Here is a 55,344-nt window from a genome sequence, read left to right as displayed (position 1 = left end):
CAGTAATGCGCCAATGAAGATGACAGCCATTTCTCGTATTCCGATGATTCTGGGCCCGATGCGGCAGCTTGCGCGACGTTGACGATCACGAGCAGTCGCTCAAACGGACCTACCGACACAAACGGTCAGGCGCCCAGCAAGTTCCGAAAACGTGGTTTTGAAGGGCGTTCCACAGCGCCGCGTGCGAAATTGGCACCAAATCTGTCAGCCGATGTCCGAGGACGGTACCTTCTCGCCTTCGCGCTTGGCGCGTCTGGAATAGGCGCGCACGCTGAATGGCAAAAACAGCAAATAGCCGGCAACCGAAGCCGTCAGCGTATACCAGGGATAGGTCATCAAAAGCAGGACGTAGAGGACGACTGCGAGGATGATCGGCAGCACTCTGTCGCCCGGTATCCTGACGCTCTTGCCGGAATAGACGGGCAGTCGGCTGACCAGCAGGAACGCCACCAATATTGTAAAGCCGGTGGCAATGAAGGCCGCCAGGCGGCTGGGTTCAAGGCCAAGCCTGAGGAAGAACAGATAGAGCGGCAGCATCACCAGCACCGCACCCGCCGGCGCCGGCACGCCAACGAAATATTCGGTTTGCCACTGCGGACGGTCGAGCTCTTCGTCGAGCACGTTGAAGCGGGCAAGCCTCATCCCACAGGCGATGGTAAACAGCAGCGCCGCGATCCAACCCGGCGAACCTGCCCTGTCGAGCAGAAAGGCATAAAGCACTAGCGCCGGTGCCACGCCGAAATTGACGATATCGGCCAGCGAATCCATCTGGGCGCCGAATTTGGAGGTCGCCTTCAGCATTCGCGCCAGGCGGCCGTCGATACCATCGAGGAAGGCGGCGAGCAGTACCATCACCACCGCCGGCTCGAAGCGGCCTTCGAAGCCGAAGCGGATGCCGGACAGGCCGGCGCAGATGGCAAGCACGGTGACCAGATTGGGCAGCACCATGCGCATCGGGATTTCACGGATGCGCGGGCCGCCGCCGCCATGCGCCTCGAATTTCTTGAACGGCGGGGCCACCGGTCAGGAGATCCGCACGAGCGGCGTTGCGGCAACGCCGCCGAATTCCGCCAGCACCGTCTCACCGCCTACCGCCGTCTGGCCGACGGCAACGCGCGGCGTCGCCGTCGAGGGCAGGAATACGTCCACGCGCGAGCCAAAGCGGATCAGCCCGAAGCGCTCGCCGGTGCCGATGGCGCCGCCGGTCTCGGCCCAGCAGACGATCCGCCGCGCCACCAGGCCGGCGATCTGCACCGCAGCCACCGTGCCGTTGGGGCTCTCTATGACCAGCCCGTTGCGTTCGTTCTCGGTGCTTGCCTTGTCGAGTTCGGCGTTGAGGAATTTTCCTGGCCGATGCTCGATCCTGGAAATGCGGCCACGCACCGGGGCGCGGTTCACGTGGCAGGAAAAGACATTCATGAATACCGAGATGCGGGTCATTTCGCCGCCGCCGAGGCCAAGCTCGCGCGGCGGCACGGCCGGGCCGACGGCCGAGACGATGCCGTCCGCCGGGCTGACAACCAGCCGGTCGTCGATCGGCGTGACACGCTCGGGATCGCGGAAGAAATAAGCGCACCACGCGGTCAGAATGAGACCGATCCAGAACAGGGTCGAGGAGAAATAGCCAAGAAAAAGCGTCGCCGCGCCGAACGCAGCGATAAAGGGATAACCCTCGCGATGGATCGGAACGAACGCATTTTTGATCGTGTCAACGAGGCTCATGGGATGAGGGCAACCTTGGTTCCAAGTCCGGCCTCAATAGCGGAAACACCCCTTCGCCGCAACGCGACAATCAGGCGGTCGGGTGTTGGCGGTCGTGCCGCCTCAGGGGCGTCCTTGGCAGCATCCGGACTGCCGAAGTGGTCAACCGGAAATATGTTGATTGCGATTGTCGGCACGAAGCCCCCACGCCCGTCCTTGGCAAGACAGCGCCTCTCATCGGCCTTTCGGCCGTGACGATTTGCGCAAACCCGGAGGTTCTCGGCCCATGCAGAAATCAGCAGCCAGGCAAGCGCAAGTGGTGATGAACGGTCTGGCCTTTGGCGAGTCGCCTCGCTGGCACGATGGCCGGCTGTGGTTCTGCAACTGGGGCACAGGCCAGATCATCGCCATTGACGCCCTAGGCAACAGCGAGATCGCGCTCATCGTGCCGGCCACCCTGCCCTACTCCATCGACTGGCTGCCGGACGGGCGGCTGCTTGTCGTGTCCGGCCGCGAAGGGCTGATCCTCAGGCAGGAGGCTGACGGGACATTGGTCACCCATGCCGATCTGAGACATCTGTCGAAGTGTCCATGGAACGAGATCGTCGTCGACGGGCGCGGCAACATCTACGTCAATGGTGGTGGGCCGGCTCCGGCTTCCGGCCAGCATTTCGGCCCCGGCACCATCGTGCTGGTTACACCGGACGGCTCGGCTCGGCAGGTGGCTGAGAATCTCGCCTTCGCCAATGGCATGGCAGTGACGCCCGACAACAAGACGCTTGTCGTTGCCGAATCCCACGCCAACCGGCTGACCGCCTTCGACATCGCTGCCGATGGCCACCTTTCCAATCGGAGAGTCTGGGCCAATCTTGGCAACGGTTTTCCCGACGGCATCTGCCTCGATGCCGAAGGTGCCGCCTGGTACGCCGACGTTCCGAACAGGCATTGCGTGCGGGTGCGCGAGGGCGGCACAATGCTCGAAAGCGTCGACGTCGATCGCGGCTGTTTTGCCTGCATGCTCGGCGGCAGCGAGGGAAAAACGCTGTTCATCGTGGCCGCCGAATGGCGCGGCTTCGAACATATGATCAGCGATGCCCGTACCGGCCAGGTGCTCAGCATCGAGGCTACCGCGCCGGGAGCAGGCTGGCCATAGAGAGCTTACACCGCGGGAATCCGCTGGTAATTAGCGATATCGGCCCTGACGCCAAGTCGCGCAATGGTCTCCTGAGGATTGAAGCCGATGCGCTCATGCGCGGCCTTGATGATCGGCACGACCTTATCGACAGCGGCCTGCCCTTCCCATTCGACAATGGTCACGAGGTTGAACTCCCCCGGCCCCGAGAATTGCTCGAGCAGGAAATCCTGGACGAACCCTTGCTGCTGGCGCAGCAATTCATGCGTCATCCGGACCTTGGCAAGAATCTCCTCGCGAGCGTTGGCCGGAACGACAAACTTGTCCACCCGGAATACGCTGCCGCCACTAACTGCCTGATTTATCCCATTCATATCGATTGTCTCCGTTTTTGAACGACGCATCTTGCTGCGATCCAAAACGGCCTACGATCTCAACTTAAGTTGAGGTCAAGCACGAATTTCAGCTCACCTCCGAGGTGCGGCGGCGGACGACGACGCCGAACTCGTCGCTTTCGCGGGCAATGCGCAGCCGCTCCTCGGCCTCGCTTGCCTCGCGCTGCCGGTCCCACATCGATGCATAAAGGCCGCGCTTGGCCATCAAGGCGGCATGGGTGCCGCGCTCGGCGATCTGGCCGTCCTGCAGGACGATGATCTCGTCGGCCGAAATCACTGTAGACAGTCGATGGGCGATGACGAGGGTGGTGCGGCCCTGGCTGACCAGGTCCAGTGCCGCCTGGATCTCCTGCTCGGTGTGGCTGTCCAGCGCCGAGGTCGCCTCGTCGAGCATCAGGATCGGCGGTGCCTTCAAGATGGTGCGGGCAATCGCCACCCGCTGCTTCTCGCCGCCGGACAGTTTCAGCCCGCGCTCGCCCACCATTGAGCGATAGCCGTCGGGCAGCCGCTCGATGAACGGTCCGATCTGGGCCAGTTCTGCCGCCTTGCGCACATCCTCCTCGCTGGCGCCGATGCGGCCGTAGCGGATGTTGTAGGCGATGGTGTCGTTAAACAGCACCGTGTCCTGCGGCACCATGCCGATGGCGGCGCGCAAGCTCTCCTGCTTGACGTCGCGAATGTCCTGGCCGTCGATCAGAATCTTGCCGCGCTGAATGTCGTAGAAACGAAACAAAAGCCGCGAAATGGTCGACTTTCCGGCTCCGGAGGGGCCGACGATGGCCACCGTCTTGCCGGCCGGCACCTCGAAGCTGATGCCCTTCAGGATCTTGCGGTTGGGGTCGTAGGAAAAATGCACGTCACGGAACTCGACCTTGCCGGCATCGACGACCAGTGGCTTGGCGCCCGCCCGATCGACGATCTCGCGCTTGACGTCGAGCAGATCGAACATGTTTTCGATGTCGGTCAGGCCCTGGCGAATTTCGCGGTAGATCATGCCGATGAAATTCAGCGGCACCGAAAGCTGCATGAGCATGGCGTTGACGAAGACGAAATCGCCGACGCTCTGCGTGCCTGCCTTCACCTCGAGCGCCGACAGCACCATGACGACGGTCATGCCGATGCCGAAGATCACGCCTTGGCCGAAGTTCAGCCAGCCAAGCGAGGTCCAGGTCCTGGTCGCCGCCACCTCATAGCGCGCCGTGGAACGGTCGAAGCGCTCGGCCTCCATGGCTTCGTTGTTGAAATATTTGACTGTTTCGTAGTTAAGCAGCGAATCGATCGCCTTCGTGCTGGCTTCATTATCGCTGTCGTTCATCTCTCGGCGGATCGAAATACGCCAATCGCTCGCCCTGACGGTGAACCAGACATAGAGCCAGACCGTGACCGCGATCACCAGCACGTAAAGCCAGCCATAGGTGACGGCGAAGATGCCGGCGGTGAGCGCGAATTCGACAATCGTCGGCGCCGTCGCCAGCATGGTGAAGCGGACGATCGTCTCGATGCCCTTGGTGCCGCGCTCGATGACACGCGACAGGCCGCCGGTGCGCCGTTCGAGGTGGAAGCGCAGTGACAATTCATGCATGTGTACGAAGGTGCGGAAGGCGAGCCGGCGCACGGCATGCTGGCCGACCCGTGCAAACAGGGCGTCGCGCAACTGGTTGAAGCCGAGCTGCACCAGCCGCACGGCATTGTAGGCGACGACCAGCATGACCGGCGCCAGCAGGAAGGCCGGCAGCGGCGGCGGAGATTTGGCGTCGCCGGCCAGTGCGTCGGTCGCCCATTTGAAGAAATAGGGTCCGGCCACCAGGGTCAGCTTGGCGGCAACCAGCAGCACGGTTGCCCACACCACCCGCGCCCTCAGGTCGGCGCGGTCGGCCGGCCACATATAGGGCCAGAGATTGCGCAACGTTCTGAAGGTCGAGCCGGAATCGGCGGAAACGGTTTTCTCGGCCATTCTTGTTTACCTTTTTATATCTTAGCGGCCGGAGCAGCAGGAATCGACCAGCGCGGCCAGCGACGCGGAAACATCGGCGAGCGCAGCACGGTCGAGCTCATAGCGCGAGCGCTGGCGGTCAGGCTCGAAGCGGATAAGCCCGGCTTCGACCAGAATCTTCAAATGCTGGGAAACGGTGGACTGCGCCAGGTCGAGATGCTCGACGACCTCGCGACAGCAGCAGGAACGGCTTGCGGAAAGGTGTTTGAGAATTTCGATCCGCGCCGGATGCGAAAGGGCCGCGAGCCGGACAGCGACGGAGCGGCTATCCGGCGTACAGTTGGCCGGCGTGCAGTTGGCCGGCGCGTGTTCATCTGCCGCGCGGCGTCGGTCCGTTACGAGAGAGGATTCAGTCATCGTCCATCGGCGATAAACGATGACTGGCCCTGCCGCAAGCTATCCTGATGGGCAGAACGGCTACTCAGTCTTGACTGGCGCCGTCGTCATCTGGTCGCCCATTGCCTTGAGATCGGCGGGCTCGCCTTCTTTCGATTTCTCCGGCACCTTGAACACCTGCCCCGGCCAGATGCGGTTCGGATTGCTGATCTGGTCCTGGTTGGCGAGATAGATGGTCGAGTAGCGCATGCCCTGGCCATAGACCCGCCGCGAAATCCGCCACAGCGTGTCGTGGCGGCGGATGATGACTGCGCCATCGGCATGTTCGAGCTTGGGGCCCACGGTCTCGGGAGCTTCGCCCGGAGGCGTCGCGACGGCCATTTCGGCCGGGGCCTCGGTGGCAGGAATGGGGGCCGCAGGGGGCGTCGGCGCGGCTTCGGTCGCTGGAACATTCGGCTCGGCTGGTTTTATCTCCGCAGGCTTTGGCGCGGCCGGCGCGACGGCAGCAACCGCCTCGCCCGGCTCGCGTTCGAACGGCACGGCGGCACGAGCCACCACCGTCACGCCGTCGGCGTCGAGTGCGTCGACATGGATGGTGTAGGTGCCGACCGGGATGTCGCGTGTCGCTTCGACCAGGAAGTGGCGGTCGGGCGAGGTCTTCGCGTCGCCGAGCAGGATATCGTTGGCATAGGCGCGTACCTTGCGGCCGGGATCGGCGAGGCCGGCAACGAAAATCTTGTTGCCGTCGATTTCGACGGCTTCGACGACAATCTTGGGCTCTGCCGCGGGAGCAACAGGCGCTGCCGGTGTGGCGGGCGCTGCCGGAGCCGGCGCGGCTTCAACAGCGGCCGGCGCGGCAGGCGCTGCTGGAACATCAGCCGCCGGAGCGATCGGCGCCGGCGCTGCGGCAGGCGGCAATTCGGTGCCGGTGGCGGGTCGCTGAACGGCCGCCTGTTCGCCGGTTGGCGGCGAGGCGTCAGATTTTGCCTCAGGGGCAGGAACAGTGAGCAGTTCGGACGGCTTGCCCGGCTCCTCGACCATTGCCAGCACTTGACCGGTGGAATTCTGGGGAATCGAAACGACGGCGGTCTGCGCCGAGGCGGTCACGACATTGTCGGCCGTAGAGCGAAGCGTGATCGTATAGTCGCCGGGCTTCAGCGGATCGTCGAGAATAATGGCAAAGGCGCCGTCGGGACCGGCGATCGTCGAGCCGAGCACAGTCGAACCGTTGAGAATCTCGACCTTGGCGTTGGGCGCTGCATTGCCGGCGACGACGATCGAGCCGTTGCTTTCGACGCGCACGATGTCGAAGGTCGGCACGATCGCACCTGCAGCGGCCGGCGCGGCGGGCGTCGCCGCATCGGTGGACGCGGCGGGCGCAGACGGCAGCCGCCCCTCGGTTGCCGGAGCGACCGGTTTCGAAGCCGGCGGCGCCGCGACCTCCGCAGGCGGGGTGGAATTGAGATACGGGTCGAGTGCGCCCGATACATAGGCGGTTCCCGCCGCAGCGACGGAGCCGCCAGCCGCGAACAAAAACGCCTTCAATGGATTAATTGCCATGTTTCCCTGCCCCTTAGCCACCTAATTTCGGTCTAGCCTGTTTTGCCAAAGCCGACAAGAAAAAGCCCGCTCCGGGGCTTGACCATGCCAATAGTCCCTATCACCAATCATAACATGAACACGATTCGATCTGTCTGCGTCTATTGCGGCTCGTCCCCGGGCCGAGATGAAACCTATATCAAGGCCGGACACCTGCTTGGCCGCTCGATCGCCAAGTCCGGCCTGCGTCTGATTTATGGCGGCGGCACTAAAGGTATCATGGGTGCCGTCGCTGAAGGGGCATTAAAGGCCGGCGGCAAGGTAACGGGCATAATTCCACGTTTTCTGATCAACCGGGAGGCGACCGAAACCGCGCTTGACCGGCTCGACGAGCTCGTCATCACCGACAACATGCACGAGCGCAAACACAGGATGTTCGAGAAATCCGACGCCTTTGTGGCGTTGCCCGGCGGCATCGGCACCGTCGAGGAGATCGTCGAGATCATGACTTGGGCGCAGCTCGGACATCATCGTAAGCCGATCGTCTTCGGCAACGTCGGAGGGTTCTGGGATCCGATGCTGGCGCTGCTCGACCACATGGCAACGGAAGGCTTCATCCACACCGCGCAGCGGGTCAAGCCGCTGGTGGTCGAGGACCCGGAAGCGATCGTAGCCGCCATCATGGTGGCGGGATCCTCCGTCGATGCACCGACGGAGGGCGTGCAGTCGGTGATTGATAAAATGTAGAGGGAGTAGGGAGTAGGGAGTAGGGATAGACACGCGCGCCGGTTCGGAAGGTGTTGTACTTTACTATTCACTATTCACTATTCACTATTAACTCCTTCATTAACTCCTTCCCTACTGCCTTCCTTAAGTCCGCGATGACCGCCCGCTTGTCCTGACGTCGCCAGGCGAGATGGATCGAGACGGTGCGTTCGAACCACGGCAGATCGCGAAACACGATCTGAGGCGGCGCGGCACTCCGCAGGCTGGCCTGCACCGTCGCCAGCCCAAGCCCGGCGCTGACCAAGCCCAACGACGTCAACGGATCGGTCGTCTCATAGGCTATGTCGGGCAGGAAACCGGCCTTCGCACAGGCGGCGAGAAATTGGCTGCGGTTGGTGTCGTCAGGCTGGCGCACCACCGTGATCCAGGTGCGTCCGTCCAGTTGCTGCGGCAGTATCTCCGCGATTTCGGCCAATGGATCGCTTTCCGGCATCGCCAGAACCAGAGGCTCGCGCATGATGAGCAAGGCGGCGATGTCGGGATCGTCGGCAGAAGGAGGCGTGTAGACGAGGCCCAGATCGAGCGATCGTTCGCGCAGCGCTTCGATCTGCGCGGCGGAACGCTGGCCCTTCAGTTGAAGATGAAATTCGGGCCGGTCGCGGCGAAACTGGCGCAGCATCCGAGCGACAAGCCCGGCATGGACCGCACCTTCGACATAGCCGATGGCGAGACGGCCGACCGTACCGCTGGCGAGATTGCGGCCGAGCTCCTCCAGCCGTCTTGCATGGGCCAGCAGCGCACGCGCCTCGGTAAGAAAGGCGCGGCCTTCGGGATTGAGATGAACACGCTGCCTCGCCCTCTCGAATAATGTGATGCCCAGTTGCTGCTCCAGCTGCATGATCTGGCGGCTGAGCGGCGACTGCGAGATGTGGAGCAATTCGGCGGCACGCCCGACATTGCCGGTTTCGGCCACCGTGATGAAATAGCGGAGCTGGCGCAGGTCGAACATTGTTGCTCCGATGCTCAAGTCCCGTGAGGTCTCAACTTTAGCCTAATCAGTCTTGGACTGTCTGGCCAGCCGAAGCGAATATTTTCGCCATTCCAACGGCCAACATCAGGAGATTCCGATGCAGTTCTTTGCCCTTCTTGTGCGCAACACCGAAAAGTTCACCGACGCCGATTTCGCGCCTCTGCTGCCCGGCGAGGCCGAGCAGCGCCGCACGCTCTATGCCGAAGGCGCCGTGCGTCAGGTGTGGAATCGAGGCGACATTCCCGGCAGCGGCATGATGTTCGAGGCCGGCAGCGATGCCGACGTGCGCAGCCATCTCGCAACCTTGCCGCTGGTCAAGGCTGGCATGATGGACATTGCCGCCGTCGTGCCGCTGCAGCCCTATCCAGGCTTCGGGCCGAAGCGCTGAGCGACCGTGAAAGAGGCGGCTGCCGGCATTAGGCCCGCCAGCCGCCTTTCTTCGTTACGCGGATCGAGCGGATGCGGCGACGGTCTTGCGCGCCGAAGAAAACATCGACCAGGAGTACATCGCCAGCGCCGCCCAGATCAGGCCGAAGGCGATGGCCTGAACGCTGCCGAAGGGTTCGCCGAAAATCAGCACCGCGATCAAAAAGACGATTGTCGGCGCGATATATTGCATGATGCCGATGGTGGAGAGGCGCAGCAGCCTGGCGCCGAACGCAAACAACAGCAGCGGCACGGCGGTGACCGGTCCGCAGCCGACCAGCAAGGCGGTGTCGTTCAAGGAGCTGGAGACGAAATGATCCTGTCCTGTGGCGATCAGGAAGACGATGTAGCCGAGCGCCGGCACCGACAGTAGCAGCACTTCGAGCAGGAAGCCCTGGCTTGGACCAATTGGCAGCGTCTTGCGGAAGAAGCCATAGGCGGCAAAGGAAAAGGCCAGCACCAGCGACACCCAAGGCAGCTTGCCAGCGTCGATGGTTAGCACCGCGACGGCGATTGCCGCGAGCACCACCGCCGCGATCTGCAGGCGGTCGAGCCGTTCGCCGAGCAGCAGCGCGCCGACAACGACGCTGACCAGCGGGTTGATGTAATAGCCAAGCGCGGTCTCGATCGTGCGGTCGACCGCGATCGCCCAGACATAGATGCCCCAGTTGACCGAGATCAGCGCCGCCGTCAGCAGCGCCATCGAAATGATGCGCGGCCAACGAACGGCCGCTTTGAAATCGGCAGTGCGGCCCGCCCAGACCAGGACGGCGGCCGCGATCGGCACCGACCAGACGATGCGGTGGGCGATGACTTCGGCCAGCGGCAGATGCGCGACAGCCTTCATGTAGAAGGGCAGCAGCCCCCAAAGCAGGTAGGCGCCGAGCGCCAGCAAGAAGCCGCGACGAGCTTTGGTATCGGCCTCGATTTGAAGTACTTGGGTAGCCATGGCCCAAGGCTATGCGCCAGCGGCCCCGGCAAGACCATCGCAAAGTTCTGATGGATCAATGGAGTCTCGCTGATGGTTCAAGAACCCGGAGTTTTCACCAGTTCATTGAAATGCGCGAAGCCCGCAGTCATTTGGTCTCGCCGGGCGCAGGCACCAATTCCATGAATTCCGCTCCAACGGTGTCGTGACGAAAGCCCGTCACGCATTCTGCCACCTCGATCGGAATATCGGCGATAAAGTCTATGGCGGCAGCACCTGCGTCCTCGCGATCCTGATCTGCGAAGCGCTCGCGGCGGATCTCCTCGAAACAGGATGGAAGGTTTCCTGTCGCTTCCAGGTTGCGCGCACCGTCTGCGCTGGTGTGTCGTATGCTCCAGACTTCGTGCCCGTCGCGCCACTGTTCCGCCCATTGCAGCATGACCGTATCGATATTGTGAACGACGACAATGTCCCTGCCCGTCGAAAGGTTAGCCAGGCGCTTCTCGTCCACCAGGTCCATGTTCACGTCGTTAAAAATGACGACAGACCAATTTTGACCAACCGTCACGCCATTGTAGTCAAAATCAAAAACCTCGTCCGATTGTCCGCTCTGAGCCAGACCGAAAGCCAGCGCTGCCTTCGCGAGTGGCAGACCATTGAATGCGACCCAGCTTATCGTGAAGCCCATTTCCTCACTCCGCCGCGATCAGCCCGGCCATGTCGCGGTTCTTCATCAGCTTGTAGACGATCGAATCCATCAGCGCCTGGAACGAAGCATCGATGATGTTTTCGGAGACGCCGACCGTCCACCAGCGCGCACCGGTGCCGTCATGCGATTCGATCAGCACGCGGGTAATCGCCTCGGTGCCACCATTGAGGATACGCACCTTGAAGTCGGCCAGCTCGAGATCGGCGATCTCGCTCTGGAATTTGCCGAGATCCTTGCGCAGCGCAATGTCGAGCGCGTTGACCGGGCCATGGCCTTCGGCGACCGACATCTTCTCCTCGCCCTCGACCAGCACTTTCACAATCGCCTCCGAGACCGTCTTCAGCTGGCCGTTGGCGTCGAAGCGGCGCTCGACCATGCAGCGGAATGAAGTGACGCGGAAGAATTCCGGCACGCCATGCAGCATCTTGCGCGCCAGAAGCTCGAAGCTGGCGTCGGCGCCTTCGTAAGCGTAGCCCTCCGCCTCACGCTCCTTGACCACGGCGATCAGCGCGTCGAGGCGATGGTCGTCCCGGGGCATGTCGATGCCGCGCCGTTTCAGCTCGGCCATGAAATTCGCCTTGCCGCCTTGGTCCGAAACCATGACGCGGCGGCGGTTGCCGACAGTCTCTGGCGGCACATGCTCGTAGGTCGCCGGCTCCTTGGCCAGCGCCGAGGCATGGATGCCGGCCTTGGTAGCGAATGCGGAGGCGCCGACATAGGGGGCCTGCGCTTCCGGCGCACGGTTCAGCAACTCGTCGAAGGCGCGGGACAAGCGCGATATACCGGTCAACGCCTCCGCTGAAATGCCTGTTGCAAAGCGGCCGGCAAAGGCAGGCTTCAACGACAATGTCGGCACGATCGAGATCAGATTGGCGTTGCCGCAGCGCTCGCCTATGCCATTCAGCGTGCCCTGGATATGGCGCACGCCGGCCTCCACGGCGGCAAGCGAATTCGCCACCGCCTGGCCGGTGTCGTCATGGGCGTGGATGCCGAGATGGTCGCCCGGTATGCCGGCCGCGATCACCTTTTCGACGATGGCGCGCACCTCGGAGGGCTGCGTGCCGCCATTGGTGTCGCATAGAACCACCCAGCGCGCGCCGGCATCGTAGGCCGTCCTGGCGCAGGCCAGCGCATAATCGGGGTTGGCCTTGAAGCCATCGAAGAAATGCTCGCAGTCGACCATCGCCTCCTTGCCGGCACTGAGCGCCGCCTCGACCGAGGCCTTGATCGCCTCGAGGTTCTCCTCATTGGTGCAGCCGAGCGCGACGCGGACATGGTAGTCCCAGCTCTTGGCGACGAAGCAGATGGCATCCGACTTCGACTGGACCAGCGCGGTGAGGCCGGGGTCGTTCGAGGCCGACACTCCTGCCCGCTTGGTCATGCCGAAGGCGACGAACTTGGCATCGGCCGTGCGACGCTCGGCGAAAAAGGCGGTGTCGGTTGGATTGGCGCCAGGGTAACCGCCCTCGACGTAGTCGATGCCGAACTCGTCGAGCAGCTTGGCGATGGCGATCTTGTCCTCGACGGAAAAGTCGATACCCGGCGTCTGCTGACCATCGCGCAGCGTCGTGTCGAACAGATAAAGGCGCTCGCGAGCCATCGTCATTTCCCGGCAAACACGTCCGTTGCGCGGATCAGCCTGTCGAGGATGCCCGGCTCCGAATAGGCGTGGCCGGCACCTTCGATCAGATGGAAATCCGCTTTCGGCCACGCCTTGTGCAGCGCCCAGGCATAGCGCGCCGGGCACGGCATGTCGTAGCGGCCGTGAACGATGCTACCCGGTATATCCTTAAGCTTCCATGCATCACGCAGCAGCTGTCCCTCTTCCAGCCAGCCGGCATGGACGAAATAGTGGTTCTCGATGCGGGCGAAGGCCAGGGCATAATCATCCTGGCCGAAGGGACCGCTGGTTTCCGGTTCCGGCAGCAAAGTGATCGTCTCGCCCTCCCACAGGCTCCAGGCGCGAGCGGCCTCGACCTGCGCCACAGGATCGCTACCGACCAGCCGTTTGCGGTAGGCGGCCATCATGTCGCCGCGCTCAGCCTCCGGAATGGGCGCCAAAAACCGCTCCCATTTGTCGGGGAACATCTCCGAGACGCCGAACTGGTAGTACCATTCGAGTTCGGCGCGGGTCAGCGTGTAGATGCCGCGCACGACCAGTTCGCTGACCCGCTCGGGGTGTGTCTCGGCATAGGCCAGCGCCAGCGTCGAACCCCACGAGCCGCCGAACACCAGCCATTTGTCGAAGCCGCACATGTCGCGCAGCCGCTCTATGTCGGCGACCAGATGCCAGGTGGTGTTGGCTTCGAGCGAGGCATTGGGCGTCGATTTTCCACAGCCACGCTGGTCGAACAGGATGACATCGTACAGCGTCGGATCGAACAGCCGCCGGTGCTTTGGCGAAATGGTGCCGCCCGGTCCGCCATGCAGGAATACCGCCGGCTTGGCACCGCGGGTGCCGGAGCGCTCCCAATAGACCTGATGGCCATCGCCAACGTCTAGCATGCCGGACTCGAAAGCCTCGATCTCGGGATAGAGGGTGCGGAATTCGCTGCTCATAGTTTCAGGCCCTGGTGCGGCCAGTTGGCCGTCTCGTGATCGGGATGCTGGAAGGAGATGATTGACTCCTGTCGCGCGTAGAAATCCGGATCGTCGTGGATTGGCGCGTCGAAGATCGTCTCCACCCAAGGCAGCCTGGCGGCGTAGTTGACCTGGATCTGCGGCGCCAGATCGGAACGGTCGTCGAAGGCGCCGATGGCGATCTCGAGCGCGCCGGGCTGGCGGTAGGTCAGCGGCGTGCCGCAGCGGGCGCAGAAGCCGCGATCGATGTTGACCGACGACTGAAAGTAACTCGGCTCCTCGCGCAGCCATTCGACGCCGTCGCTCGGCACTGTCACAAGCGCGCCGAAAAACGAGCCGAACTGTTTCTGGCACATGCGGCAATGACAGATCGAGGGGCGGCCGAGCGCGCCGTGGATGCGGAAGCGCACGGCGCCGCACTGGCAGCCGCCGGTACGAACGGTTTCGGTCATGATCTTTCCTCCGGCGGCCATTGTTCGGTGTCATGGTCGGGATGTTGGTAGGAGACGAGGTCGGCGAGATAGGAGGCAGACGAGACGTCGGCCATCGTTTCCTCACCGGGCAATTCGTGGACATGATCCACATAGGGGAGCTTGGCTTCGACACCCCATTGGATCGTCGGCGCGATCTCCTCGGGGTGGTCGAATGCGGCGATGGCGAGCGCCACGCCGTCGGTCGCTTCGAAGGTCAGCGGCGTGCCGCATTCGGCGCAGAAACCGCGCAACGCCGCATTGGACGAGCGGAAGCGTTTGGGCTCGCTGCGCGTCCAGTCGAGTCCTGCGCCGCGCACCGAGACCAGCGGCAGGTAAAAATTGCCGCTCGCCTTCTGGCACATGCGGCAATGGCAGACGGAGGCATCGCCGAGCGCGCCTTCGACGCGGAAGCGCACTGCGCCGCACTGGCAGCCGCCCGTATACACCGGTCTGTTGTCAAGGCTCATCGCATTTTACTCCGGAGCATGGCAGACCGCCTCGACATTGTTGCCGTCGGGATCGAAGACGAAGGCGCCATAATAGTTCGGATGATAGTGCGGGCGCAGGCCCGGCCCGCCATTGTCCTTGCCGCCGGCGGCGATTGCCGCCGCGTGAAAGGCATCGACCTCGGCACGGCTGCGCGCCGTGAAAGCGGCGTGTTGATGATCCTTCGGCTTGTCCTTGCCGGCATGCAGCCAAAACACTGGCCGGTCGCGGCCGTAGCCGCCGACCTTGGCGCCGCCGGTATATTCCTGCGGCACCATGTAGAGCAGCGAGGCACCAAGCGGCGCCATCGCCCTGTCGTAAAAAGCTTTCGACACGTCGAAATCCAAAACGGTGATGCCGAGATGATCGATCATCTTTTTACCTCCCAGGTGGTGATGCGTTCGCCGGTGACAGGGTCCTTGCCGTCCTTCAACTGGATGCCTTGCGCCAGCAACTCGTCGCGGATGCGGTCGGCCTCGGCCCAGTTCTTGGCGGCGATCAGCGCGAGGCGTTTGGCGATCGCTTTGGCAATGGCGTCTTCATCCACCTTGGCTGTTGCGACGTCGAAGCCGAGGAACAGCAGCGATGCCTTCAGCAAAGTGGCAGCATCGTTGTCTTCGGCGGCTGCGTTGCTGCTACCAGCGTCGAAATCAACAGCATCGCCAGCCAACTGGGTCAGCAACTGGAATGCGGGATAGGTGGCGAGGTCATCCGACAGCACTTCGATCACATCCGCCGGCACCGATTTTGCCGTTGGCGGCGCCAGATCGGCCGCTCGCTTCCATTTGCGCAGCGTATTCTCCGCCTCTTCCAGCTTGCGTACGGAAAAGTCGATCGGCTCGCGATAATGCGTCATCAGCATCGCCAGCCTGAGCACCTCGCCCGGCCATTTGCGGCCGCCAAAAGTCTCCGTCTCCAGCAGTTCGGTGATCGAATAGAAATTGCCCAGGCTCTTGGACATCTTCTGGCCCTCGACCTGCAGGAAACCGTTGTGCATCCACACCTTGGCCATCGTTTCGGTGCCGTGGGCGCAACGTGACTGGGCGATCTCGTTCTCGTGGTGTGGAAAGATCAGGTCGAGACCACCGCCATGGATGTCGAACACCTCGCCGAGATAGGCGGCCGACATCGCCGAGCACTCGATGTGCCAGCCCGGCCGACCCCTGCCCCACGGACTCTCCCAGCCCGGTTCCTCGGGCGAAGACAATTTCCACAGCACGAAATCCTGCGGGTTCTTCTTGTGCGCATCGACGGCGACGCGGGCGCCTGCCTGCTGCTCGTCGAGATTGCGCTTCGACAACTGTCCGTAGTCCGGCATGGAAGCGGTGTCGAACAGGACTTCTCCAGCTGCGACATAGGCATGGCCGCGTTCGATCAAGCGTTGAATCAAGAGGATCATGTCGACCTTGCCGTCGGGCCTAGGCTCGACGAACTCGGTGGCGCGCGGCTCGACCGTCGGTTCCAGGCAACCGAGCGCCGCCACGTCCTTGTGGAACTGATCGGCGGTCTTTTCGGTGACCCGTCTGATCGCTTCGTTCAGCGACAGCTTGCCCAAGGCAATCTCGCCGCCGAAATCGCGCAGCGCGCGAGCGTTGATCTTGTCGTCGACGTCGGTGATGTTGCGGACGTAAGTGACATGCGCTTGCCCGTAGAGATGGCGCAGCAAACGGAACAGCACGTCGAAGACGATCACCGGCCGCGCATTGCCGATATGGGCGAAGTCGTAGACCGTCGGGCCGCAGACATACATGCGCACGTTGCGCGGATCGATCGGGAAGAAATCCTCCTTGCTCCGCGTTAGCGTGTTGTAGAGGCGCAGGCTCTTCGATGCGTCAGACATACGTGCGTTCCGGTGCGTTACTTTGTTTGAGCAAGATCTTTTGGGATCGTGCTCTGGATGGAGTCGGTCACGCCGAGGCGCAAAATCGAGCTCCAGCCTGCTGGCCGGGGCGTTTGTCCAATCTGGGAGGAGATGAGGCGAAAACGTCCAGGACCAGCGCGAGGCTAGTCGATAATGCAAATGCCACAAATGGCGAAAGACGTTTTCATGGCCGGCTTTATCGCCTTGCCCGGTGTTGCCGTCAAGTCGCTACCTTCGCCAAAAATATCGTTGGCTCACAGGAAATGAGCCACTGAAACATTTTATTAAACAGATCGGCACTGTCATGAAACATTCGCCGGCTAGATCAGCAAGCGTCACGATTTGGTCGGATTCGGCCAGCAAACGCAGACACGAAGACGTTACCAGGGACGAGAATAATGCCTAAGCAAGAATCCAACCGCGCCAAGCAACCGGCGCTCGCCAGCCATTACCGGGCGATCGGCCCGGCAGCAATCGTCGCAGCTCTTCTGCACACCGCGAAGAAGAAGAAGCCGGCACAGAAGATCGTGTCGCCACGCGCTGCCTGAGAATGCCGTCGGGTGAAGATTGAGGCGCTCACGGTGTCCTGGAAATAGTAGCTTTCGCTAAAATAATGTCATTTGACTGTCGTTCGCGCCGGACTTCTGGCGCTTGACCTTCTCGGGCTCAGGCTCGACGACGCCCTTCTCCTGAATCTCCGGCCCGGTATTGGCGACCTTGTTGACGAGGTCGGAAACCGGGATCGCTTCGAAGAAATCGGGCCGGGTGGGTCTCAGCAGATCGGCCACATCACGCGGCTCGAGCGTGCGGCAATCCAGCCAGCGCGCGAAATCCTCGGGATGGATCACCACCGGCATGCGGTCGTGGATATGGGCAGTATCGGCATTGGCGTGGGCGGTCAGAATGGCGCCGGTGTCCATTTCCGAGCCACCCGGCTCGGCATACGTCTCAATCAGCCCGGCGAAGGCGACAAGCCCTCCATGCTTTGGCCGCACCCAATAGGGCTGCCCTCTTCTGCCAGCGGTTTGGTGCCATTCGTAGAATCCCGAAGCCGGTACCAGGGCGCGGCGATGGCGCATGGCAGCGCGAAACGACGGCTTTTCCGAAGCCCCCTCAGAACGCGCGTTGAACAGCAGCGGGAAGTTACGCGTATCCTTGACCCAGGCCGGGATCAGGCCCCAGCGCACCAGCATCGAGCGGCGGTCGGGCAGGTTCGAGCCCGGCGCCTGCGGCAATCCGGCGAGCGCCATCAGCACCGGCTGCGTCGGCGCGATATTGTAGCGGGGCGGAAACTCCTCCAACTCCGCCAGACCGAGAAGGGCGGCGGTCTGGTCCGGAGTGGCGGTCAAGGCAAAGCGTCCGCACATGAATTCAGCTCTCGAATGGGTGACATGTGAAAGTGACCATGGAACCTGCCTTTCGCAACCGCTAAAGCTGTTCGCCGACGGCCGGTCCACAACGGGCTATGCCAATCGAGCGATCGGGAACCCATGGAAGCACGTAAGATCATTCCGGCAGTCTCGGTCTGCGTCGTGCGCGAGAACACGGTGCTGCTGGTCAAGCGGGCCAGACCGCCCTCGCAGGGCCTTTATGCCTTTCCCGGTGGCAAGGTCGAAGCCGGCGAGACGCTGGAACAGGCAGCAAGGCGCGAATTGCTGGAAGAGACCGGATTGCAGGCGCGCAACTACCGGCCGCTGCGGGAAATCCACATCGACGGCAGCGGCGACGGGCATCCGGTCGACTACCGGCTGACGGTGTTTGGGGCCAACTATGCCGGCGGCGAGGCGGTGGCCAGTGACGACGCCGAAACCGCCGCCTTCTATACACTGGCCGAAATGACAGCGATGCAGCTTGCCGATGCAGTGTTTGATATCGCCGACGACCTGCTGGCCACCAGCAAGGGCGGCGCGAACTGAGCTTGAGAATCGCCTTGCAGGCAACAAATTGTTTCAGCACAAGGGCTCATGAACCGCACATCACCGTTTCTCGCCGCCTGCCTCGCCGTTAGTGTGGTTGTCGGCTTGCGTCCTGCCATTGCCGCCGAGGCGCCGTTCGAGCCCGGGCTGTTGCGGCTGGCGGAAGTGCTCGGCTCGTTGCATTTCCTGCGCAATCTATGCGGCGAGAAGGGCGACCGGTGGCGGGCCGAGATGGAAAAACTGATCGCATCAGAAAATCCGAACCCTGAGCGGCGCGCCCGCTTCATCGCCAGCTTCAACCGCGGCTACCGATCCTTCGGCGGCAGTTATACGCAATGCACCGCCTCGGCGACGGAAGCCATCAGCCGCTACATGAAGGAAGGCGAGACGCTGTCTCGCGACATCGCCTCGCGCTACGGGAACTGACGGCGGCAGCTGCCGTTCCGGCAAAGCGGAATCAAGCGTCGGCGCTGTTGGCGGCGGACGCGTTCGACACTTCTCCGCTTGCCTCGGGTGAGGTCTTGGTGCAAACCTGATGTTGCACTTTTGCAACTATGTTAACGAAACGTTAGCGCGCAGATGTGAAATTAACTCAAACTGAAGGTTTCCGTCCCCTTGGCCGGCCTAATCGGCTAAGTTTGAAACGGATCGGACGCAGGTTTGCTTAATGCGACGGGTTTTGTAGAAAACGACCAAAAAAATGTCGCATTTACAAGTACTTACTTCGCCTGCGTGTAAAAGGGACAACTCAAGCTTGATCCCTATCCAACGGATCACCGCTTGAAAGGGTGGACATCGCAATGGAACATGGCGTCAACGACATCGACGCGCTGGTCAGGGAAGAAAAGCGCCTGACCGCCGTGGAAAGCCACAGCGAAGCCTGGGCGGAAGGATTGTCGGCGGGGATCGAGCCGGAAATCATCGCCGAGGCAGCCCTCGAAACGGCATTCGGCGAGATGCTGCGAACCAATGGCGAGACCTCGGCGCTTGCCCTGCTCGATCGCATGCGCGAAAAGGTGATTGCCGGGGCCTTCGAGCCCGAAAGGCTGCGGCACTGACCCCGGTTCTTTGACGACGGCGCGTCGCCGGACATCATGTCCGGGCACATCATGTCCGGGCACATGAGTGGGCCTGGAACCAGGGAGTAGCAGGCGGTGAATTTTTCGATATCAGGCAAGCCGCGCGGCCTGGTCCTCAGCATTTGGCTTATCGCCTCCTGCGCCACGATTCCCCTTGCACTGTTTCTTGCGAGCAGTCCCGCTCACGCCCTCAGCGAGATCAAGCGCGAAGACCTGCCTTCGCCGGTCACGCCGCCGACCGACGGCGACATGTCGCCGCCCGGAAGTACCGTGCCGATGCCCGGCCCGCTCGGCACGACGCCACCTGCAGCCAGCCAGCCGACTCCGTCCGACGAGCCAAGGCAAACCGAACCGAAAGGGCCAGCGGACGATGGCGGCACGGCCAATCCGCATGTCGATCCGGACGCGCCTGTGCCCGAAGTCGTTTACGACCTTGCCAAGTTGCCGGAACCGGTCAGGCGCATGCACGATCTGATCGTCGAGGCGTGCAAAAGCGGCGACATCGAAAGACTGCGGCCGCTGATCGGCACGGGCGACATGATGACCCAATTGTCGCTGGGCGACATGGAGGGCGACCCGATCGCCTTCCTGAAAGGGCTTTCGGGCGACACGGAAGGCCAGGAAATCCTCGCCATCCTGGAAGAGGTGCTCAATGCCGGCTATGTCCATGTCGATGCAGGCACGCCGCAGGATCTCTACGTCTGGCCGTATTTTTTCGCCCTGCCGTTGGACAAGCTCGATGCCAGGCAGCGGGTCGAGTTATTCAAGATCGTCACTGCCAGCGACTATGACAACATGAAGCAGTTCGGCGCCTACATCTTCTACCGCGTCGGCATCACGCCGACCGGGCAATGGACGTTCTTCGTCGCTGGGGATTGAGTGGTCAGGCCTGGCCCTTATTGAGGTAGGGAGCTTAGCCCGCCAACGCCTCGGAAAACTCCACCGCCCTGCCTTGGCCTGGCGTGGCAATCTCGCCTTCCCACATCACGCGCCGGCCCCGAACGATAGTGCCGACCGGCCAGCCGGTCACCTGCCTGCCGTCATAAGGCGTCCAACCGGCCTTGGAGCCTTGCTGGGCGTTGGCGATGATCTCGCGGCGCTTCAGGTCGACGATGGTCAGATCGGCATCGTAGCCGGCGGCAATACGGCCTTTCCTGGCGATGCCGAAAATGCGCTGTGGGCCATGGCTGGTCAGGTCGACAAAGCGCTGCAACGTCAGCCGGCCGGCGTTGACATGATCCAGCATGATCGGCACCAAAGTCTGCACGCCGGTCATGCCTGACGGCGACGCCGGATAAGGTTTTGCCTTCTCGGCCAGCGTGTGCGGCGCATGGTCGGAGCCGAGGACATCGACAACGCCTTGCGCAATGCCCTGCCAGACCCCCTCGCGATGGCGCGCGGCGCGCACCGGCGGGTTCATCTGGATCAGCGTGCCTAACTGCGCATAGTTATCTGCGCTCAGCGTCAGATGATGCGGCGTCGCCTCGCAAGTCGCGACATCCTTGTGCTGTTCGAGGAAGCCTATCTCTTCGGTGGTCGAGATGTGCAGCACATGGATCCGGGCACGGACCTGGCGCGCGATGCGCACCAGGCGCTCGGTGCAGCGCAATGCGGCGATCTCGTCGCGCCACACCGGATGTGAGGACGGATCGCCCTCGATGCGCTCGCCGAGCCGCTCGCGCAGCCGGAACTCGTCCTCGGAGTGAAAGGCGGCGCGGCGGCGTGTGTTCCTCAGGATCGAGGCAACGCCTTCGTCGTCCTCGACCAGCAGGTCGCCGGTGGACGAGCCCATGAACACTTTTATGCCGGCCGCACCCGGCAGCCGCTCGAGATCGCCGGCGTCTTTTGCATTGTCGCGGGTCCCGCCGACCCAGAAGGCAAAGTCGCAATGCATGCGGCCGGTGGCTCGCCGCACCTTGTCGGCAAGAGTCGCCTCGCTGGTGGTCAGCGGATTGGTGTTCGGCATCTCGAAGACGGCGGTGACGCCGCCAAGCACCGCCGCCCGCGAGCCCGTCCCCAAATCTTCCTTGTGCTCCAGTCCCGGCTCGCGGAAATGCACCTGGCTATCGACGACGCCCGGCAGGATATGCAGTCCGCGGCAGTCGATTGTCTCGCCGGCCGACGCCTGGCGGAGATCGCCGATGGCAGCGACGCGCCCACCATTGATGCCGACGTCGCGAAAACCCTCGCCATCGTGGTTGACCACGGTGCCACCTGTCAGGATGAGATCGTAGATGGGGGCCATGCGGATCAGGTCTCTTGCGGGGGAAGTGCCAGCGGCTTACGTAATGGCCGACAGTTTTGCAAGATCAGGCTTGTTTTCCCACCATGCCCTTTGCCTCGCTCAGAGATCGCGCACTCCTTTCCGTGTCCGGGCCGGATGCCGAGCACTTCTTGCAGAACATCCTGACTACCGACCTCGACGTGCTCGGCAGCAGCGAAGCAAAGCCCGGCGCCCTGCTGACGCCGCAAGGCAAGGTCCTTTTCGACTTCCTGATCTCGCGCGCCGGCGAAAATGCTTTCCGCCTCGAGTGCCGTGCCGAGACCGCCGACGATTTCATGCGCCGGCTGACGCTCTACAAGTTGCGCGCCAAAGTCCAAATTTCCAAGCTGGATCAGCCGGTTGTGACCGTCCTATGGGAAAGCGCTTCAACTGCCTCGCAATTTGAATCAGCACCGTTTGCCGATGCGCGGTTCGTCGATGCTATCGTCAAGCGCTCCTATGATGGCACCGCAGAAGGCGGCGACCTTGCCGCATGGCAAGCCTTTCGCATCGCCCATGGCATTGCCGAAAGCGGCAGCGACTATCAGCTCGGCGATGCGTTTCCGCATGACGTGCTGCTCGACGAGATCGGCGGCGTCGGCTTCAAGAAGGGCTGCTATGTCGGCCAGGAGGTTGTCTCGCGCATGCAGCATCGCGGCACTGCCAGACGCCGGGTGTTGATCGTCTCGGCCGAACGCTCCCTGCCCGCCTCGGGCGCAGAGTTGACCGTGGAGGGGCGGCCGGTCGGCACGCTTGGCTCGACCGCCGGCACGACAGGCCTCGCCATTGCCCGCATCGACCGGGTCAAGGCAGCGTTCGACGCCGGCCTGCCGATCCTGGCTGACGATGTCGCCGTGTCGCTCACCATCCCGCCCTGGGCGAAATTCAGCTTTCCGCAGGAAGCCGTCGGCGCGGAGGAGGCCTGATGGCGGCCGATCGCGCCGGGGCGCCGCCGCGCGCCTGGCAGCGCATGCTGTCCGGGCGACGGCTCGATCTCCTCGACCCCTCGCCGCTCGACATCGAGATCTCGGATATCGCTCACGGCCTTGCCCGCGTCGCGCGCTGGAACGGCCAGACCAGAGGCGAGCACGCCTTTTCGGTCGCCCAGCATTCGCTGCTCGTCGAAACGCTTGTCGGCGAGCTGATGCCGGATGCCGACGCCGATGCGCGGTTGGCGGCGCTGCTGCACGACGCGCCGGAATATGTCATCGGCGACATGATCTCGCCGTTCAAGTCCGTGATGGGCGGCAGCTACAGGGACTGCGAGATCAGGCTGCAGCGCGCCATCCATCTGCGCTTTTCGCTGCCAGCGGAACTCGACGCGGGACTGCGCAAGGAGATCAAGCGAGCGGATCAGATCGCCGCTTATTTCGAAGCGACGCTGCTTGCGGGTTTTTCAACGGCAGAGGCGACGGAGTTCTTCGGCCGGCCGCGCGGCTTCAATGCCGAGCGCTTCGATGTCACGCCGCGCTCGGTGACCTGGGCGCAGAATGCCTTTCTCAAACGGTTTGCGGCGATCGAAAAGTCGCGACGGCAGACTGCCGTTCCAGCCGGCTGAAAACGGTAAATTAACCGGCAAGGACAAGAGTGCCGTGGTTAACCACGGTCCATAGGCGCGCTACATGCCCGTTGCCGGTATCAAGGCAGGTTCGTCCGTCCGCCGACGACGGGTCAAAGGCGTTGGTCTGCCGCAACGGATTGAAGACGAACTGCGCGAACAGAACGAGCGTTTTTCGGCAGCGGTCGAGAACATGTCGCATGGCCTGTGCATGTTCGATGCCGATGAACGGATGATCATCTGCAATAGGAACTACATCAGTATCTTTCGCCTCGACGCCGATGTGGTACGGCCCGGCATCCGGTTTTTCGACATCCTCCAGCACAGCGTGGACATCGGCATCGCCTCGCAAAGCGCTGAGCAACTCTATGCCATTCGCAAGCCCTATATCGACCAGGCAAAACCTTCCACCTATGAGGAAACGCTTGCAGACGGGCGTATCGTCAACATTTCGCACCGGCCGCTGGCGTCGGGCGGTTGGGTATCGATCTACGAGGATATCACCGAGCAACGGCGCGCCGAGCAGGAGTTGAAGGAGCAGCACCGCCGTTTCGACGCGGCACTTGCCAACATGTCGCAAGGACTTTTGATGTACGATGCGGACGGCAAGCTGATCGTGCGCAACGAACGTTTTCTGGAACTTTACCATGTCAGGCCGGCCGACCTCCCGCTTGGCATGAGCCACCGTGATGCCTTTAAGCGGCTGCTGGAACTGGGCATTTACACAAAGCTCGACCCCGACAGCGAAATTTCGCAAATCGAAGCCTGCCTGCGGGCGGGCAAAACACACGTAACGCATCGCCATCTTGCCGATGGCAGAACGCTGCTGGTTGCACGCCGGCCGATGAGCGGCGGCGGCTGGGTCGCGACATTCGACGACGTGACCGAGCGCAGGCGCGTGGAAGAGCGCATGACCCACCTTGCGCATCACGACACACTGACCAACCTGCCCAATCGCTCGATGCTTCGCGAACGGCTCGACCAAGCCCTTAGCGAGACGAAAGACGGATCGCTGGCGATATTCTCGCTCGACCTCGATCACTTCAAGGCGGTCAACGATACTTGGGGCCACCCTTCCGGCGACTGGCTGCTGAAATGCGTGGCCGAACGGCTGCAACGGTGCCTGCGCAATGAAACGGACGTTGTCGCTCGCTTCGGCGGCGACGAATTCGTCATAATCCAGTTCAATCTCAAAAGCCCGGGCGATGCGGAAAAACTGGCCAAACGCATCGTCGAGATCATCGGAAAGCCGTTTCGCGACAAGCGACACGACATGCGCGTCGGCATCAGTGTTGGCATCGCGCTGTTTCCGAATGACGGCAAGGACACCGACACTTTGCTGAAAAACGCCGATATGGCGCTCTATCGGGCAAAGAGCGAAGGGCGCAACCTCTACCGTTTCTTCGAACCAGCCATGGATGCGATGGTGCGCGCGCGCCGGGCGCTCGAAATCGATCTCAGGGCGGCGCTGTCGCGCCGGGAATTCGAGCTGGATTTCCAGCCGATCATGAACATCGCCTCCGGCGAAATCGTCGGTGCCGAAGCCTTGATGCGCTGGCGTTCGCCAGTGCGCGGCCTGGTGCGTCCGGACGACTTCATTCCGGCCGCCGAGGAGACCGGGCTGATCGTGCCGCTTGGAGAATGGGCGCTGCGGAAAGCCTGCACGACCGCCGCAGGCTGGGCGCCTTTGCGCATCGCAGTCAATGTCTCCGCCGTGCAGATCAAAAGCGGCACCTTTGCCCGCAGCGTCATCTCGGCGCTGGCGTTCTCGGGCGTGCCGGCCAACCGGCTTGAACTGGAAATCACCGAAACGGTGCTGATGGACGAGAGCGATCTGGTGCTCAAGACACTGAGGCAGCTGCGCGATCTGGGTGTCCGCATAGCGCTGGACGATTTCGGCACCGGCTATTCCTCGCTCGGCTACCTCAGGCGCTTTCCCGTCGACAAGATCAAGATCGATCGCTCTTTCACCCGTGACATCGACAGTCGCGATACCGCGGCGATCGTGCGCACCATCATCGGGCTTGGCGCACAGCTGGGCATCACCGTCACCGCCGAGGGTGTCGAGACCGAAGCGCAGCTTGAATTCCTGCAAAAGGAGGGCTGCGTCGAGGCCCAGGGCTATTTGATCGGCGTGCCATCGAAAGCGTCGGACATCAACCGGCTGCTGAAGTCGAACGCGACGATCAGGCAATCCGGCTAAGTGCGACAGCCGGGCGAGCCAGTCATCGGCTCAGCCTGGACATCTGCCATCAATACAATGTCTGGATATACCTCGTCGAAGCGCGCGCAGGTCAGAGATGTCCGCTCAACGCCTCCACCATATCCTTGTTCGTCGCCACGGGAACGATCTCGAATTCGACCAGATCCGCCCATTCGATGACCCACCGCTGCAGGAGTGTGACGTCATCGGCCTCCACCAGCAGGAAGCAGCGGCTCATATCCGCTGCGATCCAGCTGTGGTGCACGAGCAGCGCGTCCGGCTTCAGGCGGCCCTGGTCGCGGAAACGGCGGTAGATCTCCTTACGGTCGCAGCCGCGAAAATCCTCGGTTACGAAGAACAGCATCTTTTTCCCCTCAATTCGGATGTCATCGGCCCGGCCGGTCCAATCGCTCCAGGAACCACTGCGTCAGCCGCACCCAGACCTCGTCTTTTTCGCCGGAGTCTTCCCAGCCGTGGTCGAGGTTGGGGTTATCGTTGACCTCGATGACGAAGACGCCGTCCCTGGTCTCCTTGAGGTCGACCCCGTAGAGGCCGTCGCCGATGCAGCGCGCCGCGCTCACCGCCGTCTCGACGACATGGGCCGGCGCTTCCTTCAGGGTGAACGTCTTGATGCCGCCCTGGTCGGGCTTGCCGTTGGCCTTATGATTGACGATCTGCCAATGCTTCTTGGCCATCAGATAATGGACGGCAAACAAGGGTTGGCCGCCGAGGACACCGACGCGCCAATCATATTCCGTCGGAATGAATTTTTGCGCGATCAGGAGGTCGGAATCCTCCAGCCATTCGGTTGCGAGCGTCTTCAACTCTTCGAAGGTGCCGCATTTCTTGACGCCGCGCGAAAACGAGGAGTCCGGGATCTTCAGCACCAGGGGGAAGCCCAGCGTCTGCGCCGCAACTTCCAGATCCGAGATGCCGGCTATCATCACCGTCGGCGGCACCGGTACCTTGTTGTAGGTCATCAGCTCGTTGAGATAGACCTTATTGGTGCAGCGGATCATCGACAGCGGATCGTCGATGACCGGCATACCTTCCTGCTGGGCGCGGCGGGCAAAGCGGTAGGTGTGGTTGGAGATCGAGGTGGTCTCGCGGATGAACAGCGCGTCGTAGTTGGCGAGCTTGGCCAGATCCCGCTTGGTGATCGGCTCGATTTCGACGCCCATCTTTTCAGCGATCTTGGCCCAGTGGCGCAGCGACGAAATCTCCGACGGCGGCAGTTCCTCATGCGGATCGACCAGCGTGGCGAAAGTGTAGCGCGCCGGCGTGCGGCCCTTGGTGTCGCGCCACTCGCGGTTGGTGTAGGTCTCCAGGCACTGGAGAAAGTGCGTTTCCTCGTCCTCGGTCATCCTGGCCAGGGGATGGAAGCCGATCTTGCGGATCGAGGCCCATTCGGCGCTGTCCCTGATGTGGACCTCGAGCGCCGGGGCACGAAACCAGTCGAACAGCAGCTTGGCAAAGCGGTCCCAGATCCTGGACGGTCCTATGCCGAAGAAGATGCAGACCTTCTGCGGGAAAGCGCCGCCCAAATCCTTGCGGCACTTGTTGAGTGCGAGTTCGAGTTCCGGCAACGCGTGCTCATAGAGCTTGCGCTCCGACAGGTCGATCATCGTTTCGACCGTCGGGATGACCTTATGGCCGCGCGAACCGGCGAGCAGCGAGGCGTAATAGCCGCGGCTCTGGTAGCCGTAATTGTTCGACAGGTTGATGACCTTCGGCCGCTGCCCGCGAAACAGTGCCGGATGGGCAAGGTAGTCGCGATTGGTGATGATCTTGTGCGGCGTCGCCACTTGGTCGAGATCGTTCTGCCGGCCGGTAAGGATGACCCAGGTCATTGGCTGTCGCGCTTTCCGAGAGTGATGGCGGCGCGCAATCCGTCGCGGCCGAATTGCGCCATGTTCATGAAGATGCCGTAAGGCACGGGAATGTTGGCAGCATCGAGGATCGTCTCCTGCCGCTCGTCCTCGACCCAAGGGTCGTGGATCAGGATATGATCGCCGTCGTCACCGATGGCCAATACCCAGTGCGGAACCTTCTTGCCGAACATCAGGAAGCCGCTGATCAGGACCAGCACCAGTTTTCCCTCTGCGATCGCGGTGCGAATGTCGTCAAGCCCGAATGAACGGTAATTCACCGGGATGCCGTAAAGTTCCGCGCGGCGTCGAAAGTCGACCTGCGCCAGTTCCATCACCCGGCGCTTGTCTTCACTGCGCACCGACTGCAGGAACAGCGCGCCGTAGAAGGAGACATAGATCTCAGCAGCAAGCCCGCTCTCATAGCCGGCGACGGCCAGCCCGAACGGCTCGCAGCCGCCGGGGCCGGACATCATGAAAACGGTCGTCGCCTCACGCCACAGCCGGATTTCCATCACCGGGTCCGGCACGAAGCCGGGGCCGAAGTAAGCCATCGCCATCATCAGGCAGCATGGTCCGCAAGTGAATTCGCAAGTCTGCTGATAAAACGGCACTTCGGTGGCGACCGGAATGTCGCCACGCAAGGTCTTTTCATAGCGCAGCGCCGTGGCGCCATCCTCGTAATAGTCCGGTTCGCGGCCGATCTTGCGGTAGCCGCTCCGCTCGTAGATCTGGATCGCGCGCGGGTTGTCCTCGCGGACTTCCAAACGAAGCATCATGCGGCCGTGCTCGAAAGCAGCGGTCTCGGCCTCTTCCAGCAGAAGGCGGCCAACGCCACGGCCGCCGAAAAATGGACCGACGGCGATCGAATAGAGCCGCGCGACGCCGCTGCCCTTGCGAAACAGCACGACTGCATAGCCGGCGACGCGGCCATCGCTTTCGCCAACCAGCAGTTCGGCGGTGTCGCGTTCGATCAGTTGGCGAAAGGAACGGCGAGAAATGCGGTCGCTCGAGAAAACAGCTTTTTCGATGGCGGCGAGGTCATCGACGTCGGACGCGCGGGCCTTGCGAATCTCGGCAGGCATGCGGGCTCAGAAAACCTCGATTGGGTTGTGGAAACGACCCTAGTCTAAACATCGGTCACACCAGCCGAAGTGCCAGCATTAAGCAAGCGCTATCGCACCTCGATTAGGGCCGAATTGTGACAGTTTTGACAGCAGGCAGGTCGCGCAAAGGCTTTGAGCGACCTCCGTGTTTCGGCATCGGCGCGGCTCCGGAAAAATGAGATCCTGCTCAGCTTTGCAAGGCCGCCAGAAGCTGGCCATAGGCGCTCTTGGCCACCGCGGCCAGCCGCTCGCGCGGCAGCGAGCCGACGACGGCGCAGCCATAACCCTTGTCCAGCCAGTACACAGCCGCAGGACCATCTTCTTCCGACCCATAGGTGCCCTTGGCCTTGGCAGCCGATTCGGCGGTGACGAAGAGCGAAATGCGCGCGCCCTTGTCGTCCTCGTAAAGCAGCATCGCGGCCTTGCCCTGGCCGGCAGGCAGCAGCCGGCCACCGACCAGTTGGAATCCCTGCGCTGCCAGATCCGGCGCGACGAGCTTCAAACCCACCTGGTTCGACAACCAGCTCTGCAAATGATCCTTGTCGCTTGCCGGCACTTCCACCGCATGCCGCTTTTCGGCGGCATAGATGACGTGGGCGGCGATCGCTTCTTCGGCAAGCTGGTCCTCGGCCGTATTTTCCAGGCCGAGGCCGCCGATGCCGGCAAGATAGCCGCCAGCACCGCCAATCACCAGCATGGCGGCAGCGGCGACCGCAAGCCACCAACGCGAGCGCGACGGCGCCGCTCTGACCACCGACGCCTCGCCAAGCACCACCTTGTTCAGCCGCACCGGTACGGGTTCGTCCAGCACGCCGTTAAAGGCTGCGCGCAATGCTGCCCGGTCGGCGGCGTAGCGTGCACTCTTGGCCTTCATCTCGGCATTGGCCTCGAGCCATGCCTCATAGGCCGTTCGCTCGTCGCCCGGCAACTCGCCATCGAGAGCCATGTGGATGTCGCGTTCGGAGAAATCGCGCCGGCTCATTTCTCGACGATCCTTATCGAGCGGCGGCGCGCGGTATCATCCAGCAGCGCTCGCAGTTCCTCACGCCCGCGCGCGATGCGCGACATCAAAGTGCCGGCGGGGACTCCAAGGATGTTGGCTGCTTCGGCATAGGAAAACCCTTCGATGGCGACCATCACAAGTGCCGCGCGCCGGTCCGGGCTGATCGCCTGCAGCGCGTCGACGATCTCGCGCGAGGCGATGCTCTCGACCTGCTCGGCGGGCGCTGCCTGCGCCTCGCTCGCCTCGAGCGGCAGCATCGCCGCCTCGCCGCGCCGGTTCACCTTGCGCATCTGGTCGATGAACAAATGATGCATGATCGTAAACAGCCACCTCCTGGGGCTTTCTCCTGTCTGCCAATTGTCGAGCCGCACAAGCGCCCGCTCGAGACAATCCTGGACGAGATCGTCGGCGGAATCGCGGTCGCGCAACAGCGAGCGTGCATAGCGGCGCAAACGCGGTATTTCACCAAGGATTGCTGCCTTCTTTTCGTCCATGACCGCTGGTTCTGGAGCCCCTGTCCGTGGTGATTGAACGCGCCTTTGCGGCGCGGCGCAAGCGGCCAGCGCGAAGCGGTCCGCCGCCCCGGTCACCCAAGCAACTGAATAACGCTGCCGATGCCAGCTTTATTCCCGGCCAAATTGAAATCGTCAGCTATTGCTCGTCTCGAGCTTTTCTTTCGCCGCCCTTGTCAGCAGCCGCTGATAAAACAAGCCGATGCCGATGAGCACCGCGCCGAGGCCGATGAAGGACAGCGCCCGCAACACGCCTTCCAGCTCCGACATATCGAAGACGAAGACCTTGAGCACGGCGACCGCGATCAGCGCCGCAGACGCTATGCGCAGCACCTGCGACTTCAGCCAGACACCGGCGGTGAGCAGCACCACGCCGATGGCCAACCAGAGCGCCGAATAGGTATAGGTCTCGAGCTGACCGAGGCCGCTCCACAGGCCGATGAACTCGCCCTTGAACAGCCTCCTGACCGACAGCGTGGCATAGACGAAGGCGAGCACCGCCGCCACAACCGCAAGCATGGCCGCATACCATTTCGGCCGCTTGTCGCGGGTATAGAGCGCCAGTGCGCCTGTCGCGACTGCCGGCAACAGATAGGCCAGGAACAGAAGGTTGAACACCGGAATGCCGCCGGTCGATTCATCCGTCAGCAGCGGGTTCAGCACCACAAAATGCCGGATGACGATGAAGGCGACCGAGAGCACCCCAGCAGCCATCGAGCCGTAACGTAGCACCGAGCTTGGCGAGCGCATGTCGATGGCGACCAGGATTGCACCGGCGCCGATGGCGATCAGCGTATAAATCGCCTGTTCGGCAAGTGTCATCGAGCCGCTGTCGATGACGCCACCATGCATGGCATGACGCACCAGCATGGCAACGGCGAGCAGAGCAAACAGCGCGGCGCCGGCCTCCATGGCGAGGCGCGGCCGGCCATTGGTTGTGCGGGCGAGTTGCCAGGCGGCAAAGCCGAAGGCGAGCGCCGGCACGCCATATCCGAGCAGCAGCCAGTTGAACACGGGTGTTTTCGACAGGAACTCGGCACCGACGATGGTCGGGTCGAAGGCGGCACGGCCGAGCACTGCGATCACCGCACCGACCGAAATCCAGCCAAGCACCGGATAGCTGCGCCAGCGCGTCGCCAGTGCCGGCACAACGGCGGCTGCTCCGAGCAGGACGGTTGTCCAGCCGGAGCCAAAGGCCATGTGCAGCATCAGCAGGCCGGCGATCGCCGCGCCGGCGAGCGCGAAGGAGACGGCAGCGCCGCCGGTCAGCGGCGGCGCTTCGCCGCGCGCTATCCATTCGCCGCCGGCGACGAAGATCCCGACCAAAACGGCCGCTGCGGCCGCATAAGCAAGGTCACGGTCGAGATTGCCGAAGGTGAACCAGAGCGCCAGCAGGATGACCAGTGGCGCGACAGCGCTCCAGGCCGCCCATGTGGCGGCGCGCAGCCAGCCAGGAGCCGCAAAACGGCGCGCTGCCCAAAAGCCGGCGCCGATGAAGACCAGGCCCAGCGCGATGCCGATCCTGAGCATCAAGGCATCAGACGCCACAACCGGCACGCCATCGACACCGAGAGCGCCGCCCGAAAAATCGGCGGCGACCGTGGTCGGCGGAATGATGCCGAGATAGACCAGTACCGTCGCCAGCCCGGCGGCGTGCAGCAGTGCAAGCGCTCGCGGCCGGTAGAGCGCTATCGCCACCAGGGCTACGATAAGGGCTGCTCCCTGCAAGGCATCGCCGGCGGCGGCAAAGACCGGATCGACGAACAGGGCCAGCGCTGAAAGAGCGACGAAGAACCCCGGCGCGATCGACGGCCAGTCGAAGCCGGTGTCGGCGACCGCTTCGCTGCGACGGCCAAGCCAGACGAAGGCGAGCACGGCCAGTGTCACCGCGTCGATAAAGAGGATGACGGAAAGGTTCGTCCCCGGCGCTTCGGTCATGTAGAAGATGGTCCAGATGCCCGTGGCGACGAAGGCTGCGGCCATCAAGAGCCTCCAGTCGCGGATGCGGGCAATGACGCCGGTGGCGGCGAGCACGATCGCCAGATAGCCAAACAGCGCCCACGGATTGGGCGCCTGCGAGGCGACGAGTAGCGGCGTCACCATGGCGCCGAGCAGGCCGACGCCGGCCAGCGCCTGACCGTGGACCAGGCTTGCCGCGATCGTCGCCACCCCGATGGCGCCGAGCAGCGTGAAAGCGAGCGCCGGGCCGATGAAACCGTAAATGCTGTACGCGGCGTAGACCGTGCCGAACAGGATGAAAGCGCCGGCCGCCGTCAGGATCGCCGGGATATAGGCACCGGCGGCACCTTGCACCGGGACCTTGAAGCCGGTGCGCCGGATGAACTCGCCGCCGCCGACCAGCGCCAGCCCAAGTGCCGCCGCCATGAAAAGCCGCACGCCTGGCCCGAAAATGCCGGCCTCGATCGTGTAGCGGATCAGGAACAGGCCGCCCAGCGCCAGCGCGATGCCGCCGACCCAGACCGCCCAGCGGGTACCGAGCGCCGTTTCGACGTCGGATTGGCGGGCGGCTTTCGCCGCTGCCGCCGGTTGCGCCGGCTCCGGTGCGGACGGCGCCGCGGTATCGGCTTCTGCCTCTGCCGCTGATGCGACCGCTGCGGTCTCGGCCCCTGGCGATGCGGCCATGTCGGCTGCCGCCGCCGGCGGGATTGCGCCATCCGCCGGTTTGCTGTCGTTTGCAGCCGGTTCCTTGGCTTGCGGCGGCAGGACAGGCGCGCCCGAAAGCACGAGGCTGCGCAACGCGCCAAGCTCGCGCTCGATCAGGCCGATACGGCTCTGCTGGCGTGAAATGATGACGAACAGCGCGATGATGGCGACGAGGCCAATCAGGCTTTCAAACATGGCGGTTCCCCCAAACCAGGCCAGTCGTCACTGACATTCAATGTTCAGTGACATTCAAATGCGGCGGCCAGACGGCTGGTCCATTCAACGTGCCGCCAGATTGGCCGCCGGAAAGATCGAGCACGTTTCGGTGCCGAAAGCCAGCAGCTTGCCGTTGGCATCCTTCAGCGCCGCTTCCGAAACCGCCAGCGTGCGGCCCTTGTGCACCACTTTGCCCTCGCACACCACCTCGCCGGTCCCTGGTGTGATCGGCCGCGTCAAATAATGTCGAGGCCAAGCGGCGAAACCCGGCCGGGGTAGAGTTCCACTTCGCTCACCTGATGGCTTCGCCGACGGCGGTTTCCCCGGCGATTGCCTTGCCGCCCGCATAATGCTTGCGCAAGGCGGCGAGGAAGCCGGCGCGGGCGCCGGGTGGTTCGATACCGCGCGGCTCGTAGACATGGCGGGTCAAAAAGAAGCCGGTCAGCCGGAAGGCGTCGTCGATCGCCGCCGGATCGGCGCGCAGGCCCGAACCGCGCTGCAGGAAGGCAGGCAGCGCCAGCATCTTGTCGCGCCACGGCGCGCCCGCCGCCCGCGACACGGCGCGGCCGGATTTCGGCGAGACGTAGGCAAGATCCTGCCTGGTGCCGGTCGCCGCACACTGGCTGAGATCGAGGCCGAAACCGAGTTCGTCGAGAACCAGCAGCTCGAAGCGGGCCACCAGCTCGCCGGCGGCATCGGCATCGTCGAGATGGGCGATCATGACCGCGAGCGTCTCATAGAGACCGCGATGGGCATCGCGCTCCGGCAGAAGACGCAAATGCGCGGCCATCGTCTGCAAGCCGTAAACGGCAACGGCGCTGTCCATCAGCCGGGCGGCGTTCATTTCGATGGCCTCGGCCTGGAAGGTGCCGAGATGTTCGTCGAGCCGCGCCCGCCACAACAGGTCGACGCGGTTGCCGGGCTGCAAGACCGGCTGCTGCTTGCGCGAACGGCCGCCGCGCACGAGACCGAGATGGCGGCCATGCGCACGTGTCATCACCTCGAGAATGGCGCTGGTTTCGCCATGCTTGCGGGTGCCGAGAATGATTCCCTCGTCGCGCCATTCCATGACCAGAGCTTGTCACCGGTTCGATGGCGAAATCAAGATGAGCGACTTATCCGCCGCCAAACCAAAACGGCCCGTAGCGTATCGCTACGGGCCGTTTTTGCGAGATCGTCGTTTGATCAGAACGAGCGCTGGAAGCGGAAGATGCCGCCGATTGCGTCGGCATCGTCGGCATCGAAATTGTCGTAATAATCGACTTCGGCGGTGATCGTGTAACCAGGAACGATGGTGTAGGCGACGTTGGCCGCAACGGCGAAGTCTTTGTCGTCGGTATAGGAGACCTGGGCGTTCAAAGAGGTCTTCTTGTTGACGGCATAGCTGCCGCCGCCCCAGACGGCAAAGTTGCCAGTCCACGGCTTGTAGAAGTTCTTTGCGACGTTGTCGTCGCTGCCGTAGCCCGCCATCACGAACAGGGTCAGGTCAGTAATCGGCTTGACGTCGAGGCGAGCTTTGCCGGCCCATTCTTCCGACGTGCTGTTATAGGCGCCGACGGCGGTGATCGCACCCCAGTCACCCTTGTATTTCACGCCGCCGACGACAAACGGAACGTAGCTGTCGATCGACTGGTCAGCGCCGGAGCCTGTTTCGACCGAGGCGACTGCCGTAAAGCCGTTACCGCCGTCGAAATAGTAACTGATCAGGTTGGTGTCCTTGGTGCCGTACGGGATGATGGTGTCCTGGACGACGTTGCCGGCGTAGCCGATGAACGAATCATAGACAGTTTCATCCTTGCCGACGCGGAAACCTCCAAGCTGGATCCAGGCGAAGTTCAGGGTAACCGCCTTGTTGTCCTGCACGCTGAAATCAACACCGCTCACGGTGTGTTTGGTATTGCCGAAGTTGAAACGGGTCTCGGTGTAGGTCTTCAACGTGCCGAGCTCGGTTTCCTGGCCGGTCCACGTCTTCAAATTGAAGCGGGCATTCTTGTTCCAGGTCTGCTGTTCGTCACCGTCCATAAGGTCGTGTGTCGTCGTGCCGCCGAAAACGCGGCCACCGTCACCGAAGCTGGCGTCGTAACGGACATAGCCGCCGATCCGCAGGCAGGTCTCGGTGCCGGGAATGTAAAAGTAGCCGGCGCCGTAGACGTCGCAAATCTTGACGTATTCGGCGGGTTCCGGCTCGGCGACCACAACAGCGTCGGCGGCGTGCGCGCCGGAGACCGCGACGAATGCCGCGGCTGAGCCGAGAAGAAGGCTCTTGATATTCATTTTCTGACCTCTCCAGTCAAAGTTAAAAATGGCTTTGAATCCGTGGTTGAACGGCTGAACGCCTCACCCACGTCGAACAAGGCGCGCACCGCACCCCCTCTTCAGGCGGCGAACATACTCATCCGCATTCCAGTCTCAATGACGATTCCAAAAATAATCAATGTTTTCTTAACAGAAGAAATCCATGTTGCACAAATATCACTTCATATTTTTCTTCACGTTTGCTCCCGGCACAAACGAGACATTGTCACAATTGTACGAAACTATACTTATTCCATTAGCCGACAAACCGGTCATAGTCCGGTTGATATTCCTTTTACGTGTTATTTTTTTGGAATAGACTTCTAACGTTGGCGGCGAAAATCAAGCCAACTTCGCCATCGCTGCGTTCTGTGCGGCAAGAACGACTTCCGCCACCAGATCCTGTTTGAGCATTTCAATGGGAATACGTCCGGCAAGGCCGGGCGCGGGGCCGACCAGCCACGACCAGGCACGCCGCGGATCGGGCATCGCGGATAACACTTCGTTGATACCCGGAGCCGGCCTGCCGTCGACGAACTGCGCCAGAGGAAATACATGTTTGCGGCCACCGGTGCGCAACGCAACGACCGTGCCGCTCCGCTGCCAGCGATGCAGGGTCGAGCGCGATATGCCGAGATTTTCCTGCAGGAAGGTCGACCCGGCGACCCGACCGGCCCAGTCCTCGACCCGCATCGCGTCGAGGTCGCCCGTTCCGGCCAGGGGTTGGATGTCTGCCCCTTGGCCTTCGTGCGCCGTCGACAGAGGCGTCCGGGTACGGCGTTCAGTCGCTTCGGCCGCCAATATCCGCACGAACCGCGACGCCATGCCGGGCAATCTTTCCTGCATGGTGTCGATCGCCCTGATGTCGGTCGGCGCAAGCAGGGCGACGGCGGCGGCAACGGCCCCGGCGACCCTGCCCGCTGCGACGACCGCATCGCTGTTCGTCACCTTGCCTTGCCGCGCCAGCACGCGCTCGATCTCAACAGCGACGGCGTTTGCAAACTCGATCTGACGGATGGGGTCGATGCGATTCCAAGTCCCGGTCATGTCCTAATCTGGCTGTTTGCCCGCCTGTTCCGGTTTGCTCGGAAGCGGGTCTTTCGCACAGCCTATAGGCAGGGTGTATGACGGAGAGACGACAAACGGGAACCACGCACGGTCGCAGTGTCGGCAGGTGCTCCAGCCGATCTAACTGACCGATTTTGCATGAAATATCGGAAATTTCTCAGAACCCGCTCAGGATTTCGGGTCGCGCCGGTGCCAATAAGAAACGGGTCGACCGACGTGGTCCACGCATAGCCTTCCCGGAATGATTCGGCCGGCTGTTCAAGATGCAAGTCGACCGATTGGGCAGCCCGGCGACCTCTCAGAATCCTGAGGCGGCCAACAGGCCGCTCGGCGGATCGCCCAAACAGGCTCAGTGCGGAAATTCGAGCCCCATTTCGCGGTAGCGCTCGGGGTCGTCACCCCAGTTCTCACGCACCTTGACGAACAGGAAGAGGTGCACCTTCTGTTCGAGTATGCCTGCTATTTCCATGCGTGCCGCCTGGCCGATGGCGCGGATCGTCTCGCCCTTATGGCCAAGCACGATCTTCTTCTGGCTGTCGCGCTCGACATAGATGGTCTGGTCGATGCGCACCGAGCCGTCCTTCTTCTCTTCCCATTTCTCGGTCTCGATGTGGGAGGAATAGGGCAGTTCCTGATGCAGCCTGAGATAGAGCTTTTCGCGGGTGATCTCGGCGGCGAGCTGGCGCATCGGCAGGTCGGAGATCTGGTCCTCCGGATAGTACCAGGGGCCGGCCGGCAAGGTCTCGGCGAGATAGTCGAGCAGGTCCTTGCAGCCGGACCCGGTCAGCGCCGAAACCATGAAGGTGCGCTTGAACGGCACCCTTTCGTTGGCTGCCGCCGACAATGCCAGCAACGTCTCGTACTTGACCCGATCGACCTTGTTGAGGATCAACACCATCGGCTGCCGGACATCCTTCAGCCGCTCGAGGATGGCGTCGGCATCGCCCCGGATGCCGCGCTCGGCATCGATCAAGAGCAGCACAATATCGGCGTCCTTGGCACCGCCCCAGGCTGTGGTCACCATTGCGGTGTCCAGCCGGCGCTTCGGCTTGAATATGCCCGGCGTGTCGACGAAGACGATCTGCGCGTTGTTGTGGGTGGCAATGCCGCGCACGATAGCGCGCGTGGTCTGCACCTTATGCGTCACGATCGACACCTTGGCGCCGACCAATTGGTTGACCAGCGTCGATTTCCCCGCATTGGGCGCGCCGATCAGCGCGACGAAGCCGGAGCGGGTAGCGGGAGCTTCTGTTGCCGGAGCTTCGGTGGAGGTCATGCGGCACTCCCTTGATCGAGCCAGACGCCTTCCCGCTGCAGAAGTGCCGCGGCTGCAGCCTGCTCCGCCTCGCGCTTGGAGCGCCCGCTGCCGGTCGCCGGCGGATAGGCGCCAACCTTGACACTGACGGTGAACAGCGGATCGTGGTCCGGTCCCTCGCGGCTGTCGATTATGTAAACCGGCACTGCGCCTGCCGCCTGATGCGCCCATTCCTGGAGTTCGGTTTTCGCATCGCGACGGGCGGCGTCAATGGCTTGCGAGCGCGGCTGCCAGTATCTGTGGATGAAGGCACGGGCCGCTTCCAATCCGCCGTCGAGATAGAGCACGGCGATCAGCGATTCCAATGCATCGGCGCGCAGATTGACGCGCTTGCGCCCGTCGAGGCCGCGTACGTCCGAACCGGCGCGAATGAGTTCCGGCAGGCCGATCTCCTCGGCAATTTCCGCCAGGGCTTCAGCGTTGACCAGAGCGTTCAATCTCAGCGACAGCTCACCCTCGGCGGCGTCGGGAAATGCCGCCAGCAGCATATCGGCAACGACAAGGCCGAGAACGCGGTCGCCCAGGAATTCGAAACGTTCGTAGTCGATACCGGCTTGACTGCCGCGAGCGCTGGCATGGGTCAGCGCCCGCTGCAGGCGCTGATGGTCGCCAAAACTGTGGCCGGTGCGCTCCCTGAGCGCCTCGGCGAGCGCATCGGCGGTCAGCCGTTTCGTCGCCGCCATGGCCCTAATTGACGAAATGGAACAGGCGCGAGGCGCGCATCAGTGACGGCCATTTCCAGATTTCGAGCGGGCTGGCGCTGCCGCCGATCGAGAAGAAAATGAGGTTGGCGCGGCCGACCAAATTCTCGTCCGGCACGAAGCCGACGGTGAAGCGGCTGTCCGACGAGTTGTCGCGATTGTCGCCCATCATGAAATAGTGACCGGGCGGCACCTTGAACTCTTTGGTATTGTCGCCGATCGAAGCATGCGTCAGGTCGAGCGTGTCGTAGCTGACGCCGTTCGGCAGCGTCTCGCGATAGACATCGACCGGATAGGGCTCTTCGGTGATGTCGCGGTTGTCGATCTGCCCGACCTTGACGCGCGGCACACCCACGTCGTTGATGAAGAGCTGGCCATCCTTGACCTGGATCTTGTCGCCCGGCAGGCCGACGACGCGCTTGATATAATCGACAGAAGGATCCGGCGGAAACTTGAACACCACCACGTCGCCGCGCTTCGGCTCTGAGCCCCAGATGCGGCCCGAAAAGATGTTCGGCCCGAACGGCAGTGAATAGCGGGAGAAGCCGTAGGACCACTTGGTGACGAAGAGATAATCGCCTTCGAGCAAAGTCGGCCGCATCGACCCGGACGGGATCGAGAACGGCTGGAACAGGAGCGTGCGGATGACCAGCGCAAGCAGCAGGGCCTGGACTATGACGCTGACGGTTTCGCCAAGTCCGCCGGATTTCTTCTGGGTTTTTTCAGCCACGCTCATGTCGTCCTCGATTGTGCGTTGGATGGTATAGAGTCTCGGCGCGCGCTGGGCAACGTCATGCCGGTGGTCAGATGCAATCAATGTGGCGCTTCTTCGACCGGCAACGCTTCAATGATCACAAAGGCTTGAGCGAGCGGAAAATCATCGGTGATGGTGAGGTGGATCACCGCGCGGTGCCCTTCAGGCAGAATTTCGTCCAGCCGCGCTGCCGCCCCATTGGTCAGCGCCATGGTCGGCTTGCCGCTGGCCAGGTTGACGACCCCCATGTCGCGCCAGAACACACCCTGCGCCAGACCGGTACCCAATGCCTTGGCGCAGGCTTCCTTGGCAGCGAAACGCTTGGCGTAGGAGGCCGCACGCGCCGCGCGGTTTTCGGAGCGCGCCTGTTCGATTTCGGTGTAGATGCGCTGGATGAAGCGCTGGCCATGGCGTTCCAGCGACTTCTCGATGCGTCTGATGTCGATGAGGTCGCTGCCGATACCGATAATCATTCGGCAGGAACTTCCGGCCCGGTTTTTCCAGCCTTTGCCGCTCTTTCGGCCAGCCGCTTGCGGCGCTGCTCGTGGAAAGTGACCATGCCCCAGCGGGTGATGCCGTAAAACAGCAGGCCGAAAACCAGGCCGAGCGGTATTGCGCCGATCGTCATCGGCTTCAGCACCGGTCCCCACAATTGCGCAAAGGAAAGATTATGCAGCATGTCGCCGAGATGCGCGGGCGGGCCATGCGCCGGCAGGTGTTCATGCAGGATCAGCTTGCCGACCTCCCAGGAGGCGGCCCATAGCAGCGGAAAGGTCAGGGGGTTGCCGAAGACCGTGCCGAGTGCTGCCGCGACCAGATTGCCGGCGATCAGCCAGCACAGGATGGCAGCAATGATAAAGTGAAAGCCAAGCGGGAAAAACGACGCGAATACGCCCGCCGCAACGCCGGCGGCCACGGCATGCGGCGTGGCCCTAAGCCGCAGGATGCGCTTGGAAAAATACCGCAGCGAGCGCGAGAACGAGCGGCGCGGCCACAAATAAGTACGCACCCGCTCGAAAAAACCATCAGGCTTGCGCCGTCGAAAAAGCACTCTGTTCCTGTTCCTAGTTCCGTCAATAGCTTCACGCCGGCTTCTCCAGCCGGGCGCGACAGCCCCATGCTGCGCTCTGCGGTCGCCGAAAAGCAACTACGACTTTGATATAGCGATGCGCTGGCCGAAGAACAACGAGGCCGACGGCATCCGCTCGGTGGCCGCTCGCGCCGGCCCTTGGTGTCGCCGTTCTGAACAGGGCATGATCGCGGCGAATTTAAGGAGCGTCACTTAGGATCGATATTCGCTGACCTCGACGAGGTTGCCGTCCGGATCGCGGAAATAGACCGACATCATCGCGCCCCGAGCGCCGACACGCTCGACCGGGCCGACCTCTATCACCACACCATTGGCGGCGAGGTTGGCACATATCTCGGCGAGCGGACGGGCGGCAATCAAGCAGAAATCTCCGGAGCCCTGCGTCGGCGCCTTGGCCTTCGGCTCGAAGGTGTGCCCGACCTCGTGCACATTGATCTTCTGCGTTCCAAACAGCAGCGCCGTTGGTCGGTCCGGCTCGTCGAGGCGCTTGAAGCCAAGCACGCGCTGATAGAAGGCGCAGGTATCGTCCACTGAACGAACCGTCAGCACGAAATGATCGATGCCGGCAATCACGGAAGCGCCTCAGTCATATATTGCGGCTGCCCGGCTTGATCGCCGGTATGGCGGCGAGCTCGGGCGGCAGCCTGTCGGCCGGATAGGCCGGAACTTCATATTCGGCGAGCGCGATCAGCGGCACGCCGACATCGGTCTTGCCGGCCGAGCGGTCGATGATGCACGCAGCGGCAACGACATCGGCGCCAAGTGCGCGCAGGCAGTCGATGGTCTCGCGGATCGACAGGCCGGTGGTGACGATGTCCTCGACAATGACAACGCGCGACCCCTTGGCGATTTCGAAACGGCGGAGCCTGAATTCGCCCCCTTCCCGCTCGACCCAGATCGCCGGCGCACCAAGATGGCGCGAGGTCTCATATGCCGGGATCAGCCCGCCGATCGCTGGGCCGACGACATAGTCGATCCTGCCGGGAACGCCAGCGCGGATCTTTTCGGCCAGCGCCTTGCACAAGCGCTCGGTCTTGTCGGCATGCATGAAAACGCGCGCCTTTTGCAAAAAGACCGGGCTGCGCAGGCCGGACGTCAGGATGAAATGCCCTTCGAGAACGGCGCCGGCCTCGCGGAAAATGCCCAGCACTTCATCGGTGTTCATCGTTCGCTCCATGCCCATGGTGAATGGGTGAATGGTAGTGAGTAGTGAGTAGTGAGTAGTGAGTAGTGAGAGCACCCTCTTTCACTATTCACTATTCACTATTCACTATTCACTATTCACCCATTCACGCGTCGCGCGTCGCTGACGCTCGAATTGTCCTTTAGCTGCGACAGCAGCCGGTTCAAGTGCTTCAGATCCCACACTTCGAGATCAATCAGCATTTCGGTGAAATCGGGCGCGGTGCGCACCATCGACAAGGTGTGGATGTTGGCGTCGTTGGATGCGACGACCTGCGCAATGTCGGCCAGCGAACCCGGTGCGTTGATGGCGGTGACCGAGACACGCGCCGGGAACCGCTCCTTGGTGCGCTCGTCAATATCCCAGCGCACGTCGATCCAGCGCTCAGGCTGGTCGTCAAAGGCCTGCAACGCCGGCGACTGGATCGGATAGATGGTGATGCCGGTTCCCGGCTGCACGATGCCGACGATGCGGTCGCCGGGCACTGCCCCCTCCGGCGCGAAGCGCACCGGCAGATCGCCGCGCACGCCGCGGATCGGCACCGCATCGTCACGCGGCTGGTTCTTGTCCTTGCGTGCGGCGCGGCCCGGAATCTGGAACAGCATGCCGGCGGCGTTGCGGATCTTCGACCAGCCCTCCTCGCGCTGCTTGGGCGCGACCAGCGTGACGCGCTCGTCCTTGTAGTCAGGAAATACCGCCTTCATGACGTCGCTGGAGGCGAGTTCGCCACGGCCGACCGAGGCCAGCACATCCTCGATGTCCTTGCGCGCCAGCCGGTGCAGCACCGGCTTCAGGTTTTCCTTGGTGAAGGTCTTGCCGGACCGTTCGAAGGCGCGCTCCAGAATGCGGATACCGAGACCCGAATATTGCTTGCGGATAGCGTTCTTGGTGGCACGGCGGATGGCCGAGCGCGCCTTGCCGGTAACGACCACCGATTCCCACGCCGCCGGCGGCACCTGCGCCTTCGAGCGGATGATCTCGACCTCGTCGCCGTTCTTCAGCTCCGTCATCAGCGGCATGATGCGGCCATTGACCTTGGCGCCGACGCAAGTGTCGCCGACATCGGTGTGGACGGCATAGGCAAAGTCAATCGGCGTGGCGCCGCGCGGCAGCGCGATCAGCATGCCTTTCGGCGTAAAGCAGAACACCTGGTCCTGAAACAGTTCCAGCTTGGTGTTTTCGAGGAAGTCCTCGGGATTGTCGCCTTCGGCAAGCTGCTCGATGGTGCGCCGCAGCCAGGCATAGGCATTGGTCTCCTTCGAGATCGCATGGACGGCACCATTCATCTTGCCGCCGGTATCTTTATAGATCGAATGAGCGGCGACACCGTATTCAGCGATCTTGTTCATCTGGTAGGTGCGGATCTGCAATTCGACGCGCTGGCGCGACGGGCCGACGATGGTGGTGTGGATCGAGCGGTAGTCGTTCTGCTTCGGTGTCGAGATATAGTCCTTGAAGCGTCCGGGCACCATCGACCAAGTGGTGTGGATGGCGCCGAGCGCGCGATAGCAGTCCTCGACCGTCTCGACAACGACGCGGAAGCCGAAAATGTCGGACAGTTGCTCGAACGACAGCGCCTTGGCTTCCATCTTGCGGAACACCGACCACGGCTTCTTCTGCCGGCTCTTGACCTCGGCCTTGATCGAATATTTGTCGAACAGTGTGGACAGTGCCTTCTCGATCTCGGACAGCACGCCCTTGTTGCGCTCGAAAATTTCGACGAGGCGCGCGGTGACGGCGCGGTAGGCTTCGGGATTGATGAAGCGGAAGGCGATCTCCTCCAACTCCTCGCGCATGCCTTGCATGCCCATGCGGCCGGCCAGCGGCGCGTAGATGTCCATCGTCTCTTCGGCAATGCGCAGGCGCTTGGCTTCCGGCACATGGTCGAGGGTGCGCATATTGTGCAGGCGGTCGGCGAGCTTGACCAGAAGCACGCGCACGTCTTCCGAGATCGCCAGCAACAGCTTGCGCAGGTTCTCCGCCTGCTCGGCCTTCTTCGAGACGAGGTCGAGCTTCTTCAGCTTGGTCAGTCCTTCGACCAGCTTGCCCATTTCCGGACCGAACAATTCGTCGATCTCGGCCCTGGTCGCCGTGGTGTCCTCGATCGTGTCGTGCAGCAAGGCAACGGCAATCGTCGCCTCGTCCATGTGCATTTCGGTGAGGATGGCGGCGACTTCGAGCGGATGCGAGAAATAGGGATCGCCGGAGGCGCGCTTCTGGTGGCCATGCTTCTGCATGGCGTAGACATAGGCCTTGTTGAGCAGCGCCTCGTTGACGTCAGGCTTGTAGCGCTGGACGCGCTCGACAAGCTCATACTGACGCATCATGGCGGGATCTCGCAATGCTGAAATGAATCATGCGCCGCACTGGCGTACGGCGCATGTCATAGATAGCCACGAAACTGCCGACGCGAAAGTGTCGGCAGTTGTTGCTAAGATCAATAATCGTCGCTTTTTTCCGGCGGTACCAGCCCTTCGATGCCGGCCAACAGGTCTTCTTCGGTCATGCGATCGAAGGTGACGTTGTCCTCGGCGTCGTCGGCATCGGTGGCCGCAACAGTGCTGCCGGTCTGGTCGGCAATCGCCTCGCCATCGGCTTCCGGCTCGTCGACCTCGACATGCTTCTGCAGCGAATGGATGAGATCTTCCTTGAGGTCGTCCGGCGATAGCGTCTCGTCGGCGATTTCGCGGAGCGCAACGACCGGATTCTTGTCGTTGTCGCGAGGTACGGTAATCTGCGCGCCCTGGCTGATTTGACGGGCGCGGTGGCCGGCCAGGAGCACCAGCTCGAAGCGGTTGTCGACCTTGTCGATGCAATCTTCAACGGTTACGCGGGCCATGAGTTGCCCCTTTCATGCCTGGATTTGATGGAAAACAGGCGCGGTCCATAACCCGAACGCCGCCAAAATACAAGCTTTTATGGCGGTGCCCAGCTCTGACGCGGGCCGCCTGCGACGACGCAGCGCCGATCACAATTGCTTGCGGTGCCGCATGGTGCCTTGGATTGCCGTAAAACTGGCGTTATCTCGAACGATGAAGGCCAACAGGTCTATTATCAGACCGGCCGATAGTCGCCACGCATTTAGACGACCGCTTATTTCGAAAAAGGACATTTTTCCATGTTCGATCCTCGTGAAAAAATCGCTCTCTTTATCGACGGTGCCAATCTCTACGCCACCTCGCGCGCGCTGGGCTTTGACATCGACTACCGCAAACTTCTGTCGAGCTTCCAGAAACGCGGCTATCTGCTGCGCGCTTATTACTACACCGCGCTGGTCGAGGATCAGGAATACTCCTCGATTCGGCCGCTGATCGACTGGCTAGACTATAACGGCTTCAAGGTGGTGACCAAGCCAGCCAAGGAATTCACCGACTCGACCGGCCGCCGCAAGATCAAGGGCAATATGGATATCGAGCTGACCGTCGATGCGCTCGAGCTCGCCGATGTCGTCGACCATTATGTCATCTTCTCAGGTGACGGCGATTTCCGCACGCTGGTCGAGGCGCTGCAGCGGCGTGGGCGCAAGGTCTCGATCGTCTCGACCATGGCATCGCAGCCGCCGATGATCTCCGATGACCTGCGCCGCCAGGCCGACCATTTCATCGACTTGATGGCGCTCAAGAATGAAGTCGGCCGCGATCCGTCGGAGCGGCCGGTACGCCGGCCCGAGCCGGCCGAAGTCGACGAGGAAGACTATTGACGGTCGTTGCCTTGACCGCGCCCCTGGCCGCCTCTCCCGAACCCGATCGCGACTGCCCGCTTTGTCCGCGGCTGCACGACTTCATCGCCGAGTGGCGGCAGCGCGAGCCGTCCTGGTTCAACGCGCCAGTGCCGACCTTTTTGCCGCCGGAAGGCGAGGATGCGGTGCGCTTGCTGATCGTCGGGCTGGCGCCTGGCCTGCGCGGCGCGAACCGGACGGGGCGCCCCTTCACCGGCGATTTTGCCGGTGATCTGCTCTACAATACGCTGATCGCGCACGGCTTTGCGCGCGGCGAATTCAAAGCGCGACCAGATGACGGGCTGGAGCTTGTCGGTACGGCGATTACCAATGCGGTGCGCTGCGTGCCGCCGGAGAACAAGCCGGTTGGTGCCGAGATAGCCACCTGCCGGACGTTCCTGGTACCGACGATCGCCCGATTTCCAAACCTGCGCGCCGTGCTGGCGCTGGGCTCGATCGCGCACCAGTCGACCGTGCGGGCGCTCGGCCAGCGCGTCGCCGCCTATCCGTTCCGGCATGGTGGGCAGCAGCAGGCCGATGGCATCGCGCTGTTTTCCAGCTACCATTGCTCGCGCTACAACACCAATACGGGCGTACTGACGCAAGCGATGTTCCTCAACGTTTTCAGTCAGATAGAAGCTTTTCTGAAGACAGAAAGCCGGACGAGGCCCGCCGGCGCACAAGCCCTAGATTCGGGTGATCGCGAACAACCAGGCCAAGAGATCCAGCAACCATAGTAACAGTGCAAGCTGCAGCGCGACGCGCAGGCGTTGGATGATCCGCCAATTGCTGGCCATGTCGGATTTGATACGCAGCGCAAGCGCTCGGTGCATGCCGTCCATGGTTGCGGGAGGATGCTGATCGACGAAGTCCTGGAGCAGCTTCTCTGGATCGAAACGGAACGTATAGTTATAATATGGCCACACCATAATCGCGACCAGCAGTCCGACAAGAAAAAGCAATGTCAGCGCCAGCCAGTCCCAAGGCCCTATGCCATCCAGGAGCGCCCTGCCTCCAAGGAGAGAACTCGCGAACGCAGTTGCAAAAATCAGATTTCCCGCGCGCGTATTGAGACTTTCAACCACGCCCTGCTGGTGTTGGAGGCCACGCACTGCCTCCGCATAGACAAATGCCAGGCGGGGGTCGCCGCCGTCCGTCGCAGCAGGCGGGGCGTTGCTGTCATTGGCTGATGAAGGGCGCTCCGGCATCAAATGTACTTAGCACGGCGCCGCCTGCGGTATGAATAGCCACATTGGCGAGGGCTTCGTCGTTCCTGTCATCGCGCCACTGAGGGTGCTTTCGCCGGACAGGAATAGCGTCAATCCGACGCCGTCGCTTCAGGCGTTGCGGCAAACAACGCGGCCAGCGTCGCCGGCCCGCCTTGGAGAACATTCAGGTCGACGTCGCCGCTGATGCCGTCGACGCGGCCCCGGTTGTGGTACTGCCAGTAAATCCAGTCGTCATGGCCTGGCCGCAGCGCCAGCGAACGCAGCCAGCGCGGGCGGCCGGCTACCTGCCCGGCATAGGCTTGCGCGGCCTCGTCGGTCACATAGAGGATCGCCGTCTTGCCGAACGCTGCTTCGACCGGGCCGAGGAAGGCTGAGAGTTCGGCGCTCAGCTGTTCGGGAGTTGGCCGCTGCGGGCAATTGCCGCCGAACTCGATGTCTACCACCGGCGGCAGCAAAGGCTGATCGCGCGGCACCACCGAGATGAAGTTGCGTGCCTGATCGGCACCCGGCCTGCAGAAGGTGAAGAAGTGATAGGCGCCGACGGCAAGGCCGGCGGCGCGGGCCGCACGCAAATTGGCGGCGAAGGCATCGTCGACATGGTCGCCGCCTTCCGTTGCCTTGATAACGGCGAAGGCGACATCGTCGGCTGCAACACGCCGCCAGTCGATCTGCCGCTGATGATGGGAAACGTCGATGCCCCTGACCGGATATTTGCCGCGATCCGGAGAAAATGTCTGGAAGTAGGTATAGCCGCCGGCCAGGACGAGGCCCACCAGGAGCAGACCGGCCGCGCCCCATGAGACGATCCGGTTTTTCAAACGAGACCTATCCCTATTGGTCCGCCCTGCCCTCCGCCATGGCTCCGGGCGTTCGTCGCTCGAAAAGCCAAATCACTGGCTTTTCGTCCGCTTCGCGGACCTCTGCTCACCCTCGCTCTTTCAGCAGCCGGCCCTTCTCGCGCGACCAGTCGCGCTGCTTTTCGGTCTCACGCTTGTCGTGCAGCTTCTTGCCACGGCCGACGGCGAGCAGCACCTTCGCCCGCCCTTGGTCGTTGAAATAGATCTTCAGCGGCACCAGCGTCATGCCTTCGCGGTCGACGCTCTGCGACAGCTTGGCCATCTCGCGCTTGTTGAGCAGGAGTTTGCGGCGTCGGCGCGGCTCGTGGTTGAAGCGGTTGGCCTGCAGATATTCCGGCAAATAGGAGTTGATCAGCCAAATCTCGCCGCCCTCGACCGAGGCATAGCTGTCCTGGATATTGGCCTGGCCCTGACGCAGCGACTTCACTTCCGTACCGGTCAGCACCAGGCCGGCCTCGATCGTGTCGAGCACCTCATAGGAAAACCGCGCCTTGCGGTTTTCCGCAACGGTCTTGTTGTTGGGATCGGCTTTTCTGATATTCATGATGCGGAGAGGTGGCGCCTCATCCCTAATTTATCAAGCCGGCGTGCTTCATCGCCGCGTCGATCTTCTCGGCGGTCGACGGCTCGACCGTCATTAACGGCGAGCGCAGCACGTTCTCGACCTTGCCCAGCTTCGACAGCGCATATTTCGCGCCGGAAACGCCGGGTTCCAGGAAAATCGCCTTGTGCAGTGGCAACAGACGGTCCTGCAGGTCGAGCGCCTTGGCGCTGTCGCCGGAAAGCGTCGCCTCCTGGAATTCGGCGCAGAGTCTGGGCGCGACATTTGCCGTCACCGAGATGCAGCCGACGCCGCCATGCGCGTTGAAGCCGAGGGCCGAGGCGTCTTCGCCGGAGAGCTGGATGAAATCCTTGCCGCAGGTGGCGCGCTGCTCCGAAACCCGCTCGACCTTGCCGGTGGCATCCTTGACGCCGACGATGTTCTTGAAGTCGTGCACCAATTGCCCCATCGTCTCCGGGCTCATGTCGACCACCGAGCGCGGTGGAATGTTGTAGATGATGATCGGCAGGCTGGTCGCCTTGGCGACGGCGGCGAAATGCGCATAGAGGCCGCGCTGCGTCGGCCTGTTGTAATAGGGCGTGACGACAAGGGCCGCGTCGGCGCCCGCCTTCTCGGCATACTGGACCAGGCCGACCGCCTCTTCGGTGTTGTTGGAGCCGGCGCCGGCGACGATAGGAACCCGGCCCTTGGCGACCTCGATGCAGACCTTGACGACTTGGCGGTGCTCGTCATGCGACAGCGTCGGCGACTCGCCTGTGGTGCCGACCGGGACCACGCCCGTCGTGCCCTCGGCGATCTGCCAGGCGATGAAGGCGCGAAAGGCTTTCTCGTCGAAACGGCCGCTCTTTTCGAACGGTGTGACGAGCGCGGTCAGCGAGCCTCTCAGCATGTCGTCCAACTCCTTGGGGACTTTCGGGTTTGTCGTGCGCGCCTTCTAGCCGAAAGCGAAGCGGCGCACCATAGTCTCGACATTGTTGCGCGGCAAGCATTGCGCCAGCAATTGCAATTCGAATGACCTCGAGAAGGTTTTCTTTACAGGCCCTTCATCACAGACGAGTAAGCTTCAATTCATCTGTGTCTGTTGTAGCGTCGAAGAACGGGGATGACCAAATCCATGCCGATCAGGCGGCCTCATCTTTTCGCGCTTATCGGCGCGATCGTCGCCCTGATTCCCGGCGCGGCGATCGGCAGCAGCGTCGATGTGCAGGTTACGTCGGCGATTCCGATGACCGAGCCGCAGAACGATGCGGTGCAGCAGTCCCCGTCCGCGAGCGTCGCGGTGCTGAAGAGCGGTCTCGATGCGCTGGCGGCAAATGACATTGCGCGCGCGCGCCAGGTGCGCGAGGCGCTGCCGGCCAAATCGCTCGACCGGCACATCCTTGCCTGGGCGATCGCGCTCTATGGCGGCGACCAGGTGCCGAGCGGCGACATCGCCGATGCGGCAAAAATGCTGCCGAACTGGCCGGGTACGATCGCCTTGCGCAAGAACAGCGAGCGCGCGCTCTATCGCGAGAACCCCACGCCGCAGATCGTGGTGCGGGCGTTCGACGGCAGCCAGCCGCTGACCTTCGAGGGCGTGGTGATCCTAGCCCGCTCCTATGTAGCACTGGGCGATACCAAGGCGGCGCGCTCGGTGCTGTCGCCATTCTGGCGGACCGAAAAGCTCGAAGCCAGGGACGAGGCGGCGGTCATTCGCGAGTTCGGTGCGCTGATTCCGGCCGCCGACCATCGCTTCCGCATGGAGCGGATGTTTTATGCCGACCGGGTCGCTTCGGCGCTGCGCGTCGCCGGTCTCGCCCGCGCCCAGCAATTGGCCGATGCCTGGGCGGCAGTCACCAAAGGCGACAAGAACGCGGCCAAGCTGCTGAAGGCGGTGCCGGCAGCGCAGCGGGCGGCCGGCTATCTCTTTGCCGAAGCCGAATATCTGCGCAAGCAGCAGAAATTTTCCGACGCCGCCGCGCTGGTGATGAAGGCGCCGGGCGACCGCGACGCTCTGGTCGATCCGGACGCCTGGTGGGTCGAGCGCCGGGTGCTGTCGCGCGAGCTGGTCGACCAGGGCGACATGAAGACCGCCTACAGAATAGTCGCCGCGCATGCCGCCGAAAGTCCCGCCAATGCTGCCGAGGCGGAATTCCATGCAGGCTGGTACGCGCTGCGCGGCCTCAACGACCCGAGCATCGCCGCCAAGCATTTTGCGCGAATCGCGGAGCTCGCCCAAGGGCCGATGTCGCTGTCGCGCGCCTATTATTGGCTCGGCCGCGCCGCCGAAGTCGGCGGCCCCGGCAATGCCAAGGATTATTTCAGCCGCGCCGCAAGCTACGGCACGACCTTTTACGGCCAGCTCGCCGGCGAGCGCGTCGGCCGGCAGATCCTCAACATCGTCTACCCACAGCCAAGTGCCGCCGACCGCCAGAATTTCGCCACCCGCGAGGCGGTCAGCGCCATCAAGCGGCTGCAGGAGGCCGGCTATGACCGCTATGCCGAGACGCTCTACCGCGACCTCGCCGGGCAGCTGAACAACCCCGGCGAACTGGCGCTGCTTGCGGTGTTGGCGGAAAGACAAGGCAACCATTTCATGGCGCTGAAGATCGGCAAGATCGCCGGCGCCCGCGGCATCGATGTCGGCGCGCTGTCGCATCCGCTCGGCGTCATTCCCGACACCGCCAACATCTCCGGCTCGGGCAAGGCGCTGGCCTATGCGATTGCCCGCCAGGAAAGCGAGTTCAACATCGGCGCAATCTCCAGCGCCGGCGCGCGCGGACTGCTGCAACTAATGCCAGGCACCGCCAAGCAATTGGCGAAGAAGGCCGGCATGACATTTTCTCAGGCCCGGCTGACCACCGATGCCGGCTACAATGCAACGCTGGGCGCTGCCTTTCTCGGCGAGCAGCTCGGCCGTTTCGACGGCTCCTACGTGCTGACCTTCGCCGGCTACAATGCCGGCCCCGCCCGCGCCGCCCAGTGGGTGGCGAAATACGGCGATCCGCGCGGCAAGGACGTCGATGCCGTCGTCGACTGGATCGAGCGGATTCCCTATACGGAAACAAGAAGTTACGTCCAGCGCGTGATGGAGAATTACGAGGTCTACAAGATGCGTATCTCCGGCAAGTACGACATTGTCGGGGATCTGGTGAACGGCCGGGGGTGACGACCGGGCTTCAAGCCAAGTTTGCCGGTCACAGCGTATTTTGTTCTTGCTTTGTGCCGGCAGCTATGCTACTGATTTAAGTATGGTGCTGATTCGCACCGACGACCCGCCCAACGAGGCGGGTTTTTGTTTCAGGCTTTGAAAGTTCCGGACGTCGAGTTGGCGGACAGCGGCCCGCCCTGTCCTGCCGGACATCTCCCCAAGGGTCCCACCAGGGGGGAGATCGGCAGCTTCGTGGACAGTGCCTTTCTGCATCCGGCGAAACTTGGCGAAAGCGACGATGACAGCCAATCTCCCCCTTGAGGGACCCTGCAACTTCGGCGCCTCCCCTATTTGACCCTACCGGCCCCTCGCCTGTAGCAGTTGAAACAAGCCAGCAGCGAGAGGAACGGAGTCCACATGGCAACCGAGCAGGGTTTCTCCGATTTCTTCTACGCCGCGCCGGACGGGCTGTCCCTGCACGCCCGCATCTACGGCGAAGCGAATTCCGGCCGCTGGCCAGTCGTTTGCCTGCCCGGCCTGACCCGCAATTGCCGTGATTTTCACGAGCTGGCGCTTTATCTGTCGACGCAGGCGAAGCGCAAGGTCGTCGCTTTCGACTATCGCGGGCGCGGGCAGTCCGCCTACGATGCCGATATCGGCCATTACAATATCGGCATCGAAGCTGGCGATATTCTCGCCGGGCTGGCGGCGCTGAGCATCGAGGAGGCTGCCTTCATCGGCACGTCGCGCGGCGGACTGATCATCCATGTGCTCGGGGCGATGCGGCCGGCCGTGCTGAAGGCCGTCGTCCTCAACGACATCGGCCCGGTGATCGAGGCGCAAGGTCTCGCCCATATCCGCTCCTATCTCGACCCCGCGCCCAGGCCGAAGGCGTACGCAGAGGTGGTCCGCGGCCTGCGCAGCACCCATGGCGCCGATTTTGCGGCGCTGACCGATGCGGATTGGGAGCGGATGGCGTCAGCCCTCTACCGCGAGACCGAGGAGGGATTTCTGCCCGATTTCGATCCGAAACTGGTCGATACGCTGGCGGGCCTCGATCCCAGCCGGCCGATGCCCGATCTTTGGCCACAGTTCGACGCGCTGGCGGCCATCCCAATGCTCGTCATATGCGGCGCCAACTCGAAGCTGCTGTCCGCCGAAACGCTCGAGCAGATGCGGACGCGCCATACCGATATCGAGACGATCACCGCTGACGGCCAGGGGCATGCACCGTTTTTGGAGTCCGGGATCCTGCCGGCCAGGATCGCTGGTTTTTTCGATCGGGTGGAGCGGCGGAGCGGTTGGAAGTAAAACCACGGTAAGTTTAAGTAACTCTCTGCCTTATCTTGTACCTGTGAAGCATTCTGGCAGCGATTAACAGCTCTGCTGGCGTCCCGGAGAATAATTGTTGGATGTCGGCGCCGCCCCTCATCCGCCTGCCGGCACCTTCTCCCCGTGTAGTGACGGGGAGAAGGACAGACGGCCGCAACGCTGACGAACTGCCCTCTCCCCGTTTTTCACGGGGAGAGGGTAAGGGTGAGGGGCAGCGCCGACTTGATGAGTTGGCCTGCAATCCGTCGTCAGGTCGACCGACTTACGCCAGACCACCCAAACCGTCAGGATTTGGCGCTTCTCTTCGCGGGCTTTGGTGCCTTGCTTGCGACCGGCTCGCTTTTTGGTTCCCGCCTTGCCGAAGGTGGAGAGGACAAAGGACTTGCGCCGCCGCTGTCCGCGCCACTGCACCGCGGCGTCTCCAGCACAGTGACGCAGCCGTCGAGATCGTTGGTGGCCAGATGGGCGTAGCGCATGGTCATCGACAGCGTCTGGTGGCCGAGCCACATCTGCACACGCCTGATATCGATGCCGCCCTGGACGAGACGCGAGGCGCATGTGTGGCGCAATATGTGCGGCACGACCTGATCGTCGGCGCCAAGCCCGACCTCGGCCTTGGCATCGTTCCAGATGGCACGAAACTGCGCCTGGCTAAGCTTGGTGAAAGGGCCTTTGGGCCGGCGGCCCTCGGTGGCCGGCAGCTTGATCACCTCTTTTACCCGCTCGGTCATCGGGATGGTGCGGCTGCGGCCGGACTTGGTGATCCAGAAACTGACGCGGTGCTCCTGGATATCGTTCCAGATCAAGCCCAGCGCTTCGCCGAGGCGGCAACCGGTGTCGACGAGAAAGACGGAAAGCCGATAGGCGTCCTCGCTGCGGCTTTTGATGGCGGCAAACAGCCGAGCCTCCTCGTCCCTTTCGAGGAAACGAATCCGTCCCGCCCGCTCTTTCTGGCGGCGGAACTCGGGCAGGCTATGGATATCCCCCATCTTGTGAGCCTTGCGCAGCAGTTTGCTGAGGGCAGCCATCTTCCGGTTGATGGTTGCGTTGCTGTTGCCGCGCTGGCGCAAGGTGCCGATAAGGTTGTCGAGGGTGCTTTGGTCAAAGGCGCTGAAACGCTCCCCAAGGAGAATTTCGTCTATTTCGCCGATGAAAGAGCTGACATTGTATTTATGCCGCCCATCATCCCAAAGTGTGTCCCGGTAAGCTGAAAAAAGTTCTCCGATCCTATGCGACTTTACTTCTCGTATCTTGTTGTAACTGTATTTTATCTTTGCAGTTTGAGAAGAAAACATCGAAAAATGATCAGAGGTCCCTCCCTCTTGAATCGCATCGTTCGTCATTATTCGCCACACCCCCGAGTGGATAGGCCTAGACCTACCTGCTTGGCGGTGCCCTTTCAAGAGTTTTAAGCGTTGCGGCCGATTTCATCCACCAGTGGCGGATCCCAACGACATCGTTCCACAACCCTGTTCAGCTACCGAACCCCCTTTTCCTTCTGTTTGCTACCAGTCGCGAAAACAAAAACAGCCCGGGCGTTGAAGCGCCCGGGCTGGATTTCAGTTGCTTAAGTCCAGCCCTTAGAACGAGCGCTGGAAGCGGAGGACACCGCCGATGCTGTTTTCGTCGGTAGCACCGGTCCAGTTGTCGAAATTGTTGTCACCGAAGTGCAGGTAATCGACTTCGGCCGTGATCGTGAAGCCGGGGACGATGTCGTAGGCGATGTTCGCCGCGATGCCGACGTTCTCGCCTTCGTCATACGCCGCCTGAAGGTTGAACGAGGTCTTCTCGTTGATGGTGTAAGTGCCACCACCCCAGACTGCCCAGTTGCCGCTCCACTGCTTGTAGAAGTTGCGTGGGATATTGTCGTCCGAACCGTAGCCGGCCATCAGGAACAGCGTCAGGTTCTGCATCGGCGTCACGTCCAGGCGAGCCTTGCCTGTCCATTCTTCCACTGCGCTGTCATAGGCAATGACGCCCGAGATCGAACCCCAGCCCTGCGTGTATTTCACGCCGCCGACGACATATGGAACATAGCTGTCGATCGAATCGTGGCCGAGGTGGAGCGTTGCATTTGCCGGGGTGTCGCCGTTAAGGATAAAGCCTTCACCGGTTTCCAACGACGCCACTGCCGAGAAGCCGTTGCCGGCATCGAAGTAGTACTGGATGACGTTGGTGTCGAAGCCGCCGTAGGGAACCAGCGTATCGTTGATGACGTTGCCGGCGTAACCGGTGAACGTATTGAAGGCCGTTTCGTCCTTACCGACGCGGAGACCACCGAGCTGGATCCAGGCGAAGTTCAGCGAAACGCCTCTGCTGCCGAAGCTGGAGAATTGTGCATCAGGGGTGAGCGGGTTGTTGTCGAGATCGAACCCGTGATAACCGGTTCCCCAGTTGAAGCGGGTCTCGGTGTAGGTCTTCAAGGTGCCCATCTCGGTTTCCTGGCCGGTATAGGTCCTCAGCGTGAAGCGAGCCTGCTTGAAATAGCCGTCGTTGACATCGTCCCTGCCTTCCAAGGCTTCCGAAAGGTCTTGGTAACGGGCACCGGTGAACGCGCCCGCATCGCCGGCGGAGATATCATAGCGGACGTAGCCGCCGATGCGCATGCAGATTTCGGTGCCGGGGATGTAGAAGTAGCCAGCGCCGTAGACGTCGCAAATCTTGACGTATTCAGCGGGTTCCGGCTCGGCGACGACGACGGCGTCGGCGGCGCGCGCACCGGAAACTGCGATCAGTGCCGCAGCGGAGCCGAGAAGAAGGCTCTTGATGTTCATTTTCTGACCTCCAGTCAAAAGTTAAAAAACGGGTCTGGGTATTCTTTGCTGAAGGACAGCGTTCCCTGCCCCATCCCCACTACCGAAAAAGATGCGCACCGCGCCGCTCCTTCAAACCCGACATTACCCATGAGACGGCGGCGTTCAACCACGATCGTACCGGCAAAAGGTTTGTGTTGGCGCTATACCCCGGCGTTGTTGCACAAATGACACGATTTGGCCTCACTCCGAAGGCTCCCGTTAACCAACAGCCCTTCGCAAGCCGTTGCAAACGGCGGATTCCGGCGATGGTCGGCCCGAAATGTGACCATGGCGCGAGTCGCGAACCAGGGAATCGCCGCAGAATCGCCACATCGCTGGGCGGCGCTTTGGCGAAGGGTCGATTTTTCCAGGATAATAGCGCCAGCTTGTTGATTGTGCCGGCGCTTTTCTTTATCCACCGGCGCAACGGAGAGGTGGCCGAGTGGTCGAAGGCGCTCCCCTGCTAAGGGAGTAGAGGTCAAAAGCTTCTCGTGGGTTCGAATCCCATCCTCTCCGCCACCCTACGCCCTGCGGGGGGTGGGGGGGGTGGGCCCCCCCCCCCCCCCGGGGGGTGGGGTTGGCCCGACCCAAGAAATAGGGGTGGGGGGGGAT

The 55,344-nt window shown here is 62.4% G+C and carries 58 protein-coding genes and 1 tRNA gene (1 of these 59 only partly in view); 16 read left to right on the top strand and 43 right to left on the bottom strand.

Annotated features, from left to right (window positions below):
- The 3 genes from NKH91_RS29160 to NKH91_RS29150 form a co-directional block, all read right to left on the bottom strand.
- Positions 1–30: the start of a hypothetical protein gene (locus tag NKH91_RS29160; protein WP_352848721.1), read on the bottom strand. Its footprint begins 234 nt before the window's first position; the window shows 30 of its 264 coding nt (coding positions 1–30); its start codon is at positions 28–30; its stop codon lies off the left edge, out of view.
- A gap of 174 nt (positions 31–204) precedes the next feature.
- Entirely contained in the window at positions 205–1,020 is an 816-nt protein-coding gene (locus NKH91_RS29155) for a CDP-alcohol phosphatidyltransferase family protein (protein WP_023719846.1), read from the bottom strand.
- Between the two features lie 3 nt (positions 1,021–1,023).
- Complete coding sequence (locus tag NKH91_RS29150; RefSeq protein WP_023719847.1) at positions 1,024–1,722, bottom strand: phosphatidylserine decarboxylase; 699 nt, start codon at positions 1,720–1,722, stop codon at positions 1,024–1,026.
- 265 nt (positions 1,723–1,987) lie between these two features.
- On the opposite strand from NKH91_RS29150, the gene NKH91_RS29145 reads away from it, so the two are divergent.
- Complete coding sequence (locus NKH91_RS29145; RefSeq protein ID WP_352814831.1) at positions 1,988–2,854, top strand: SMP-30/gluconolactonase/LRE family protein; 867 nt, start codon at positions 1,988–1,990, stop codon at positions 2,852–2,854.
- Between the two features lie 5 nt (positions 2,855–2,859).
- Here NKH91_RS29145 and NKH91_RS29140 read toward each other — a convergent pair whose 3' ends face one another.
- The 4 genes from NKH91_RS29140 to NKH91_RS29125 all read right to left on the bottom strand — a co-directional run bounded on the left by NKH91_RS29140 (position 2,860) and on the right by NKH91_RS29125 (position 7,117).
- Positions 2,860–3,207 carry a hypothetical protein gene (locus tag NKH91_RS29140; RefSeq protein WP_023719849.1) on the bottom strand — a complete coding sequence of 116 codons (348 nt, stop codon included), beginning with the start codon at positions 3,205–3,207 and terminating at the stop codon, positions 2,860–2,862.
- A gap of 88 nt (positions 3,208–3,295) precedes the next feature.
- Positions 3,296–5,182, bottom strand: coding sequence for an ABCB family ABC transporter ATP-binding protein/permease (locus NKH91_RS29135; protein WP_352814829.1), 1,887 nt, complete (start codon positions 5,180–5,182; stop codon positions 3,296–3,298).
- A 21-nt stretch (positions 5,183–5,203) separates the two neighbouring features.
- The gene (locus NKH91_RS29130; protein ID WP_352494862.1) at positions 5,204–5,578 is read right to left on the bottom strand and encodes an ArsR/SmtB family transcription factor; all 375 of its coding nucleotides are present in this window, start codon (positions 5,576–5,578) and stop codon (positions 5,204–5,206) included.
- Positions 5,579–5,638: 60 nt separating this feature from the next.
- Positions 5,639–7,117 (bottom strand): LysM peptidoglycan-binding domain-containing protein, encoded by a 1,479-nt coding sequence (locus NKH91_RS29125; RefSeq protein WP_352848725.1) that lies wholly within the window; start codon positions 7,115–7,117, stop codon positions 5,639–5,641.
- A 114-nt stretch (positions 7,118–7,231) separates the two neighbouring features.
- Between NKH91_RS29125 and NKH91_RS29120 the strand changes: the two genes are divergently transcribed.
- Positions 7,232–7,843, top strand: coding sequence for an LOG family protein (locus NKH91_RS29120; protein ID WP_023719853.1), 612 nt, complete (start codon positions 7,232–7,234; stop codon positions 7,841–7,843).
- A gap of 70 nt (positions 7,844–7,913) precedes the next feature.
- Here NKH91_RS29120 and NKH91_RS29115 read toward each other — a convergent pair whose 3' ends face one another.
- Positions 7,914–8,831 (bottom strand): LysR family transcriptional regulator, encoded by a 918-nt coding sequence (locus NKH91_RS29115; protein ID WP_352481839.1) that lies wholly within the window; start codon positions 8,829–8,831, stop codon positions 7,914–7,916.
- A 118-nt stretch (positions 8,832–8,949) separates the two neighbouring features.
- Here NKH91_RS29115 and NKH91_RS29110 point away from each other — a divergent pair, with 118 nt between their 5' ends.
- Positions 8,950–9,240 (top strand): muconolactone Delta-isomerase family protein, encoded by a 291-nt coding sequence (locus NKH91_RS29110; RefSeq protein WP_023719855.1) that lies wholly within the window; start codon positions 8,950–8,952, stop codon positions 9,238–9,240.
- A 54-nt stretch (positions 9,241–9,294) separates the two neighbouring features.
- On the opposite strand, the gene rarD is transcribed toward NKH91_RS29110, so the two are convergent.
- The 8 genes from rarD to cysS form a co-directional block, all read right to left on the bottom strand.
- Positions 9,295–10,227 carry an EamA family transporter RarD gene (gene rarD, locus NKH91_RS29105; protein ID WP_352848728.1) on the bottom strand — a complete coding sequence of 311 codons (933 nt, stop codon included), beginning with the start codon at positions 10,225–10,227 and terminating at the stop codon, positions 9,295–9,297.
- 127 nt (positions 10,228–10,354) lie between these two features.
- Complete coding sequence (locus NKH91_RS29100) at positions 10,355–10,894, bottom strand: hypothetical protein (RefSeq protein WP_051409686.1); 540 nt, start codon at positions 10,892–10,894, stop codon at positions 10,355–10,357.
- Between the two features lie 4 nt (positions 10,895–10,898).
- Positions 10,899–12,521 carry a citramalate synthase gene (cimA, locus tag NKH91_RS29095; RefSeq protein WP_198030508.1) on the bottom strand — a complete coding sequence of 541 codons (1,623 nt, stop codon included), beginning with the start codon at positions 12,519–12,521 and terminating at the stop codon, positions 10,899–10,901.
- Positions 12,518–13,474, bottom strand: a complete 957-nt coding sequence (pip, locus tag NKH91_RS29090) for a prolyl aminopeptidase (RefSeq protein ID WP_023719859.1) — start codon at positions 13,472–13,474, stop codon at positions 12,518–12,520. The genes cimA and pip overlap by 4 nt, the downstream gene beginning before the upstream one ends.
- On the bottom strand, positions 13,471–13,947 hold the full coding sequence (locus tag NKH91_RS29085; protein WP_023719860.1) for a GFA family protein: 477 nt from the start codon (positions 13,945–13,947) through the stop codon (positions 13,471–13,473). The genes pip and NKH91_RS29085 overlap by 4 nt, the downstream gene beginning before the upstream one ends.
- Positions 13,944–14,435, bottom strand: a complete 492-nt coding sequence (locus NKH91_RS29080) for a GFA family protein (RefSeq protein ID WP_352494860.1) — start codon at positions 14,433–14,435, stop codon at positions 13,944–13,946. The genes NKH91_RS29085 and NKH91_RS29080 overlap by 4 nt, the downstream gene beginning before the upstream one ends.
- 6 nt (positions 14,436–14,441) lie before the next feature.
- The gene (locus NKH91_RS29075; RefSeq protein WP_352788908.1) at positions 14,442–14,828 is read right to left on the bottom strand and encodes a VOC family protein; all 387 of its coding nucleotides are present in this window, start codon (positions 14,826–14,828) and stop codon (positions 14,442–14,444) included.
- Entirely contained in the window at positions 14,825–16,294 is a 1,470-nt protein-coding gene (cysS, locus tag NKH91_RS29070; RefSeq protein ID WP_023719862.1) for a cysteine--tRNA ligase, read from the bottom strand. The genes NKH91_RS29075 and cysS overlap by 4 nt, the downstream gene beginning before the upstream one ends.
- A gap of 419 nt (positions 16,295–16,713) precedes the next feature.
- On the opposite strand from cysS, the gene NKH91_RS29065 reads away from it, so the two are divergent.
- A complete protein-coding gene (locus NKH91_RS29065; protein ID WP_023677745.1) occupies positions 16,714–16,863 on the top strand; it encodes a hypothetical protein in 150 nt (49 codons plus the stop codon).
- A 57-nt stretch (positions 16,864–16,920) separates the two neighbouring features.
- Here NKH91_RS29065 and NKH91_RS29060 read toward each other — a convergent pair whose 3' ends face one another.
- Positions 16,921–17,682: an SOS response-associated peptidase gene (locus NKH91_RS29060; RefSeq protein ID WP_352848731.1), complete on the bottom strand. Its 762-nt coding sequence runs from the start codon at positions 17,680–17,682 to the stop codon at positions 16,921–16,923.
- 123 nt (positions 17,683–17,805) lie between these two features.
- Between NKH91_RS29060 and NKH91_RS29055 the strand changes: the two genes are divergently transcribed.
- From NKH91_RS29055 to NKH91_RS29040, 4 genes are all read left to right on the top strand, one after another.
- Positions 17,806–18,231, top strand: coding sequence for an NUDIX hydrolase (locus NKH91_RS29055; protein WP_352481843.1), 426 nt, complete (start codon positions 17,806–17,808; stop codon positions 18,229–18,231).
- A gap of 48 nt (positions 18,232–18,279) precedes the next feature.
- Positions 18,280–18,657, top strand: coding sequence for a TIGR02301 family protein (locus tag NKH91_RS29050; RefSeq protein WP_023719865.1), 378 nt, complete (start codon positions 18,280–18,282; stop codon positions 18,655–18,657).
- A 374-nt stretch (positions 18,658–19,031) separates the two neighbouring features.
- Entirely contained in the window at positions 19,032–19,289 is a 258-nt protein-coding gene (locus NKH91_RS29045; RefSeq protein ID WP_023677749.1) for a hypothetical protein, read from the top strand.
- A gap of 96 nt (positions 19,290–19,385) precedes the next feature.
- Positions 19,386–20,189 carry a hypothetical protein gene (locus NKH91_RS29040; RefSeq protein ID WP_352848734.1) on the top strand — a complete coding sequence of 268 codons (804 nt, stop codon included), beginning with the start codon at positions 19,386–19,388 and terminating at the stop codon, positions 20,187–20,189.
- A 34-nt stretch (positions 20,190–20,223) separates the two neighbouring features.
- Here the strand turns inward: NKH91_RS29040 and NKH91_RS29035 are convergent, their stop codons facing one another.
- Complete coding sequence (locus NKH91_RS29035) at positions 20,224–21,555, bottom strand: dihydroorotase (RefSeq protein ID WP_352848737.1); 1,332 nt, start codon at positions 21,553–21,555, stop codon at positions 20,224–20,226.
- 83 nt (positions 21,556–21,638) lie between these two features.
- On the opposite strand from NKH91_RS29035, the gene ygfZ reads away from it, so the two are divergent.
- From ygfZ to NKH91_RS29020, 3 genes are all read left to right on the top strand, one after another.
- The gene (gene ygfZ / locus NKH91_RS29030; protein WP_352494853.1) at positions 21,639–22,499 is read left to right on the top strand and encodes a CAF17-like 4Fe-4S cluster assembly/insertion protein YgfZ; all 861 of its coding nucleotides are present in this window, start codon (positions 21,639–21,641) and stop codon (positions 22,497–22,499) included.
- Entirely contained in the window at positions 22,499–23,131 is a 633-nt protein-coding gene (locus tag NKH91_RS29025; RefSeq protein ID WP_023719870.1) for a YfbR-like 5'-deoxynucleotidase, read from the top strand. Before ygfZ ends, NKH91_RS29025 begins: the two co-directional genes overlap by 1 nt.
- A gap of 64 nt (positions 23,132–23,195) precedes the next feature.
- Positions 23,196–25,334, top strand: a complete 2,139-nt coding sequence (locus tag NKH91_RS29020; protein WP_352848740.1) for a putative bifunctional diguanylate cyclase/phosphodiesterase — start codon at positions 23,196–23,198, stop codon at positions 25,332–25,334.
- 91 nt (positions 25,335–25,425) lie between these two features.
- Here NKH91_RS29020 and NKH91_RS29015 read toward each other — a convergent pair whose 3' ends face one another.
- The 19 genes from NKH91_RS29015 to rpoZ form a co-directional block, all read right to left on the bottom strand.
- The gene (locus tag NKH91_RS29015) at positions 25,426–25,698 is read right to left on the bottom strand and encodes a DUF3303 domain-containing protein (RefSeq protein ID WP_023719871.1); all 273 of its coding nucleotides are present in this window, start codon (positions 25,696–25,698) and stop codon (positions 25,426–25,428) included.
- A 22-nt stretch (positions 25,699–25,720) separates the two neighbouring features.
- Complete coding sequence (locus NKH91_RS29010; RefSeq protein WP_023719872.1) at positions 25,721–27,184, bottom strand: RimK family ATP-grasp domain-containing protein; 1,464 nt, start codon at positions 27,182–27,184, stop codon at positions 25,721–25,723.
- Positions 27,181–28,287: a peptidase C39 family protein gene (locus NKH91_RS29005; RefSeq protein ID WP_023719873.1), complete on the bottom strand. Its 1,107-nt coding sequence runs from the start codon at positions 28,285–28,287 to the stop codon at positions 27,181–27,183. Before NKH91_RS29005 ends, NKH91_RS29010 begins: the two co-directional genes overlap by 4 nt.
- Before the next feature lie 208 nt (positions 28,288–28,495).
- Positions 28,496–29,290 (bottom strand): anti-sigma factor family protein, encoded by a 795-nt coding sequence (locus NKH91_RS29000; protein ID WP_352481851.1) that lies wholly within the window; start codon positions 29,288–29,290, stop codon positions 28,496–28,498.
- Positions 29,287–29,805: a sigma-70 family RNA polymerase sigma factor gene (locus NKH91_RS28995; protein ID WP_023719875.1), complete on the bottom strand. Its 519-nt coding sequence runs from the start codon at positions 29,803–29,805 to the stop codon at positions 29,287–29,289. Before NKH91_RS28995 ends, NKH91_RS29000 begins: the two co-directional genes overlap by 4 nt.
- 153 nt (positions 29,806–29,958) lie before the next feature.
- Positions 29,959–32,682: a DUF2339 domain-containing protein gene (locus tag NKH91_RS28990; RefSeq protein WP_352481852.1), complete on the bottom strand. Its 2,724-nt coding sequence runs from the start codon at positions 32,680–32,682 to the stop codon at positions 29,959–29,961.
- Between the two features lie 84 nt (positions 32,683–32,766).
- Entirely contained in the window at positions 32,767–32,943 is a 177-nt protein-coding gene (locus NKH91_RS28985; RefSeq protein ID WP_023719877.1) for a PaaI family thioesterase, read from the bottom strand.
- A 52-nt stretch (positions 32,944–32,995) separates the two neighbouring features.
- Positions 32,996–33,772, bottom strand: a complete 777-nt coding sequence (gene recO / locus NKH91_RS28980; RefSeq protein ID WP_023719878.1) for a DNA repair protein RecO — start codon at positions 33,770–33,772, stop codon at positions 32,996–32,998.
- Positions 33,773–33,888: 116 nt separating this feature from the next.
- Entirely contained in the window at positions 33,889–34,977 is a 1,089-nt protein-coding gene (locus NKH91_RS28975) for a porin (RefSeq protein ID WP_352848743.1), read from the bottom strand.
- A 363-nt stretch (positions 34,978–35,340) separates the two neighbouring features.
- Positions 35,341–36,045: an antitoxin Xre/MbcA/ParS-like domain-containing protein gene (locus tag NKH91_RS28970; RefSeq protein WP_352494848.1), complete on the bottom strand. Its 705-nt coding sequence runs from the start codon at positions 36,043–36,045 to the stop codon at positions 35,341–35,343.
- 370 nt (positions 36,046–36,415) lie between these two features.
- Positions 36,416–37,342 carry a GTPase Era gene (era, locus tag NKH91_RS28965; RefSeq protein WP_352885436.1) on the bottom strand — a complete coding sequence of 309 codons (927 nt, stop codon included), beginning with the start codon at positions 37,340–37,342 and terminating at the stop codon, positions 36,416–36,418.
- Positions 37,339–38,064, bottom strand: coding sequence for a ribonuclease III (gene rnc, locus NKH91_RS28960; RefSeq protein ID WP_352848749.1), 726 nt, complete (start codon positions 38,062–38,064; stop codon positions 37,339–37,341). The genes era and rnc overlap by 4 nt, the downstream gene beginning before the upstream one ends.
- Before the next feature lie 4 nt (positions 38,065–38,068).
- Positions 38,069–38,818: a signal peptidase I gene (lepB, locus tag NKH91_RS28955; RefSeq protein WP_352848752.1), complete on the bottom strand. Its 750-nt coding sequence runs from the start codon at positions 38,816–38,818 to the stop codon at positions 38,069–38,071.
- A gap of 77 nt (positions 38,819–38,895) precedes the next feature.
- Complete coding sequence (gene acpS, locus NKH91_RS28950; RefSeq protein ID WP_023719885.1) at positions 38,896–39,309, bottom strand: holo-ACP synthase; 414 nt, start codon at positions 39,307–39,309, stop codon at positions 38,896–38,898.
- Positions 39,306–39,887: a DUF2062 domain-containing protein gene (locus tag NKH91_RS28945; protein WP_023677769.1), complete on the bottom strand. Its 582-nt coding sequence runs from the start codon at positions 39,885–39,887 to the stop codon at positions 39,306–39,308. The genes acpS and NKH91_RS28945 overlap by 4 nt, the downstream gene beginning before the upstream one ends.
- Before the next feature lie 231 nt (positions 39,888–40,118).
- A complete protein-coding gene (locus tag NKH91_RS28940) occupies positions 40,119–40,499 on the bottom strand; it encodes a VOC family protein (RefSeq protein WP_352848755.1) in 381 nt (126 codons plus the stop codon).
- Between the two features lie 13 nt (positions 40,500–40,512).
- Entirely contained in the window at positions 40,513–41,091 is a 579-nt protein-coding gene (gene pyrE, locus NKH91_RS28935) for an orotate phosphoribosyltransferase (protein ID WP_352848758.1), read from the bottom strand.
- A gap of 116 nt (positions 41,092–41,207) precedes the next feature.
- On the bottom strand, positions 41,208–43,436 hold the full coding sequence (locus NKH91_RS28930; RefSeq protein WP_352814808.1) for a RelA/SpoT family protein: 2,229 nt from the start codon (positions 43,434–43,436) through the stop codon (positions 41,208–41,210).
- Positions 43,437–43,546: 110 nt separating this feature from the next.
- Positions 43,547–43,948 (bottom strand): DNA-directed RNA polymerase subunit omega, encoded by a 402-nt coding sequence (gene rpoZ / locus NKH91_RS28925; RefSeq protein ID WP_352481861.1) that lies wholly within the window; start codon positions 43,946–43,948, stop codon positions 43,547–43,549.
- Positions 43,949–44,227: 279 nt separating this feature from the next.
- On the opposite strand from rpoZ, the gene NKH91_RS28920 reads away from it, so the two are divergent.
- Together NKH91_RS28920 and NKH91_RS28915 are read left to right on the top strand one after the other, a co-directional pair.
- Complete coding sequence (locus tag NKH91_RS28920; RefSeq protein WP_352848761.1) at positions 44,228–44,809, top strand: LabA-like NYN domain-containing protein; 582 nt, start codon at positions 44,228–44,230, stop codon at positions 44,807–44,809.
- A complete protein-coding gene (locus NKH91_RS28915) occupies positions 44,806–45,564 on the top strand; it encodes a uracil-DNA glycosylase (RefSeq protein WP_352848764.1) in 759 nt (252 codons plus the stop codon). The genes NKH91_RS28920 and NKH91_RS28915 overlap by 4 nt, the downstream gene beginning before the upstream one ends.
- On the opposite strand, the gene NKH91_RS28910 is transcribed toward NKH91_RS28915, so the two are convergent.
- The 4 genes from NKH91_RS28910 to dapA all read right to left on the bottom strand — a co-directional run bounded on the left by NKH91_RS28910 (position 45,514) and on the right by dapA (position 48,364).
- On the bottom strand, positions 45,514–46,035 hold the full coding sequence (locus NKH91_RS28910; RefSeq protein WP_352848767.1) for a hypothetical protein: 522 nt from the start codon (positions 46,033–46,035) through the stop codon (positions 45,514–45,516). The genes NKH91_RS28915 and NKH91_RS28910 overlap by 51 nt on opposite strands.
- 110 nt (positions 46,036–46,145) lie before the next feature.
- Positions 46,146–46,874, bottom strand: coding sequence for a GH25 family lysozyme (locus NKH91_RS28905; protein ID WP_352848769.1), 729 nt, complete (start codon positions 46,872–46,874; stop codon positions 46,146–46,148).
- A 106-nt stretch (positions 46,875–46,980) separates the two neighbouring features.
- Entirely contained in the window at positions 46,981–47,457 is a 477-nt protein-coding gene (smpB, locus tag NKH91_RS28900) for an SsrA-binding protein SmpB (protein ID WP_352848772.1), read from the bottom strand.
- 25 nt (positions 47,458–47,482) lie between these two features.
- Complete coding sequence (gene dapA / locus NKH91_RS28895; RefSeq protein ID WP_023719896.1) at positions 47,483–48,364, bottom strand: 4-hydroxy-tetrahydrodipicolinate synthase; 882 nt, start codon at positions 48,362–48,364, stop codon at positions 47,483–47,485.
- 225 nt (positions 48,365–48,589) lie between these two features.
- Between dapA and NKH91_RS28890 the strand changes: the two genes are divergently transcribed.
- Both NKH91_RS28890 and NKH91_RS28885 read left to right on the top strand, forming a co-directional pair.
- Positions 48,590–50,623 carry a lytic transglycosylase domain-containing protein gene (locus tag NKH91_RS28890; protein WP_352848780.1) on the top strand — a complete coding sequence of 678 codons (2,034 nt, stop codon included), beginning with the start codon at positions 48,590–48,592 and terminating at the stop codon, positions 50,621–50,623.
- Between the two features lie 399 nt (positions 50,624–51,022).
- Complete coding sequence (locus NKH91_RS28885; protein WP_352848774.1) at positions 51,023–51,916, top strand: alpha/beta fold hydrolase; 894 nt, start codon at positions 51,023–51,025, stop codon at positions 51,914–51,916.
- A gap of 305 nt (positions 51,917–52,221) precedes the next feature.
- On the opposite strand, the gene NKH91_RS28880 is transcribed toward NKH91_RS28885, so the two are convergent.
- Together NKH91_RS28880 and NKH91_RS28875 are read right to left on the bottom strand one after the other, a co-directional pair.
- The gene (locus NKH91_RS28880; protein ID WP_502899041.1) at positions 52,222–53,280 is read right to left on the bottom strand and encodes a tyrosine-type recombinase/integrase; all 1,059 of its coding nucleotides are present in this window, start codon (positions 53,278–53,280) and stop codon (positions 52,222–52,224) included.
- Positions 53,281–53,517: 237 nt separating this feature from the next.
- A complete protein-coding gene (locus NKH91_RS28875; RefSeq protein WP_352848777.1) occupies positions 53,518–54,711 on the bottom strand; it encodes a porin in 1,194 nt (397 codons plus the stop codon).
- Positions 54,712–55,160: 449 nt separating this feature from the next.
- Between NKH91_RS28875 and NKH91_RS28870 the strand changes: the two genes are divergently transcribed.
- Positions 55,161–55,251 (top strand) — tRNA-Ser (locus NKH91_RS28870).
- Positions 55,252–55,344 lie beyond the last annotated feature (93 nt).

It is taken from the genome of Mesorhizobium sp. M0894, from assembly GCF_040319725.1.
Lineage (GTDB): Bacteria > Pseudomonadota > Alphaproteobacteria > Rhizobiales > Rhizobiaceae > Mesorhizobium.
The sequence above is the reverse complement of the archived record's forward strand: the minus strand, read 5'-3'. Positions and strand labels throughout refer to the sequence as shown.

What these genes read in the sequence shown, in the direction of transcription:
- NKH91_RS28880 (WP_502899041.1), bottom strand. Translation starts at nt 53,280, where the DNA reads ATGACGAACGATGCGATTCAAGAGGGAGGGACCTCTGATCATTTTTCG.
- cysS (WP_023719862.1), bottom strand. Translation starts at nt 16,294, where the DNA reads ATGTCTGACGCATCGAAGAGCCTGCGCCTCTACAACACGCTAACGCGG.
- pip (WP_023719859.1), bottom strand. Translation starts at nt 13,474, where the DNA reads ATGAGCAGCGAATTCCGCACCCTCTATCCCGAGATCGAGGCTTTCGAG.
- NKH91_RS28920 (WP_352848761.1), top strand. Translation starts at nt 44,228, where the DNA reads ATGTTCGATCCTCGTGAAAAAATCGCTCTCTTTATCGACGGTGCCAAT.
- recO (WP_023719878.1), bottom strand. Translation starts at nt 33,772, where the DNA reads ATGGAATGGCGCGACGAGGGAATCATTCTCGGCACCCGCAAGCATGGC.
- NKH91_RS28930 (WP_352814808.1), bottom strand. Translation starts at nt 43,436, where the DNA reads ATGATGCGTCAGTATGAGCTTGTCGAGCGCGTCCAGCGCTACAAGCCT.
- era (WP_352885436.1), bottom strand. Translation starts at nt 37,342, where the DNA reads ATGACCTCCACCGAAGCTCCGGCAACAGAAGCTCCCGCTACCCGCTCC.
- NKH91_RS29060 (WP_352848731.1), bottom strand. Translation starts at nt 17,682, where the DNA reads ATGTGCGGACGCTTTGCCTTGACCGCCACTCCGGACCAGACCGCCGCC.
- NKH91_RS29120 (WP_023719853.1), top strand. Translation starts at nt 7,232, where the DNA reads ATGAACACGATTCGATCTGTCTGCGTCTATTGCGGCTCGTCCCCGGGC.
- NKH91_RS28890 (WP_352848780.1), top strand. Translation starts at nt 48,590, where the DNA reads ATGCCGATCAGGCGGCCTCATCTTTTCGCGCTTATCGGCGCGATCGTC.
- smpB (WP_352848772.1), bottom strand. Translation starts at nt 47,457, where the DNA reads ATGAATATCAGAAAAGCCGATCCCAACAACAAGACCGTTGCGGAAAAC.
- NKH91_RS29125 (WP_352848725.1), bottom strand. Translation starts at nt 7,117, where the DNA reads ATGGCAATTAATCCATTGAAGGCGTTTTTGTTCGCGGCTGGCGGCTCC.
- NKH91_RS29110 (WP_023719855.1), top strand. Translation starts at nt 8,950, where the DNA reads ATGCAGTTCTTTGCCCTTCTTGTGCGCAACACCGAAAAGTTCACCGAC.
- NKH91_RS29135 (WP_352814829.1), bottom strand. Translation starts at nt 5,182, where the DNA reads ATGGCCGAGAAAACCGTTTCCGCCGATTCCGGCTCGACCTTCAGAACG.
- NKH91_RS28875 (WP_352848777.1), bottom strand. Translation starts at nt 54,711, where the DNA reads ATGAACATCAAGAGCCTTCTTCTCGGCTCCGCTGCGGCACTGATCGCA.
- NKH91_RS29065 (WP_023677745.1), top strand. Translation starts at nt 16,714, where the DNA reads ATGCCTAAGCAAGAATCCAACCGCGCCAAGCAACCGGCGCTCGCCAGC.
- NKH91_RS28910 (WP_352848767.1), bottom strand. Translation starts at nt 46,035, where the DNA reads ATGCCGGAGCGCCCTTCATCAGCCAATGACAGCAACGCCCCGCCTGCT.
- ygfZ (WP_352494853.1), top strand. Translation starts at nt 21,639, where the DNA reads ATGCCCTTTGCCTCGCTCAGAGATCGCGCACTCCTTTCCGTGTCCGGG.
- cimA (WP_198030508.1), bottom strand. Translation starts at nt 12,521, where the DNA reads ATGACGATGGCTCGCGAGCGCCTTTATCTGTTCGACACGACGCTGCGC.
- NKH91_RS29150 (WP_023719847.1), bottom strand. Translation starts at nt 1,722, where the DNA reads ATGAGCCTCGTTGACACGATCAAAAATGCGTTCGTTCCGATCCATCGC.
- NKH91_RS29145 (WP_352814831.1), top strand. Translation starts at nt 1,988, where the DNA reads ATGCAGAAATCAGCAGCCAGGCAAGCGCAAGTGGTGATGAACGGTCTG.
- NKH91_RS29050 (WP_023719865.1), top strand. Translation starts at nt 18,280, where the DNA reads ATGAACCGCACATCACCGTTTCTCGCCGCCTGCCTCGCCGTTAGTGTG.
- acpS (WP_023719885.1), bottom strand. Translation starts at nt 39,309, where the DNA reads ATGATTATCGGTATCGGCAGCGACCTCATCGACATCAGACGCATCGAG.
- NKH91_RS29035 (WP_352848737.1), bottom strand. Translation starts at nt 21,555, where the DNA reads ATGGCCCCCATCTACGATCTCATCCTGACAGGTGGCACCGTGGTCAAC.
- NKH91_RS29025 (WP_023719870.1), top strand. Translation starts at nt 22,499, where the DNA reads ATGGCGGCCGATCGCGCCGGGGCGCCGCCGCGCGCCTGGCAGCGCATG.
- rarD (WP_352848728.1), bottom strand. Translation starts at nt 10,227, where the DNA reads ATGGCTACCCAAGTACTTCAAATCGAGGCCGATACCAAAGCTCGTCGC.
- NKH91_RS28885 (WP_352848774.1), top strand. Translation starts at nt 51,023, where the DNA reads ATGGCAACCGAGCAGGGTTTCTCCGATTTCTTCTACGCCGCGCCGGAC.
- NKH91_RS29085 (WP_023719860.1), bottom strand. Translation starts at nt 13,947, where the DNA reads ATGACCGAAACCGTTCGTACCGGCGGCTGCCAGTGCGGCGCCGTGCGC.
- NKH91_RS29020 (WP_352848740.1), top strand. Translation starts at nt 23,196, where the DNA reads ATGCCCGTTGCCGGTATCAAGGCAGGTTCGTCCGTCCGCCGACGACGG.
- lepB (WP_352848752.1), bottom strand. Translation starts at nt 38,818, where the DNA reads ATGAGCGTGGCTGAAAAAACCCAGAAGAAATCCGGCGGACTTGGCGAA.
- NKH91_RS29100 (WP_051409686.1), bottom strand. Translation starts at nt 10,894, where the DNA reads ATGGGCTTCACGATAAGCTGGGTCGCATTCAATGGTCTGCCACTCGCG.
- NKH91_RS28970 (WP_352494848.1), bottom strand. Translation starts at nt 36,045, where the DNA reads ATGACCGGGACTTGGAATCGCATCGACCCCATCCGTCAGATCGAGTTT.
- pyrE (WP_352848758.1), bottom strand. Translation starts at nt 41,091, where the DNA reads ATGAACACCGATGAAGTGCTGGGCATTTTCCGCGAGGCCGGCGCCGTT.
- NKH91_RS29140 (WP_023719849.1), bottom strand. Translation starts at nt 3,207, where the DNA reads ATGAATGGGATAAATCAGGCAGTTAGTGGCGGCAGCGTATTCCGGGTG.
- NKH91_RS29130 (WP_352494862.1), bottom strand. Translation starts at nt 5,578, where the DNA reads ATGACTGAATCCTCTCTCGTAACGGACCGACGCCGCGCGGCAGATGAA.
- NKH91_RS28975 (WP_352848743.1), bottom strand. Translation starts at nt 34,977, where the DNA reads ATGAATATCAAGAGCCTTCTTCTCGGCTCAGCCGCGGCATTCGTCGCG.
- NKH91_RS28995 (WP_023719875.1), bottom strand. Translation starts at nt 29,805, where the DNA reads ATGGACGAAAAGAAGGCAGCAATCCTTGGTGAAATACCGCGTTTGCGC.
- NKH91_RS29000 (WP_352481851.1), bottom strand. Translation starts at nt 29,290, where the DNA reads ATGAGCCGGCGCGATTTCTCCGAACGCGACATCCACATGGCTCTCGAT.
- dapA (WP_023719896.1), bottom strand. Translation starts at nt 48,364, where the DNA reads ATGCTGAGAGGCTCGCTGACCGCGCTCGTCACACCGTTCGAAAAGAGC.
- NKH91_RS29005 (WP_023719873.1), bottom strand. Translation starts at nt 28,287, where the DNA reads ATGCCTGCCGAGATTCGCAAGGCCCGCGCGTCCGACGTCGATGACCTC.
- rnc (WP_352848749.1), bottom strand. Translation starts at nt 38,064, where the DNA reads ATGGCGGCGACGAAACGGCTGACCGCCGATGCGCTCGCCGAGGCGCTC.
- NKH91_RS29055 (WP_352481843.1), top strand. Translation starts at nt 17,806, where the DNA reads ATGGAAGCACGTAAGATCATTCCGGCAGTCTCGGTCTGCGTCGTGCGC.
- NKH91_RS29080 (WP_352494860.1), bottom strand. Translation starts at nt 14,435, where the DNA reads ATGAGCCTTGACAACAGACCGGTGTATACGGGCGGCTGCCAGTGCGGC.
- NKH91_RS29010 (WP_023719872.1), bottom strand. Translation starts at nt 27,184, where the DNA reads ATGACCTGGGTCATCCTTACCGGCCGGCAGAACGATCTCGACCAAGTG.
- NKH91_RS29015 (WP_023719871.1), bottom strand. Translation starts at nt 25,698, where the DNA reads ATGCTGTTCTTCGTAACCGAGGATTTTCGCGGCTGCGACCGTAAGGAG.
- NKH91_RS29075 (WP_352788908.1), bottom strand. Translation starts at nt 14,828, where the DNA reads ATGATCGATCATCTCGGCATCACCGTTTTGGATTTCGACGTGTCGAAA.
- NKH91_RS29045 (WP_023677749.1), top strand. Translation starts at nt 19,032, where the DNA reads ATGGAACATGGCGTCAACGACATCGACGCGCTGGTCAGGGAAGAAAAG.
- NKH91_RS28990 (WP_352481852.1), bottom strand. Translation starts at nt 32,682, where the DNA reads ATGTTTGAAAGCCTGATTGGCCTCGTCGCCATCATCGCGCTGTTCGTC.
- NKH91_RS29115 (WP_352481839.1), bottom strand. Translation starts at nt 8,831, where the DNA reads ATGTTCGACCTGCGCCAGCTCCGCTATTTCATCACGGTGGCCGAAACC.
- rpoZ (WP_352481861.1), bottom strand. Translation starts at nt 43,948, where the DNA reads ATGGCCCGCGTAACCGTTGAAGATTGCATCGACAAGGTCGACAACCGC.